General features: G+C 67.0%; 36 protein-coding genes. 16 read left to right on the forward strand and 20 right to left on the reverse strand.

Features of this window, described 5'->3' with window-relative positions:
• The first annotated feature begins 458 nt into the window (after nt 1-458).
• The 8 genes from ACFWPK_RS26150 (at nt 459) to ACFWPK_RS26185 (ending at nt 15,162) form a co-directional block, all read left to right on the forward strand.
• A complete protein-coding gene (locus ACFWPK_RS26150; RefSeq protein ID WP_378920057.1) occupies nt 459-1,460 on the forward strand; it encodes an alpha/beta hydrolase in 1,002 nt (333 codons plus the stop codon).
• A 166-nt stretch (nt 1,461-1,626) separates the two neighbouring features.
• On the forward strand, nt 1,627-3,447 hold the full coding sequence (locus ACFWPK_RS26155; RefSeq protein WP_378920059.1) for an alpha/beta hydrolase-fold protein: 1,821 nt from the start codon (nt 1,627-1,629) through the stop codon (nt 3,445-3,447).
• A gap of 113 nt (nt 3,448-3,560) precedes the next feature.
• Nucleotides 3,561-4,064, forward strand: coding sequence for a DUF732 domain-containing protein (locus tag ACFWPK_RS26160; RefSeq protein WP_378920061.1), 504 nt, complete (start codon nt 3,561-3,563; stop codon nt 4,062-4,064).
• Nucleotides 4,058-5,050 (forward strand): cutinase family protein, encoded by a 993-nt coding sequence (locus tag ACFWPK_RS26165; protein WP_378920131.1) that lies wholly within the window; start codon nt 4,058-4,060, stop codon nt 5,048-5,050. Before ACFWPK_RS26160 ends, ACFWPK_RS26165 begins: the two co-directional genes overlap by 7 nt.
• A gap of 140 nt (nt 5,051-5,190) precedes the next feature.
• Nucleotides 5,191-6,210: an LLM class F420-dependent oxidoreductase gene (locus ACFWPK_RS26170; protein WP_378920063.1), complete on the forward strand. Its 1,020-nt coding sequence runs from the start codon at nt 5,191-5,193 to the stop codon at nt 6,208-6,210.
• 181 nt (nt 6,211-6,391) lie between these two features.
• Nucleotides 6,392-8,302 (forward strand): long-chain-fatty-acid--AMP ligase FadD32, encoded by a 1,911-nt coding sequence (fadD32, locus tag ACFWPK_RS26175; protein WP_378920065.1) that lies wholly within the window; start codon nt 6,392-6,394, stop codon nt 8,300-8,302.
• Between the two features lie 98 nt (nt 8,303-8,400).
• Complete coding sequence (gene pks13, locus ACFWPK_RS26180; RefSeq protein WP_378920067.1) at nt 8,401-13,614, forward strand: polyketide synthase Pks13; 5,214 nt, start codon at nt 8,401-8,403, stop codon at nt 13,612-13,614.
• Nucleotides 13,615-13,617: 3 nt separating this feature from the next.
• Nucleotides 13,618-15,162 (forward strand): acyl-CoA carboxylase subunit beta, encoded by a 1,545-nt coding sequence (locus tag ACFWPK_RS26185; protein ID WP_378920069.1) that lies wholly within the window; start codon nt 13,618-13,620, stop codon nt 15,160-15,162.
• A gap of 61 nt (nt 15,163-15,223) precedes the next feature.
• Here the strand turns inward: ACFWPK_RS26185 and ACFWPK_RS26190 are convergent, their stop codons facing one another.
• The 3 genes from ACFWPK_RS26190 to ACFWPK_RS26200 all read right to left on the reverse strand — a co-directional run bounded on the left by ACFWPK_RS26190 (nt 15,224) and on the right by ACFWPK_RS26200 (nt 17,150).
• A complete protein-coding gene (locus ACFWPK_RS26190) occupies nt 15,224-15,784 on the reverse strand; it encodes a Uma2 family endonuclease (protein ID WP_378920071.1) in 561 nt (186 codons plus the stop codon).
• Between the two features lie 173 nt (nt 15,785-15,957).
• Nucleotides 15,958-16,482, reverse strand: coding sequence for a hypothetical protein (locus ACFWPK_RS26195; protein ID WP_378920073.1), 525 nt, complete (start codon nt 16,480-16,482; stop codon nt 15,958-15,960).
• A 170-nt stretch (nt 16,483-16,652) separates the two neighbouring features.
• Nucleotides 16,653-17,150 (reverse strand): peptidylprolyl isomerase, encoded by a 498-nt coding sequence (locus tag ACFWPK_RS26200; RefSeq protein ID WP_378920075.1) that lies wholly within the window; start codon nt 17,148-17,150, stop codon nt 16,653-16,655.
• 78 nt (nt 17,151-17,228) lie between these two features.
• Here ACFWPK_RS26200 and ACFWPK_RS26205 point away from each other — a divergent pair, with 78 nt between their 5' ends.
• On the forward strand, nt 17,229-20,561 hold the full coding sequence (locus ACFWPK_RS26205; RefSeq protein ID WP_378920077.1) for an arabinosyltransferase domain-containing protein: 3,333 nt from the start codon (nt 17,229-17,231) through the stop codon (nt 20,559-20,561).
• A gap of 73 nt (nt 20,562-20,634) precedes the next feature.
• On the opposite strand, the gene ACFWPK_RS26210 is transcribed toward ACFWPK_RS26205, so the two are convergent.
• From ACFWPK_RS26210 to ACFWPK_RS26230, 5 genes are all read right to left on the reverse strand, one after another.
• The gene (locus ACFWPK_RS26210; protein ID WP_378920079.1) at nt 20,635-20,796 is read right to left on the reverse strand and encodes a hypothetical protein; all 162 of its coding nucleotides are present in this window, start codon (nt 20,794-20,796) and stop codon (nt 20,635-20,637) included.
• Nucleotides 20,797-20,958: 162 nt separating this feature from the next.
• Nucleotides 20,959-24,228 carry an arabinosyltransferase domain-containing protein gene (locus ACFWPK_RS26215; protein ID WP_378920081.1) on the reverse strand — a complete coding sequence of 1,090 codons (3,270 nt, stop codon included), beginning with the start codon at nt 24,226-24,228 and terminating at the stop codon, nt 20,959-20,961.
• A 90-nt stretch (nt 24,229-24,318) separates the two neighbouring features.
• Nucleotides 24,319-24,888, reverse strand: coding sequence for a hypothetical protein (locus ACFWPK_RS26220; RefSeq protein ID WP_378920083.1), 570 nt, complete (start codon nt 24,886-24,888; stop codon nt 24,319-24,321).
• A 192-nt stretch (nt 24,889-25,080) separates the two neighbouring features.
• Nucleotides 25,081-25,623: a hypothetical protein gene (locus tag ACFWPK_RS26225; RefSeq protein WP_378920085.1), complete on the reverse strand. Its 543-nt coding sequence runs from the start codon at nt 25,621-25,623 to the stop codon at nt 25,081-25,083.
• Nucleotides 25,624-25,801: 178 nt separating this feature from the next.
• Nucleotides 25,802-26,764 carry a helix-turn-helix transcriptional regulator gene (locus tag ACFWPK_RS26230; protein WP_378920087.1) on the reverse strand — a complete coding sequence of 321 codons (963 nt, stop codon included), beginning with the start codon at nt 26,762-26,764 and terminating at the stop codon, nt 25,802-25,804.
• A gap of 83 nt (nt 26,765-26,847) precedes the next feature.
• Here ACFWPK_RS26230 and ACFWPK_RS26235 point away from each other — a divergent pair, with 83 nt between their 5' ends.
• On the forward strand, nt 26,848-27,477 hold the full coding sequence (locus ACFWPK_RS26235) for a TIGR03086 family metal-binding protein (RefSeq protein ID WP_378920089.1): 630 nt from the start codon (nt 26,848-26,850) through the stop codon (nt 27,475-27,477).
• A 54-nt stretch (nt 27,478-27,531) separates the two neighbouring features.
• On the opposite strand, the gene ACFWPK_RS26240 is transcribed toward ACFWPK_RS26235, so the two are convergent.
• The 3 genes from ACFWPK_RS26240 to ACFWPK_RS26250 all read right to left on the reverse strand — a co-directional run bounded on the left by ACFWPK_RS26240 (nt 27,532) and on the right by ACFWPK_RS26250 (nt 31,917).
• Nucleotides 27,532-29,598: a galactan 5-O-arabinofuranosyltransferase gene (locus ACFWPK_RS26240; protein WP_378920091.1), complete on the reverse strand. Its 2,067-nt coding sequence runs from the start codon at nt 29,596-29,598 to the stop codon at nt 27,532-27,534.
• Between the two features lie 115 nt (nt 29,599-29,713).
• Entirely contained in the window at nt 29,714-30,493 is a 780-nt protein-coding gene (locus ACFWPK_RS26245) for a decaprenylphospho-beta-D-erythro-pentofuranosid-2-ulose 2-reductase (protein WP_378920093.1), read from the reverse strand.
• Nucleotides 30,490-31,917, reverse strand: a complete 1,428-nt coding sequence (locus ACFWPK_RS26250; protein WP_378920095.1) for an FAD-binding protein — start codon at nt 31,915-31,917, stop codon at nt 30,490-30,492. Before ACFWPK_RS26250 ends, ACFWPK_RS26245 begins: the two co-directional genes overlap by 4 nt.
• 69 nt (nt 31,918-31,986) lie before the next feature.
• Here ACFWPK_RS26250 and ACFWPK_RS26255 point away from each other — a divergent pair, with 69 nt between their 5' ends.
• A complete protein-coding gene (locus ACFWPK_RS26255; RefSeq protein WP_378920097.1) occupies nt 31,987-32,442 on the forward strand; it encodes a GtrA family protein in 456 nt (151 codons plus the stop codon).
• 1 nt (nt 32,443) lies between these two features.
• Here ACFWPK_RS26255 and ACFWPK_RS26260 read toward each other — a convergent pair whose 3' ends face one another.
• The 3 genes from ACFWPK_RS26260 to ACFWPK_RS26270 all read right to left on the reverse strand — a co-directional run bounded on the left by ACFWPK_RS26260 (nt 32,444) and on the right by ACFWPK_RS26270 (nt 36,015).
• Entirely contained in the window at nt 32,444-33,070 is a 627-nt protein-coding gene (locus ACFWPK_RS26260) for a pyridoxamine 5'-phosphate oxidase family protein (RefSeq protein ID WP_378920099.1), read from the reverse strand.
• A 168-nt stretch (nt 33,071-33,238) separates the two neighbouring features.
• Nucleotides 33,239-35,413: a molybdopterin-dependent oxidoreductase gene (locus tag ACFWPK_RS26265; RefSeq protein ID WP_378920101.1), complete on the reverse strand. Its 2,175-nt coding sequence runs from the start codon at nt 35,411-35,413 to the stop codon at nt 33,239-33,241.
• 107 nt (nt 35,414-35,520) lie between these two features.
• Entirely contained in the window at nt 35,521-36,015 is a 495-nt protein-coding gene (locus ACFWPK_RS26270) for a hypothetical protein (RefSeq protein WP_378920103.1), read from the reverse strand.
• Between the two features lie 193 nt (nt 36,016-36,208).
• On the opposite strand from ACFWPK_RS26270, the gene ACFWPK_RS26275 reads away from it, so the two are divergent.
• Nucleotides 36,209-36,793 carry a DUF4282 domain-containing protein gene (locus tag ACFWPK_RS26275; protein WP_378920105.1) on the forward strand — a complete coding sequence of 195 codons (585 nt, stop codon included), beginning with the start codon at nt 36,209-36,211 and terminating at the stop codon, nt 36,791-36,793.
• A gap of 123 nt (nt 36,794-36,916) precedes the next feature.
• Nucleotides 36,917-37,762: a helix-turn-helix domain-containing protein gene (locus ACFWPK_RS26280; protein ID WP_378920107.1), complete on the forward strand. Its 846-nt coding sequence runs from the start codon at nt 36,917-36,919 to the stop codon at nt 37,760-37,762.
• Here the strand turns inward: ACFWPK_RS26280 and ACFWPK_RS26285 are convergent.
• The gene (locus ACFWPK_RS26285) at nt 37,746-38,165 is read right to left on the reverse strand and encodes a MarR family winged helix-turn-helix transcriptional regulator (RefSeq protein ID WP_378920109.1); all 420 of its coding nucleotides are present in this window, start codon (nt 38,163-38,165) and stop codon (nt 37,746-37,748) included. The genes ACFWPK_RS26280 and ACFWPK_RS26285 overlap by 17 nt on opposite strands.
• An 85-nt stretch (nt 38,166-38,250) precedes the next feature.
• Here ACFWPK_RS26285 and ACFWPK_RS26290 point away from each other — a divergent pair, with 85 nt between their 5' ends.
• Nucleotides 38,251-39,729, forward strand: a complete 1,479-nt coding sequence (locus ACFWPK_RS26290) for an MFS transporter (protein ID WP_378920111.1) — start codon at nt 38,251-38,253, stop codon at nt 39,727-39,729.
• Nucleotides 39,730-39,789: 60 nt separating this feature from the next.
• Here the strand turns inward: ACFWPK_RS26290 and ACFWPK_RS26295 are convergent, their stop codons facing one another.
• Entirely contained in the window at nt 39,790-40,341 is a 552-nt protein-coding gene (locus ACFWPK_RS26295; RefSeq protein WP_378920113.1) for a dTDP-4-dehydrorhamnose 3,5-epimerase family protein, read from the reverse strand.
• A 3-nt stretch (nt 40,342-40,344) separates the two neighbouring features.
• Nucleotides 40,345-41,217, reverse strand: coding sequence for a glucose-1-phosphate thymidylyltransferase RfbA (gene rfbA, locus ACFWPK_RS26300; protein WP_378920115.1), 873 nt, complete (start codon nt 41,215-41,217; stop codon nt 40,345-40,347).
• 241 nt (nt 41,218-41,458) lie between these two features.
• Between rfbA and ACFWPK_RS26305 the strand changes: the two genes are divergently transcribed.
• Complete coding sequence (locus ACFWPK_RS26305; RefSeq protein ID WP_378920117.1) at nt 41,459-42,505, forward strand: alpha/beta hydrolase; 1,047 nt, start codon at nt 41,459-41,461, stop codon at nt 42,503-42,505.
• Between the two features lie 120 nt (nt 42,506-42,625).
• Here the strand turns inward: ACFWPK_RS26305 and ACFWPK_RS26310 are convergent, their stop codons facing one another.
• Nucleotides 42,626-43,336: a hypothetical protein gene (locus ACFWPK_RS26310; protein ID WP_378920119.1), complete on the reverse strand. Its 711-nt coding sequence runs from the start codon at nt 43,334-43,336 to the stop codon at nt 42,626-42,628.
• Between the two features lie 324 nt (nt 43,337-43,660).
• Here ACFWPK_RS26310 and rfbB point away from each other — a divergent pair, with 324 nt between their 5' ends.
• Entirely contained in the window at nt 43,661-44,662 is a 1,002-nt protein-coding gene (gene rfbB, locus ACFWPK_RS26315) for a dTDP-glucose 4,6-dehydratase (protein ID WP_378842837.1), read from the forward strand.
• Between the two features lie 21 nt (nt 44,663-44,683).
• Here the strand turns inward: rfbB and ACFWPK_RS26320 are convergent, their stop codons facing one another.
• Together ACFWPK_RS26320 and ACFWPK_RS26325 are read right to left on the reverse strand one after the other, a co-directional pair.
• On the reverse strand, nt 44,684-46,207 hold the full coding sequence (locus ACFWPK_RS26320; protein WP_378920121.1) for a DUF2142 domain-containing protein: 1,524 nt from the start codon (nt 46,205-46,207) through the stop codon (nt 44,684-44,686).
• Nucleotides 46,204-47,172 carry a glycosyltransferase family 2 protein gene (locus tag ACFWPK_RS26325; RefSeq protein ID WP_378920123.1) on the reverse strand — a complete coding sequence of 323 codons (969 nt, stop codon included), beginning with the start codon at nt 47,170-47,172 and terminating at the stop codon, nt 46,204-46,206. The genes ACFWPK_RS26320 and ACFWPK_RS26325 overlap by 4 nt, the downstream gene beginning before the upstream one ends.
• Nucleotides 47,173-47,352: the final 180 nt, after the last annotated feature.

The following is a 47,352-nucleotide window of genomic DNA, read 5'->3' on the forward strand; positions in this document are numbered from 1 at the left end:
CAGTTTTAAGATTCAGTTTTTTTTTTGCGCCAGGTTTTGTTTTTAATCTGCCTCTGGTTTTTCTGAACAGCACCCACGGCTCCGAATTGTGGGGGGCGCCGGTTCTGTCTGTCCCGGCCACTGAAGCGACGGAACAATGTGTCCATAAGCCGACCGCGCCACCCACATAACTCAGCGACCACGGATTTTCGGCCGCCTCGGATCCGAGGGGCGAGACGGAACGCCGAAGGCGCAGTATCGCCCCTCGGATTCGAGGCCCACAGGGCCGAAAATCCAGCGGCGCCAGCCGCCAATGTCGCTGCCCTTGCGGTTAATTGGTGGGTGGAATATCCTCCAGCGAGCGTAAGTGTGACCAGATCGTTGTTTCATCCGTCTGATCGACCGGGCTGTCGGGGCCGTGTCGGGGGGCGGCAGACGCGTCTGGCATGCCATAACAGCAGAAAGAGAGCGGAATTCACATGCGTTTCGGCAAGGCCGTCGCGCCGGCATCTCGTGGTTGGCGTAATCGAATTCTAGCTGTCGGCGCTGCAGCCCTTGTGCTGCCGATCGCCGCGGGAGCGGCCCCGACCGCGCTCGCCGCACCGGTGTCGGCACCTGCGTTGCGCGCACCGGCCGGTGGCTACGAAGAACTCATGGTGCCCTCGAAGATGGGCCCGGTGAAGGTCCAGGTGCAGTGGGCGCGCAACGGCGGTAACGCCGCGCTCTACCTGCTCGACGGCCTTCGCGCCCGTGACGACCGCAACGCCTGGTCGTTCGAGACCAACGCGATGCAGCAGTTCGCGGGCGACAACGTCACCCTGGTGATGCCGGTGGGTGGCCAGTCCAGCTGGTACGCCGACTGGACCGCCGCGAGCAACACCAACGGCCAGAAGACCACCTACAAGTGGGAGACCTTCCTGACCGAAGAGCTCCCCGCATTCCTCGAGGGCTACGGCGTGTCCCGCAAGAACAACGCGGTGCTCGGCCTGTCGATGTCGGGCCCGGCCGCGCTGCGCCTCGCCGCGCTGAACCGCGATCAGTTCAAGCACGCGTCCTCGCTCTCGGGCCCGCTGAACTGGGGCGCCCCCGGCATGCGTGAGGCCATCCGCGTGATGATGCTCGACGCGGGCCGTTTCAACGTCGACGCCATGGCCGCTCCGTGGAGCTCGGCGTGGCTGCGGATGGACCCGATGGTGTTCGCGCCCGAGCTGCGCGGCCTGCCGATGTTCATCTCCTCGGCCAACGGCCTGCCCGCCCAGCACGACAAGCCTGCCGGTCTCGGCGGTGTCTACAACACCGGTAACGCGATGGCCATCGAGGCCATCTCGTTCGTGAGCACGCTGGCCTTCCAGCGTCGCCTCAACACCCTGGGCATCAATGCCGTCTACGACATCGGCGCCTCCGGTACTCACTCGTGGAAGTACTGGGAAGACGAGCTGTGGAAGGCACGTCCGCACATCCTGAATGCACTGGGCGCCTAGTAGTTTCCGCTCAGCAACAACTCGAAGACCGGCTCACCCCCAGGGTGGGCCGGTCTTTTTGCTGTGTCCGGCGCTCGCGTGTCCTCCCCAGTTATCGCTGCCTGTTGCGGTACAACCGACGGTGAGGCTGTGTCCCCATTTCCGGGATGATGGAGGGTCGCGTGTGATGACGGTAAAGAGTGTCTCAGCGCCGATGCGGCGGATCCTCGGCATCGCGGCCATGACGGCGGCCCTGCTCGCACCAGCCGTCACCGTTCCAGCGCAGGCGCAACCGGCGGTGTCCGGGGTGCAGCGGGTGGACTGGCTCTCGGATCGGCGGGTGGCGCTGTGGGTGTACTCGGCCGCGATGAAGACCCCGATTCAGGTACAGATGCTGTTGGCGCGGGACTGGAATGTGGCACCCGAGGCGAAGTTCCCGATGATGCTCATGCTCGACGGTCTGCGCGCGCAGGACGACGAGAACGGCTGGACCAAAGACGCCGATGCCGAGGGCTTCTACGCCGACAAGAACGTCAACGTGGTGCTGCCGGTCGGCGGCCAGTCGAGCTGGTATTCGGACTGGCTCGCACCCGACAACGGCTTCACCTACAAGTGGGAGACCTTCCTGACCAAGGAGCTCCCGCCGATCCTCGAGCGTGACTGGCGAACCACGGATGTTCGTGGGGTACAAGGACTTTCGATGGGTGGCACGGCTGCGATGAACCTCGCGGGCCGCAACCCCGGGCTGATGAAATACGTGGCCTCCTACTCGGGCCTGCTCACCACGACGACACTCGGCATGCCGCAGGCGATCACCTTCGCCAACAAGGACGCGGGCGGCTTCGACGCGGGCGCGATGTGGGGTCCGCCCGGCAGCCCCGAGTGGGACGCGCACGACCCGTATCAGCTGGCCGACGAGCTCAAAGGCGTCAGCATGTACGTCTCCAGCGGCAGCGGTCTGGCCGGCTCGCACGATCAGCTCGGTGACGTGCCGTTGATGAGCGAGAACTGGGCGGGCACCGGCCTGGAGATCCTTTCGCGCCTGTCGACCCAGAACTTCGTCGCCAAGCTCGAGAAGCTGGCGATTCCGGTGCAGGCGAACTACCGTCCCGCGGGCACCCACACGTGGCCCTACTGGGATTTCGAGATGCGTCAGTCGTGGTCGCAGGCGGCCGCGGCGCTCGGTACCGATCCAGGCGGCTCGACCTGCACGCTCGGCGGTGCGATCGCCGGGGTCGCGCAAGCGGCGAACTGGCTGGGCAACTGCCTGACCGCGGAGTACCCGGCGGGCACCGGAATGGTGCAGGACTTCCCGAACGGCCGGGTGTTCCATTCCGCCGCGGCGGGCACGCACGCGGTGGGCGGGCGCATCGGTGGCACCTACGCCGGTATCGGCGGCGCGTTCTCGCCGCTCGGCATGCCCACCGGCGGCGAGCTCGGCCTGCCCGACGGGCGCGGCCGCATGCAGACCTTCGAAGCCGGCTCGATCTACTGGACCCCACAGACGGGCGCGCAGGTGATGCGCGGCGCGTTCCTCGAGGAGTGGGGCAAGCAGGGCTTCGAGGGCGGTCCCGCCGGCTATCCGGTGGCCGCCGAGGCACCAACACCCAGCCGTGACGGCTCGGTACAGGCCTTCGAACACGGTCCGATGTTCTACAGCCCCGCCACCGGCGCACACCGGGTGCACGGCTTCGTCCTCGACAAGTACAGCCAGCTCGGCTTCGAGAACAGCCCGCTCGGTTTCCCGCTCGCCGAGGAGGCGCCGCTGAAGGATCTCGGGCGCTACAGCCGGTTCGAGGGCGGCAACATCTACTGGAGCCCGCTCTCCGGTGCCTGGTCGGTGCGCAACGGCGCGCTCGCCGACGCCTGGGGCGCGCAGGGGTTCGAGAACGGCAGGCTCGGCTATCCGGTGAGCGACGAGTTCGCAGTTCCGGGCGGAATCCAGCAGAACTTTCAGACCGGGTTCATCGTGGTGCGAGATGGCAAATCCGAAGTTCACGGGGTGTGAGCTCGGGCTGAGAACTCTCTGAGCTTCGCCGCGCAGTGCCCGGCAGCGCCGGTTGTCCGGCTAGCCTGGTCTGCGACCGCTTCCCTGACGAACGATCGAGGAAAGACATCTTCATGCATCGGATCCCTGGCAAGGTAGCCGGATCGGTCGCGGCCCTGGCTGCCGTCGCCCTGTTGTCCGCCTGTGGCGGCAACGACTCGACCGCGTCGCAGACGCCCACCCTCTCCAGCAGCGCCGCCGCGAAGTCGACGACGACGCCGCCCGTGGTCATCGAGCCGCCCGCCGAGGCCCCGTCGAGCACCGCGCCGGAGCCGAGCCCGTCTGCCGAGGAGCCGACGCCCCTTCCGCAGACCAGCGCCGCCGCGCCTGCGACCGGCAAGGACAAGGCGTTCCTCGACGAGCTGGCCAAGAACGGCATCACCCCGGGCGACCAGACGACCGCGTTGACCACCGCGACCTACATCTGCTCGACCAAGGGCACCGGCGCCAGTGACGCCGATATCGCCACCTTCGTCGCCGCGATGGCGGGCACCGACCCGGCATTCGACGCGTCGAAGATGGACGTCAACAAGGCAGCACAGATCTACATCGCTGCCGCGAACTCGACCTACTGCTAGTGACGCCCCGACCGACGCGACGCTCCCGCAGGTTCTGGCCTGCGGGGTGCTTCACCGTGCTGGCGCTGCTCGTCCTGGCGATCATCGTCATCGTGCTGCTCTGGTACCTGCTCGCGGGCAGGTTGAAAGAGCCGCCGCCGACGCCGCCCGGCCCGCCGCCGCCCACGTCGCAGTCGGCGGATTGCCCCGATGTGATGCTGCTCTCGATTCCGGGCACCTGGGAGTCGTCGAGCTTCGACGATCCGTACAACCCGCACGCGAACCCGATCTCGCTGATGCTCAGCGTTTCCGGGCCGCTGCGCGCGCAGTTCCCGGACAACCGGCTCGAGGTGTACACGGTCCCGTACGTGGCCCAGTTCTCGAACCCGATCGCGTTCCCGCCCGACGGCCAGGCTTCCTACAACAACAGCCGCACCGAGGGCACCGCGCGAGCGACCGACGTCCTGGCTCAGCGCCACAAGGAATGCCCGTTGACGAACTTCGTCATCTCGGGCTTCTCCCAGGGTGCGGTGATCGCCGGTGACGTAGCCGCCCAGATCGGCGCGGGCAACGGCCCGATCCCGGAAGCCAACGTGCTCGGCGTGACAGTGATCGCCGACGGCCGCCGCACCGCGACCGGTCCAGGTCAGCCCACCGAGATCGGTGACCCCCCGCCGACGGGTGAGGGTGCCGAGGTGGCGCTCAAGGGCGTCAACGTGCCCGGCATCAGCATGACCGGTCCCCGCCCTGGCGGTTTCGGCACGCTGGCACCCAAGGTGAACTCCATCTGCGCGCCCGGCGACATGATCTGCGACGCACCACGCCAGGCGCTCAATCCGGCCAACGCGCTGGGCAGCCTCGCGGCGCTGATCCGCTCGGCGGGCAATCCGGTGCACGCGCTGTACGCCTCGAACCCGGTGGACAGCGACGGCACAACGGCCACCCAGTGGACGGTCGATTGGGCCGCCGCGCTCATCGAGAACGCACCACATCCGCCACATTCCTGACGGAGTTGTCACAGTCACAGCGGGGGCATGATTGCCATGGTTCATGCCTCGCTGTGACATCCGCACGCCGGATCGCTCGCACGCTGTAAAGTGCGCTGGGAATTGCGCCCGAGTACACACCAGCCAGGAGCGAAGAGTTCATGACCGAAGCTGCCGCACCCGTCGGTGAGTTGACCGCGCTGGGTACGCCGCTGCGTCCGTTCCGCTTCGGAGCGGCCGGAGAGGGCAACAAGCAGGAGGGTGGCGCGCGCAAGTTCGTTCAGACGGCGCAGGAAGCCGAAGAGATGGGTTACGACACCTTCTTCGTTCCTGATCACCTGGGCGATCAGATCGGCCCGATCGCCGCGCTGGGCGCACTCACGCAGGCCACCAGCAAGATCCGCCTCGGCACCTCGGTGCTGGCCAACGGTTTACGCCATCCGGTCGTGGTCGCCAAGGAATTGGCCACCCTCGACGTCCTGTCCAAGGGGCGCCTCGAGGTCGGCGTCGGCGCGGGCTGGATCAAGGAAGAGTTCGACAACGCGGGCATCCCGTTCGAGCGTCCCGGCGTCCGGCTGGAGAAGCTCGACGAGTCGCTGACCATCCTGGACACGCTGCTGCGCGGCCAGGAGTGCAATTTCGAGGGCAAGCACTACCAGGTGCGTGGCATCAAGGGCACCCCGCGCCCGCGGCAGGGCCCGCGCCCGCCGCTGTGCACCGGTGGTGGCGGTCCGAAGATGCTGGCACTGGCGGCCAAGCACGCCGACATCGTCTCGGTCGTCCCGCAGACCACCAAGAACGGCAAGGGCCTGCTCTCCGGCATCACGCTCGAGAAGACGATCGAGAAGGTCAACATCGTCAAGGCCGCTGCCGGTGACCGGTTCGCCGACATCGAGCTGAACTGGGCCATCACCGCTATCGTCATCACCGACGACCGGGAGAAGACCGCCGAGATGGCGCTGCGCGCGATCGAACGTGGCCTGCATCCCGACCTCGAAGTCGACGTCGAACTGACCGTCGAGGAGATCCTGAGCTCGCCCTACATCGCGATCGGCACGTTCGAGGAAATCGCCGAACAGGTCAAGCGTGTGCGGCAACTCACTTCGATGTCGTATGTGGGCATCTTCCCCACCCAGATGGACGCTTTCGCGCCTGTCATTCCGCTGCTGCGGGAGGACTGAGCGGGGGTTCTCTGTAACATGACTCTGGTTTGAGAACATCTAGCCGATAGCGGTCACCGCGCAGACCGCTCGAAAATCCGCAGGCTGTCGACGCACGTTCGTGTGAGCTCGACGGCCGGTGGCGATATAGCGAGTCGAGGCCGCAGAGCTTGTCATCGCGTCCTCGCAAGGAGAAGAAGGAATGGAACAGACTTTCGACGACTACCTGGACGAAACCGGGAATATCAACATTCCCGAGGGTCGGACCCTGGTCGATCACGTCGAGAAGCACACCCGTAACGATGCGAATACGCTCGCGTACCGCTACATCGACTATTCGCGGGAACGCGACGGCGAGGTGCACGAGCTGACCTGGCAGGAGTTCGGAGTACGGCTGCGCGCGGTGGCTGCTCGCCTGCAACAGGTGACCAATCCGGGCGACCGGGTCGCGATCCTCGCGCCGCAGGGCCTGGATTACGTGATCTCCTTCTTCGCCGCGATCTACGCGGGCACCATCTCGGTGCCGCTGTTCGATCCCGACGAGCCGGGTCACACCGACCGCCTGCACGCCGTCCTCGGCGACTGCGAGCCGTCGGCGATCCTCACCGCGACCTCCTCGGCCGCCGGTGTGCGCCAGTTCTTCCGCTCGCTGCCCGCCGCGCAGCGACCGCGCATCATCGCCGTCGACGCCATCCCGGACACCCTCGGTGACTCCTGGGTGCGCCCCGACACCGCGATCGACGACATCGCCTACCTGCAGTACACCTCGGGTTCCACCCGGGTGCCCGCCGGTGTGGAGATCACCCACCGCGCGGTCGGCACCAACCTGCTGCAGATGATCAAGTCGCTGAACATGAACGAGAACTCGCGTGGAGTCACCTGGCTCCCGCTGTTCCACGACATGGGCCTGCTCACGGTGATCCTGCCCGCGGTCGGCGGCAAGTTCATCACCATCATGTCGCCGAGTGCGTTCGTGCGCCGTCCCTCGCGCTGGATCAACGAACTGGCCGCGGTCTCCGACGGTGCGGGCACGTTCGCGGCCGCGCCGAACTTCGCGTTCGAGCACGCCGCCGCGCGTGGTGTGCCCAAGGCGGGCGAGACGCTCGACCTGTCGAATGTGATCGGCCTGATCAACGGATCCGAGCCGGTGACGGTCTCCTCGATGAAGAAGTTCAACGAGGCGTTCGCGCCGTTCGGCCTGCCCAAGACCGCGATCAAGCCGTGCTACGGCATGGCGGAGGCGACGCTGTTCGTCTCGGCCACTCGCGCCGAGGACGAGGCCAAGTACGTCTACGTCGATCGCAACGAGCTCAACGCGGGCCGCATGGTGCGCGTCGACCAGTCCGACGAGACCGCCATCGCGCAGGTGTCGTGTGGTTACGTCGGGCTGTCGCAGTGGGCCGCGATCGTGGATCCGGAATCGGCGGACACCGCGCAGGGTCGCGAGCTGCCCGACGGCCAGGTCGGCGAGATCTGGCTGCACGGCAACAACATGGGCATCGGTTACTGGGGTCGCCCCGCCGAGTCCACCAAGGCGTTCCGCAACAAGGTCACCGAGCCCGTCGCGGGCGGTCACACCGACGGCACCGATCCCGATGCCGACTGGATGCGCACCGGCGACTTCGGCGTGTACTTCGAGGGCGAGCTCTACATCACCGGTCGCGTCAAGGACCTGGTGATCGTCGACGGACGCAACCACTACCCGCAGGACCTGGAGTACTCCGCACAGGAGGCCTCCAAGGCGCTGCGCCCCGGTTTCGTCGCGGCCTTCGCGGTGCCCGCCAACCAGCTGCCCGCCGAGGTCTTCGCCGCCGACAGCCACTCCGGCCTGAAGTTCGACGTCGACGACGCGTCCGAGCAACTGGTGGTCGTGGCCGAACGTGGCCCCGGCGCCGGTAAGGCCGACCCCGGCCCGATCGCCGACGCGGTGCGTGCCGCGGTGTCGGTACGCCACGGCGTGACCGCTCGTGACATCCTGCTCGTGCCCGCCGGTTCCATCCCGCGAACCTCCAGCGGCAAGATCGCCCGGCGCGCCTGCAAGGCCGCCTACCTCGAGGGAACGCTGCGCGGTGGTTACACCCAGCAGGCTTTCCCCGATGCACCGGAAGAGTAATCGGCACGTCCGACACGGAGGTGACGCCCGGTGTGCCACGCAGGCCGGGCGTCATTCCACGGCGCGCCCTGTACGCAGACAGGTAGCTTGAGGAATTGATGGCTGACAACGAGGGCACGCCCACCCCGAACCCTGACGTCCCCGCCGAGACGAACGATCTCTCGGTGGCCGAGCTGCGTGACTGGCTGCGCCGCTGGGTCGCCGATGCGACCGGGCAGTCTGTCGACGCGATCACCGTCGACCGGCCGATGGAGGAGTTCGGGCTCGCCTCGCGCGATGCCCTCGCCCTCGGTGGTGACATCGAGGACCACACCGGGGTGGCGCTTGCCCCGACGGTGATCTACCAGCATCCGACGATCGCGTCGCTGGCCGAGATCATCGTCAACGGTGAGCCGGAGCCCGAGCCCGAGGACTCCTCGGAGTACACCGCCGCGTTCGCGCCGTCCGAGGCGCACGACATCGCGGTGGTCGGCCTGTCCACGCGTCTGCCGGGTGCGGGCACCACGCCGGAGTCGACCTGGGAGTTCATCATCGGGCGCGGTGACGCGATCCGTGAGCTGCCCGAAGGTCGGTGGGAAGAGTTCCTCAGCGACCCCGCCGTCGCTGCGGCCGTTGCCGAGGGCAAGACCCGCGGTGGCTATCTCGATCAGGACGTTCTCAAGCAGTTCGACGCCGATTTCTTCGCGATGTCGCCCATCGAGGTAGAGCGCGTCGATCCGCAGCAGCGACTGATGATGGAGCTCACCTGGGAAGCGCTGGAACACGCGCGAATTCCGGCGAGCGACCTCAAGGGCGCGCCGGTCGGCATGTTCATCGGTTCTTCGAGCAGCGACTTCCAGTTCATCGCGTCGCTCGCGTTGGGCAACGCCGATCCGAACGTGCCCGCAACGGCTGAGGCCTACGCGATCATGGGCAGCTCGAACGGCATCATCGCCAACCGGGTTTCCTACTTCTACGACTTCCGTGGCCCTTCTGTCACCGTCGACACCGCGTGCTCGTCCACGCTGGTGGCGGTGCATCAGGCGGTGCGCGCGCTGCGTGAGGGCGACGCCGAGGTGGCGCTGGCCGGCGGCGTGAATATGCTGCTGATGCCGATGACTACGCTCGGTTTCGCCCCCGGCACCTCCGAGGACGGGCGCATCAAGGCGTTCTCCAAGGATGCCGACGGCATGGTTCGTTCCGAGGGCGCCGGTCTGGTGGTGCTCAAGCGGCTCGCCGACGCCGAGCGCGACGGTGACCACATCTACGGCGTGATCAAGGGCACCGCTGTCAACAGCGACGGTCGTTCCAACGGCCTGCTCGCGCCGAACCCGGATGCTCAGGCCGACGTGCTGCGCCGGGCCTACCGCGACGCTGGGATCGTCCCCTCCACCGTCGACTACATCGAGGCCCACGGCACCGGCACCCCGATCGGCGACCCGATCGAAGCCGAGGCGCTGGCCCGTGTGGTCGGCCGTGGCCGCGATGCCGATAAGCCCGCCCTGCTCGGTTCGGCCAAGACCAACTTCGGTCACCTGGAATCCGGTGCGGGCGCCGCGAGCCTGGCCAAGGTGCTGATGTCGTTCCAGCACAACGTGATTCCGCCGAGCATCAACTACGCGGGCCCGAGCCCGTACATCCCGTTCGAGCAGGCCAACCTCAAGGTCGTCGACGAGGCGACCGAGTACCCGCGCTACAGCGGCGTCGCGACCGTCGGTATCTCCGGCTTCGGTTTCGGTGGTACCAACGCGCACGTGGTGCTGCAGGAGTACGTGCCGACGGCCCCGGTCGTCGAGGACGTGACCGCCGAGCAGGTCGCCGCCGAGGAGATCGAGGGCGAGGAGACCACCGGTGTGGTCGCCGAGGCCATCGCGATCACCGAGGCCGCGGTCGAGCCGGTGCAGCCGTTCGTCGAATGGGACGGCGAGCGCGACGAGCCGCTGCCCGTGGTCCTGGCCGTTTCCGCCTACCTGCCGTCGCGTCGTAAGCGCGCCGCCGCCGAGCTGGCCGACTGGCTGGAAGGCGCGGGCTCCGATGTCGCGCTGACCGATGTCGCCCGCTCGCTGGCCAAGCGCAGCCACCAGCGTTCGCGCGGTGTAGTGGTGGCCAAGACGCGTGAAGAGGCCGTCGCCGGCCTGCGCGCTATCGCCGAGGGCAAGCCGGGCGCCGGTGTGTTCACCGCCGATTCGCCCGCGTCCAACGGGCCGATCTGGGTGTTCTCCGGTTTCGGTTCCCAGCACCGCAAGATGGCCAAGCAGCTCTACGGCGAGAACGCGATCTTCCGCAAGACCGTCGACGAGGTCGATGAGCTGGTGCAGGACGAGGCGGGTTACTCGATCCGCGAGATGTTCCTCGACGACGAGCAGGACTACGACGTCGGCACCTGCCAGGTCGGTATCTTCACCATCCAGCTCGGCCTCGCCGCGCTGTTGCGTGCCCACGGCGCGGAACCGACTGCGGTGGTCGGTCATTCGATGGGCGAGGTGGCCGGTTCCTACATCGCCGGTGGCCTGTCGATCGAAGACGCGGTGCGCGTGATCTGCGCCCGCTCGCGCCTGATGGGCGAGGGCGAGCAGATGCTCACCGACGACGAAGTGCGCAATATGGCACTGGTCGAACTCAGCGCCCACGATGTGGCGCTGCTGCTGCCGAAGTACCCCGATGTGGAGTGCGCGGTGTACGCCGCGCCGACCAACACCGTCATCGGCGGTCCGCGCGACCAGGTCGAGCAGATCGTCGCCGAGGTCGAGGCGATGGGCAAGTTCGCCCGCATCCTCCCGACCCGCGGCGCGGGCCACACCTCCCAGATGGACCCGCTGCTCGGCGAACTCGCCGCGGAACTGGCGGGCATCGAGCCGACCTCGCTGAAGATCGGCCTGTACTCCACGGTGCACGAGGGTCTGTACTTCCGGCCCGGCACCGACCCGATCCACGACGAGCCGTACTGGGTGAAGAACCTGCGCCACAGCGTGTGGTTCACCAACGCGGTGAAGGCCGCCGTCGACTCCGGGCACACCACGTTCCTGGAGCTGGCGCCCAATTCCGTCGCGCTGATGCAGGTTCTCGGCACCACCTTCGCGGCGGGCGTGCACGACGCGCAGCTCATCCCGACGCTCAAGCGCAAGGAAGACGAGTCCGCCGGTGTGATCGGCGCGCTCGCGCAGCTCTACGTGCACGGCCACGCCGTGAACCTGGGTTCGCTGCTGCCCGAAGGTGATTACGCCGACGTGCCGCGAACCGCGTTCGTGCGCAAGGAGTACTGGCCCAAGGTGTCGATGTCCTCGGGCGGCGGGAATACCCGTGTGCCCGGCGCGCACGTGGCCATGCCGGACGGCCGTCACGCCTGGGAGATTCAGGCCTCCTCGGTCAGTGACCTGGCCGTGCTGGTGAAAGCCGCTGCCGCACAGGTTCTTTCCGATGTCGCGGTCGCTGTTTCACATCCGCATGCCGCACTGCCCACCGCGGGCACGCTGACCACCACGTTGACGCCGCACCTCGGTGGTGCGTCGGTCCAGGTGCACGCCAAGTCCGGCGCCGCGTTCACCCTGCTGTTCGACGCGGTCGTCACCTCCGGTGCCGCTCTCCCCGAACCAGTTGCCGCCGTGGCAGTTCCGGTCGCCGAAGCCGCGCCGACCGCCGCCGAGATCGCCATCGCCACCGGCGACCGCTGGAGCCCCGACAGCGGCGAGACCATCGAGCAGCGGCTGTGTGTCATCGTCGCCGAATCCATGGGCTACGCCGTCGAGGACCTCCCGATGGAGATCCCGCTGATGGAACTCGGCCTCGACTCGCTGATGGCGATGCGCATCAAGAACCGCGTCGAATACGAATTCGACATCCCGCAGCTGCAGATCTCGGCCGTGCGCGACGCCAGCCTCAACGAGGTGTCGAAGGTGCTGCGCTACGCGATCGAGCACCGCGACGAGGTCGCGGCGATGGCGGAGAAGCAGGCTGCCGCCAAGGCCGCCGGTGAAGATGTCGAGCTCGGTGTCGACGCCAACTTCGTCGAGGCTGCTCGGGCCGCGATCGCCGCGGGTGAGGATCCGCTGGCGGTGGCGAAGCAGGCCGGTGCCGAGCTGCCGTCGGAAGCTGCTGCTGCCGAATCGGTTTCGGATGCTGCCGGCGCCGGTTCGCCTGCCGCTGCGGTCGAATCAGCCAATGTCGCTGCTGCCGAATCAGTTTCGGAGCAGGCTCCCGCCGAGTCGGTTATCGCCGACATCGACTACTTCGCCGATGCGAGCGCCGACGAGGACAACGTTCCGCCGCGTGACGCGGCCGAGCGCCTGACCTACGCCACCTGGGCCGTCGTCACCGGTACTTCGCCGGGCGGCATCTTCAACACCCTCCCGATCCTCGAAGAGGAGGTCGCCGAGAAGATGGCGGCCCGTCTCACCGAGCGGGTCGGCGCGGAGGTCACCGTCGATGACGTGCTCGACTGCGAGACCATCGAGCAGCTCTCCGATATCGTGCGCGGGTTGCAAGACAGCGGCGCCGACGTGGACGGGTTCATCCGCCCGTTGCGTGCCCGTGTCGACGGGTCGGACGCCACCCCGGTGTTCGTGTTCCACCCTGCAGGTGGCAACACTCTCGTCTACGAGCCGCTACTGAAGCGTCTGCCCGCCGACACTCCGATGTATGGCTTCGAGCGGGTCGACGGTTCGATCGAGGAGCGTGCCCGGCAGTACCTGCCCGAGTTGCGCAAGATCCAGGGCGAGGGCCCGTACGTGCTCTACGGCTGGTCGCTCGGCGCGGTGCTCGCGATTCAGGTTGGCCAGATGCTGCGTTCGGAAGGTGCCGACGTGCGTTACGTCGGCCTGATCGACCTCGCGATGACAGTCGAGGACGAGGACAATAGCCCCGAGGAGCGCGTGCGTCGCCTCGAGCGCTACCAGGCTTTCGCCAAGAAGACCTACAACGTCCCCGCCGAGCTGGACCGGGACCAGATCGAGGAACTGGCCGCGGCATCCGATGCCGAGCAGTTCTCGATGATCAGCGATCTGATCAAGCTCTCCGGTGCGAAGATCCCTGGCGGCGTGCTCGAACACCAGCGCACTTCGTGGATCGAGCAGCGCGCATTGCAGCAGGTGCGGCCGAGCCAGTACAACGGCGATGTCGTGCTCTATCTGGCTGACCGCTACCACGACGGTGCGATCGAACTCGAGCCGCGCTACGCGGACCGTCGCCCCGATGGCGGCTGGGCTGAGTACGTTCCGAACCTGGAGATCGTCCACATTCCGGGCGACCACCTACAGATTGTCGACGAACCGCGGATCGGCCAGATCGGTGCCGACCTCGCCGCCAAGCTGGCCGCGATTTCCGCAAAGGGAGAATAGTAAGTGAGCACGACCGCCGAAAAGCTTGCCGATCTACACGAGCGGCTCGAGCTCGCCAAGGAACCAGCGGGCGCGAAGGGCATCGCGAAGCGGGCGCACAAGGGCATCCCCAGTGCCCGCGACCGGATCAACCAGCTGCTCGATCCCGGCACCTTCGTCGAGATCGGCGCGCTGGTGCGCAAGCCCGGCGACGCGAACGCTCTCTACGGTGACGGTGTCGTGGTCGGCCACGGCAAGGTCGAGGGCCGCCCGGTGGCGGTGTTCTCCCATGATCAGACCGTCTACGGCGGTTCGGTCGGTGAGGCGTTCGGTCGCAAGCTGTGCGGCTTGATGCAGTACGCGTCCAAGGTCGGTATCCCGCTGGTCGGCATCAACGATTCCGGTGGCGCGCGCGTGCAGGAAGCGATCAGCTCGCTGGCCTGGTACGCCTGGATGGCGACCAATCTCGAGCCGCTGTCCGGCATGGTTCCGCTGGTCTCGGTGATCCTCGGTAACTGCGCCGGTGGCGCGGTGTACGAGCCGATCTGCACCGATGTGGTGGTCGCGACCGAGTCCGCGCACATGTTCGTCACCGGCCCGAAGATCATCAAAGAGGTCACCGGCGAGGACGTGAGCCTCGAGGAGCTCGGCGGCGCGCGCACGCAGGCCCAGTACGGCAACATCCACCACGTCGCCAAGGACGAGGAGGCGGCCTTCACCTGGGTGCGCGAGTACCTGGGCTACATGCCGAGCAGCTGCCAGGAACTGCCGCCGGTGGTGAACCCCGGTCTCGAGCCGGAGATCACCGACTCCGACCGCGAGCTGAACACGTTCATGCCCGACTCCGACAATGCCGGCTACGACATGTACGACATCCTGCTGCGCATCTTCGACGACGGTGAGTTCAAGGAGATCAGCGCCGACACCGGCCAGAACATCATCACCGGTTACGCCCGCATCGACGGCCGCACCGTCGGCGTCGTCGCCAACCAGCCGATGTCGGCGGCCGGTGCGCTCGACGCCCGCGCCTCCGACAAGGCATCGCACTTCGTGCGCCTGTGCGACGCGTTCGAGATCCCGCTGGTCTTCGTCGTCGACACCCCCGGCTTCCTGCCCGGCGTCGAGCAGGAAAAGGTCGGCGTCATCAAGCGCGGCGGCCGCTTCCTGTTCTCCTACGTCGAGGCCTCGGTCCCCAAGATCACCCTGGTGGTCCGCAAGTCCTACGGCGGCGGCTACGCGGTCATGGGCTCCAAGCAGCTCGGCGCCGACATCAACCTCGCCTGGCCCACCGCCCGCATCGCGGTCATGGGCGCGGAGGGCGCCGTCAGCCTCCTGGGCGCCGCCCAGATCGCCGCCGCCCCCGAAGACCAGCGCGCCGCGATCCGCCAGAACCTGATCGATTTCTACAACGCCAACGTAGCCACCCCCTGGGTAGCAGCCGAACGCGGCTTCATCGACGCCATCATCGAACCGGCCACCACCCGCCTCGAACTCCGCCGAGCCCTGAAGTTGCTCCAGGACAAGAAGATCCAGCGCAACCCACGCAAGCACCACGTGCTGCCGCTGTAACCAGACCCCGACCGGGCCGCCCCGGAAGCTCTCCGAGGCGGCCCGTTCGGGTATGCGGGGATCAGATCTTGCCGAGGTCGATCTCCACGGGAAAGGGAGCTGACACCTCGACCGTTCCGGTGAACATGTCGCCGGTCCGGTATGACCCGGTCGCCGGGTCGAGGATGTAGGTATAGATCAGCGGGACACCGTTCGCCGCCTGCTCGATCCGCCAGTAGAAGGCGATGCCCGCCTTAGCGTATTGGTCCACTTTGACGATCCGGTCGGTGGTCTCCGAGCCGGGCGAGACGACCTCGACGACCAGCAACACGTGTTCGGGGCGGGTCGGCGTGAGGTCGATCGTGTCGGCACGATAGACAACGACATCGGGTCGCCGATTGGTGAGCGGCACATCTTGGAGTCGGACATCGAAGTCGGTGTCGGCGTTCCAGTCCGGTCCGGCTGCGACGTCGAGCGCGTTGGCCAGGATCCGGGCCAACCGGTTATGCCGCTTGGACGCACTGGGGCTCACAACAACCATCCCGTCCACGATCTCGATGCCCGCACACTGCTCGTCGGACCAGGTGTCGTACTCCGCCGCCGTGATCTGCTCGTGCATCCACGCGGGGGCGATGGCAGTCATGGCGCTCCTTCCTGACATCTTCGAGCGGTCGGCGAACCCGCTGGACCAAGTCTAATCGTGCGACTTGAAAGCCCGAAGGAGTACGCGAGCTCAGCTGGGTGATTCGGGTTCGCAACGAATCTGAGCCGAGCATTGGCGACGGGCAGTTTCCGTCAGAGCGCGTGGTTGACCCACTACCGCCGGTAGTTCGGGTTTGCGTTGTACCCGGGGCCTGCCTGCGGTTGATTCTGAGCGTGCGGCGCATAAACGGGTGCGCCGTATCCGGGAGCTCCCTGCGGCCACTGGCCCTGGGCTTGCGGCGACCCATACGGAGCGGGTGCGGCCTGCTGCCACTGCCCCTGCATCTGTGGCAGCCCATTAGGGGCGGGCTGCGGTCCACCGGCCGGCGGGTAGCCCTGCGGCGCGGTAGCGGCGCGGCGAGCCCGGCGCGACCGGAGATTGCTCCGCAGCCAGAACGCGGAGCCGACGCTCATCAGCGCGCCGCCGCCGATCAGCATCCACCCGGTGCGCTTGTTCTGGGCTTGTTGCCCGGCGGCATCCCGCTCCACCGATGAGCCCTTGCTGCTCGTCACGCAGGTCTCGCCCGCCGACATGGTCGTGCCGCCGCAATCGGCACCGCTGTTGAGTGTGGCGATTCCGCCGAAAACGAGGAAGGCGCCGAACACTATGCCCAGCACCGAGTAAAGAAGGTCTTTCACATATTCCCCCAAGAACTTTGATCAGTCGAGACACCGTACCGCGTGCCCCGCGACACCTTCACGATCGCATCGGGGACGATTCGACAGCCGGAGTCGCATTCTGGGAGCTGATCGAAAAACGGGCCGCCACCGATGAATTCGGTAGCGGCCCGGCACGCTGCGTCGAAGAATTAAGCGACAGAAGCGGATTCGATGATGACGTCGTCGACGGGGACGTCCTGGTGGGGGCCCGCGCTGCCGGTGGTGACGGCGGCGATCTTGTCGACTACCTCGAAGCCGTCGGTGACCTTGCCGAAGACGGCGTAGCCCCAGCCCTGGCCCTGGGGAGCGGAGTGGTTGAGGAAGGCATTGTCGGAGATGTTGATGAAGAACTGGGCGGTGGCCGAGTGGGGGTCGTTGGTGCGGGCCATCGCGACGGTGTACTTGTCGTTCTTCAGGCCGTTGGTGGCCTCGTTCTGAATCGGCGCCTGAGTCGGCTTCTGCTTCAGGCCGGGCTCGAAGCCGCCGCCCTGCACCATGAAACCGGGGATGACGCGGTGGAACACGGTGCCGGCGTAATGGCCCGCGTTCACGTAGTTCACGAAGTTGGCGACCGTGTTCGGCGCGGCCTGGTCGTCCAACTCGAGCACGATCGGTCCGTAATTGGTTTCGAGATTCACCTTGGTCATGGAGTCGAGTCTAGGGAAGTGCGTGACTAAGGCGTGCGACCCCTCACAAGTACCGGGGGACAGATAGCATGTCGAACCGTGCCAGACGCCGCAACAGCTGTTCTCACCAAGCCTCCTGCCGAACCGGTGGCCACCGCGAAGGACTTCCGGATCGCGCGATGGATCGCGATGGTCGCCGGGATTCTCGGTGCCGTGTTCGCGATGGCCACGCCGTTTCTTCCGGTCACTCAGACCACCGCCCAACTGAACTGGCCGCAGAACGGCACGCTCGCGAATGTGCAGGCGCCGCTGATGTCGCAGGTGCCGATCGACCTGAATGTGTCGATCCCGTGTAGTGCCGTGTCGACGCTGCCCGAGCAGGGCGGCATGCTGCTGGCGACCGCGCCCCCGCAGGGCGATCGCGCGGCTTTGGAGGCGCTGTTCGTGCGCGTCTCCGCTACCGCGGTCGATGTGGTGGATCGCAACGCGGTGGTCGCCTCGGCGGACCGGTCGGCGATGGACGGGTGTTCGGCGATCGTCATCAGTTCCGATCAGAACCGCACGACCGCGGAGTTCGCGGGGCTGACCAAGCAGGTCGAGCGGCCGATCGCCGGTCAGCCGGGTGCGGTGGAAACCGTGCAGGTGCCTGTGCAGGGCCAGCTCGCCGGTGACCTGCGGCCGCAGATCGTGGGCGTGTTCACCGATCTCGAAGGCGCGGTGCCGCAGGGCCTTTCGCTGACCTCGACGATCGACACCCGATTCTCGTCGAGCCCGTCGCTGATCAAGCTGGTCGCGATCATCGCGGCGGTGCTGTGCACGTTGCTGGCGCTCGCCGCGCTCGGCCGCCTCGACGGCAGTGACGGACGCGGCCATCGCCGCTTCCTGCCGCGCAACTGGCTCAAGCCGACCTGGGCCGACGGCGCGGTGATCGGCACGCTGCTGGTCTGGCATTTCGTCGGCGCCAATACCTCCGACGACGGCTACATCCTGTCGATGGTGCGCGTGGCCCCCGACGCGGGCTATATGGCCAACTACTTCCGCTGGTACGGCGTCCCCGAGGCACCGTTCGGCTGGTACTACTACGTCATCCAGGTGTTCGCCGAGATCTCCACGGCCAGCCCGTGGGTGCGCGTGCCCGCGCTGATCTGCGCGATCCTGTGCTGGATGGTGATCAGCCGCGAGGTGGTACCGCGCCTCGGCAATGCCGTGAAGCGCAGTCAGGTGGCGCTGTGGACCGGTGGCCTGGTGTTCCTGGCGTTCTGGCTGCCGTTCGACAACGGCCTGCGCTCGGAGCCGATCGTCGCCCTCGGCGCGCTGCTCACCTGGGTTTCCATCGAACGCGCCATCGCCACCGGGCGCCTGCTGCCCGCGGGCATCGCGGTGCTGATCGCGGCCTTCACCCTCGCCGCCGCGCCCACCGGTTTGATGTGTGTGGCCGCGCTGCTCGCCGGTATCCGGCCGCTGGTGCGGATCATCGTGCGCCGTCATCGCGAGTTCGGCACGCTCCCGCTGCTGGCTCCGATCGCTTCGGCGGGCGTGCTCGTGCTCACGGTCGTCTACGGCGACCAGACCTTCGCCGGTATCCAGGAAGCCAACCGGGTCCGTCAGGCCACCGGCCCCAACCTGGCCTGGTACGAGGACTACCTGCGCTACTACTACATGTTCGTCGAGACCGTCGACGGCTCGCTGGCCCGCCGTTTCGCCTTCCTGGTGATGCTGCTGTGCCTGTTCACGACACTGCTGGTGCTGCTGCGCCGCCGTCAGGTGCCTGGCATCGCGTCGGGTCCGACCTGGCGGCTGATGGGCATCGTCTTCGGGACGATCTTCTTCATGATGTTCAACCCCACCAAGTGGACCCACCACTTCGGTGCCTACGCGGGCATCGCGGGTGGGCTCGCGGCGGTGACCGCGGTGGCGGTGTCGCAGAGCGCGCTGCGTTCACGCAAGAACCGGGCGATCTTCCTGGCCGGATTGCTGTTCGTGCTCGCGCTGTCGTTCTCCGGCATCAACGGCTACTGGTACGTGTCCAGCTATGGCGTGCCGTGGTTCGACAAGACCATCTCGCTGCGCGGCATCCACTCGAACACGGTGATGCTCATCCTGTTCGGCGTGGCATTGGCCCTGGTCGGCTGGTACGCGCTGCGCGAGGACTATGTGAAGCCGGTGCCGTCGGCGAAAACGAAGCGCGGCAACAGGATTCGCAAGTTCGCCGCCATTCCGCTGACCATCGTGGTCGGGTTGATGGTGCTGTTCGAGGTGGCATCGCTGGTCAAGGGCGCGACGCAGCAGTACCCCGGCTACTCGCTCGGCCGCTCCAACATCGACGCGCTCAGTGACAACTCGTGTGGCCTGGCCAACGATGTGCTGGTCGAATCCGACCCGAACGGCGGCAGGCTCGACCCGATCGTCGACCCGGCCCGTCCGTTCACCGACCCCAACGACCCCCTGGCCGGCACCGGCTCGGTCGGGTTCACCCCCAACGGCGTCCCGGGCGACCTGTCGGCAGACGCGGTCGAGGTGAAGCCCGGAACCGGTAACACCAGCAACCAGTCGGTCGGCGCGGCCTTCGCCGAAGGCGAGAGCGCGGGCACCGGCGGTGGTGAGGGCGCACTCGGCGTCAACGGCTCCACCGTGGCGCTGCCGTTCGGCCTCGATCCGGCCCAGACCCCGATTCTCGGCTCCTACCAGGAGGGCATGCAGCAGCCCGCCCACCTGGAATCGGCCTGGTACGGCCTGCCCGCCCGCTCGGACGACTCACCGCTGGTCGTGATCAGCGCGGCCGGTCGCATCGCCTCCAAGGACGACTCCGGCTCCGACAAGTACGGCCAAGCGCTGTTCGTCGAATACGGCACCCGCAACCCCGATGGCAGCGTCACCACGCTCGGCGCCTACCAGCCGCGCGATATCGGCCCCGCGCCGTCGTGGCGCAACCTGCGCGTACCGCTGGCCGACCTCCCGGCCGAGGTGAACGCGGTGCGCGTGATGGTCAACGACCCGATCCTGATCGGCGATCAGTGGCTGGCGTTCACCCCGCCGCGGGTGCCCAGGTTGCAGAGCCTCGACACGTTCATCGGCCGCGATCAGCCGGTGCTGCTGGACTGGGCCGTCGGCCTGCAGTTCCCGTGCCAGCGTCCGTTCGCGCACAAGAACGGCGTGGCCGAGGTGCCGAACTACCGGATCCTGCCGGACCGTCCGCTGGCGATCTCGTCGACCGATACCTGGCAGGCGCAGGAGTTCGGTGGTCCGCTCGGCATGTCGCAGATGCTGGCGAGCCGGGTCACCATCCCGACCTACCTGAAGGACGACTGGGCCCGCGACTGGGGTTCGCTGGAACGCTACGACCAGTACGCGCAGGCCACCCCCGCAAAGCTCGAGACCGGTACCGCGTCACGTAACGGGCTGTGGACCCCCGGACCGCTGCGGGTGTTCTGACCTCGGCCGGACAGTAAAAGGCGCGGATCACATAGGGTGGTCCGCGCCTTTTCGGTCGGATGGGGGACAGGAGTCAGACGTTGAGCATGCGACGGTTCAGGTCGCGGCGTAATACCTCTTGTGAAGGCAGTCTTTCCAGTACCCGCATTACGGCCGGTCGTAGTTCTTGTTTCTCGTCGTTGCTGAGCAACTCGACGAGATCTTGTAGATCCATGTCATCGAAGGCTCCTGTCATACCCACCAGCGTACGTGCTCAAACGTGCAGGCACAGGACCTTTACGCTGTCATTTACAGTTGCTTCATCTTATCGAAACCCTAACGGGCACTGAGCGTTTCGTATGCGGCATGCACCAGTGCCTGGTCACTGCCCTTACGCTGCCAGTGTCTGTAACGCACGTCACTGTGCCCGAATTGCCGGTTCCTTCGCTCGACCCGACTGATCGATCACCGTCACCGCGATCTCGGCGGGCGGAGCGGGCTGATACGGCGTGAACCGCTCCAGCGAGCCCCAGTCGCGGCCGAGATCATGGTCGAGATAGGTGGGCACAGTTTCGGCCTTCAGGAGCAGATTTGTCCACCCGAGCGGGCCGCCGCCGATGTCGTCCTGCCACGCGTTGGACGCGTCCGAACCGACCCGATCGGGCAGGATCCGCCACTGCGGGGCCTCCGCGACGCCGTCGTGGTGCTCGAACGGGCGCTGGCAGGGGAACGCGAGGCCGACGTGCCAGTCGAGCAGCACCGGATCGGTCCGGCCGACCACCGAGTCGAGGGTGGACAGCTTCGGCAGGCGCGGCGGGGTGACCGCGAGCCACTGCTTGCCGGTGATGTCGTTGTCGGTGGCGACCAGGCGCACCGCGTTCACACCGACGGGCAGCTGATCGATCGGCACGCGCAGGTTGCGCCACGACGGGGCGGGCCCGATATCCATCGGCGCGATCGAGCCGGTCATCTCGACGGAGCCGTCGGCGGCGCGGGTGCCGTATTCCAGGCGCAGATCCTGGCCGTAGTGCACAACACCGTCGGTGTCGACGTAGCGGATCCGCCCGGCCGCGGTGACCACGAGGGCCTGATAGGCGGGATTGTCGCGCACGCTGTCGTCGAGGTCGACGCGATACCACTGCGAGGTCAGCTTCGCCTGCTGCTGCACGCCGTCCTGGAAGGACCCGAGGACCGGGGTGCGGGCGGGGTCGAGGCCGAACGGGAGGGCGACGGTACTGCCGTTGATGCCGGGTTCGGCGCTGGTGCCACCGCCCGTGCCCGCACCGGTGGTCTTGGTGGTCTTGTTGGCGGAATCGGTGTCGACCGAGTTGGCGCCGCCGACCACGGTTTCGTCGGCGTCGGCGGTGAGGTCGTCGGCTACGCCGTCCGGGGTGAAGCCGGTGGAGTCGGCGTTGAGCCCGTCGGCGGGGTCACCGGTGTAGGGGGTGAGCAGTGAATCGGCCGTATTCGATTCCACCAGCACGTCATTGGCGAGGCCGCACGTATTGCCTTGCAGCGAATTGATATTCGACTTCGCGATGGAGTAGGCGGGGTACTGGGTGATGGCGCCCTTGGCCATCGACGCCACCTCGAACAGGACGAGCAGTGCCGCCGCGATGGTCAGCGGCATGGTCGCGAAGCGGTCGAAACGTCCTGTGTCGGAGGGGGTTCGGTAGGGCGCGCGCAGGTGGAAATACAGCGCGACGAGCAGGGCGAGGATGCTGAGGCCGAGGAACAGGGTCGAAACGCCCTTGCCCGCCACCATCGGCGCCTTGTCCCAGAACGGCACACCGTAGCTGGACACGTACCACCAGCCGTTGGAGCCGGTGAAGGTCATCGCGAGCAGGAACAGGACGGCCGCCGCGAACAGCGAGCGGTTGCGTGGAGCGCGAATTCCGTTGGTGCCGACCGCCACCGCCGCCAAGGCCGCCAGCGAACCCGCCAGGCCCGCGTAGACACCGAAGTGGTGGGTCCACTTGGTCGGCGTCCACATCATCAGCAGCAGGGCCGCGAAGACGATGCCCAGGATGCGCACCGAGGGCCCGCGTGAGGTGCCGGGGATGCGGCCCTTGCGCAGGACCTGCAGGATGCAGACGAGCAGGCACAGCAGCATCACCAGGACGCCGAAGCGGCGGGCCAGTGAGCCGTCGGGGGAGAGCATGAACAGCGAGTCCCAGCGGGTGCGTTCGTCGAACCAGGCGACGTTCGGGCCGACGAGCGTGCGGACCCGGGTGGCTTCCATGACGGTGGCGAGCGTCTGATCGGCGAAGACGATGATGAGCACCAGCGTGCCCGCCGCGACACCGGGGGCCAGGAGCGCGGCGTAGCGGAAGATCTCGGCGGCGATTCGGCGCGGGCGCAGACCCTGCGCTCGTTTGATGATGACCTGCATGACCGGCCGGGTGCCCGCGATCAGGGCGGCGATACAGATCAGGCCGGTCGGGCCCGCCGCCAGCGAGAACGCGGCGACCAGGATCGCCAGGGCGGCGGGCAGCAGTCGTGCGGTGGCGATGGCGCGTTCGATGAGGCACCAGGTGAGCAGGGCGCCCGCCGCGATCAGCGGTTCGGGGCGAAGGCCGTTGTCGTAGGGGAGCCAGAAGGCCAGGAACACCAGGCCCGCCGTCCACAGCGCCACCTTGTCGCGGCGCACGCGAGCACCCAGGCGGGGCAGCACTTCTCGGCTGATCACCGCCCAGCAGACCAGCCCGGCGGCGAGCGCGGGCAGGCGCATCCACGGGCTGGCGTCGGAGACCTTCGTCATCCAGGCGAGCAGTTCGTAGGACCAGCCGAACGGTGCCTCCGGCACGCCGAACCAGCGGTAGTAATTGGCCATGTAGCCCGACGGGCCCGACGCGCGCGCCATATTGAGGATGTAGCCGTCGTCGGAGGTGTTGGCGCCGATCACATGCCAGCCGAGCAGCGTCACGACCACCACCACGTCGGTCGGGGTGATCCGCCACCAGTGCCGGGGCAGGAAGCGGCGGGCGCGGCGGCCGTCGGCGGTGTCGAGCAGGTGCAGCGCGATCAGCGCGAGGAGGGTGAAGACGCCCGCGCCGATCATCGCCGCCAGTTTCAGCGTCGTCGGCGTCGAGGTGAAGCGGGAGTCGATATCGGCGTGCAGCCGGGCGCCGGTCAGGGCCGCCGCGTCGAGGTCGGTGTAGACGCCGACGATCTGTGGGCGCTTGTCGACGGTAACGGTGTTGCGGAACGGGGTGCCGTCCTGGCGCGCCGCCCCGACGAACTCGACCGTGGTCGCCTCGATCGTCGAGACGATGCCGATCCGCTCACACCCGCCGATCTCGGCGATCGGTGCCGACAGCATCGGCACATCGCGCGCCTGCACTCCCACCACGCCGTCGCGCACGGTGACGCTCAGCCCGCGATCGGCTTTGCCGGAGGCGGCGGGAATCGTCGTCAACAGGGTGGTCGTGGACGGGTTCTCCGCGCCGGGACCGGGCAGCCCACTCAGCATCGTGCACGGCAGCTGCGCGTCGAGGCGCTGCGGCACATACGACACCAGCGGTGCCTCGACGCTGGTCGCGCCCGCTTGCGGCCAGTCCAGGCTCGCGCGGTCCTGGCGCACCGGCAACAGCGGTGTGAGCAGGGCAAGCACGAACCCGAGCAGCCCACAGACAAGGGCGATCAGGCGGTATCGGGTGAACGCTCGTTCAGATCGGTCCGGTCGCACGGGGACTGATGCTAGCCATCGAACCTGTGCGCCGGTCGGCGCCGCTCCAAATGGGCGCGGACGCGACGGCGTTCCTCAGCGGTGCAGGACTCAGCCGGTGCGGCGGGCGGCCCAGTCGAGCTGGGAGCGGGCCCAGTCGGGGATCTCGGAGTCGGGGCGAGGGAAGGCGGCGAATTCGGCGGCGAGGTCGTCGGCCGAGACCTCCGGCATCCAGTCCGCGACGGCGACGGTGGAGTAGTTGGTCTTGTACCGGGTGGGGCCGGCGATGAAGATCTCGGCGCTGAGCCAGGCGCCGGTGTCCGGGTCGTAGGACATGCGCTTGTGATCGGTGAGGTACTCGAGCACCTCGGTGGGCGGCATCAGGTTGGTGACCGTTCCGTCGCGCTCTTTGATCTGCACCCCGGCGACGGCTTGCTCGCCGACCTGCAGTGACCACAGGAGTGCGAATTTCTGGCCCGGCGCGAGCAGGGCGATGGTGGCGTCGATGACCACCCGCTCGATCTCGCCGAGCGATCCGAGCTGCTCGCGTGTGGCGCGCTGCTCGCGTGGCATACGCTGCTCGCGTGGCGGGCGCGGCTCGCGCGGCTGCTCCGGGTCACGACTCTGACTCTGCGCGCGTGCCGTCAAAAGAGCGATCCGCTCCGATCGGCTGAGCGTCATAGCTATACCTCTGCATCCCTACCGATCAGCGCTACCAAAAACTGATTTCGGTCGGCCGAACTTCCAACATTTCGCAGCGTACTCGCCCCGCGACACCGACCGCGCGGTTTGTTGACACTGACCGGACATATTGTGGTCTATCGCTCTCCCGCACACCAGTGGCTACCGGGTGTCGATCGACACACGTGCCAGTTACGCCGCCGACGCGCGCAGGGCGAACCAGCCGTCGCGTGGGTCGGCGAAGCCGTGATAAATCAACGGTATGCGCTGGTCGATCTCGAAATGCCGGTAGACCGCCTCCATCGCCTGACGGATCGCGTGCGCCTGGAAATCGTCGATCCGGCGCACCCCGATCCGGCGCTCGGGCAGCATCGCCAGCCGGATCAGTTCGGCCGGATCGTCCACGTCGAGCCCCCACGGCGCCGGTTCTTCGATGAGATGGTCGTGCAGCACCTCCCGCGCTACCGGCGGATCGTGGCGCGGGCCCGAGAACGCGACCTGCTGCGCGCGAGCGAGCCCACGCGTGTCCAGCGGCGTGCGCACGGCCTGGATCAGGTCGATCAGCTCGGTGTCGCGGGTTGGTTGGGGTATTCGCCCGGCGACCGGTGCCTGTTCGAGCAGGTGCATCATCTGCCCGCCCAGAACCAGGGGCTCGGGTACCAGGAAAACGCTGATGCTCGGGCAGGAACAGTTCAGGCCGGTGAGGCACACCCTCGTGTGCAACGGATCGGACATACGTCCTCCTCCGGTAGCGGGTCGCCGGGACCCGTGACGTGCAGGATCTGATTCCTACGCCAGCCGCCGGGGGGTTGTGTGATCCGCCGGCGGAGACCGTGCCGCACCCGTCAGTGTAGTGCTGTCGGGCGGGATGAACACCTGGTTCGGCACGGATCGCCGCACGATCCGCGTCGCTTCACGTGGCCACTGATTCGGTGTAGCGGCGGCCCAGGGTGCGCAGGTGCGCGACCAGTTCCGGCGGGCCGTCGACGCGGAAATCCATCATCAACATGCTGAGGTAGATCGCGATCGTCTCCATCGCGTCGGCACCGGTGAGCAGCACGCAGCTGCGCTCGTCGATCGGCTCGACCACGCCGACCGCCGGGTTGATCCTGGCGATGACGGTCTCGGCGGGTTCGAGGACGGTGACGCGGGCGTGCACGCGCCAGCCGGTGGACGCGATGTGGCGCATGACGAAGGCGACGAGGTCGTCCTCCGGGAGCATGCGCGGGGCGAAGACGCGCGCACCGGTCTCGGCCCGGGTGATCCCGGCGGCCGGAAGTGCCGTCCAGGCATGGGTTCTCATGCTGTAGGCGACCAGGTACCAGCGGCGTTGCCAGTTGATCAGGCGGTAGGGCTCGAGTTCGGTTGTGCCGTCGAATGTTTCGATGGTGACGGCGGTGGTGCGGCGGACCGCGTCGGCGAGGGTGGTGAGGATGCCCGTGGCGACCGGCGCGTCCGGTTCGCGTGAGCCGGTGGTGGCAGGGCCGATCTCGGTGGCATCGCGCAACGCGGAGACCTTGCGCTGCAGGCGTTTCGGAAGGATCTGTTCGATCTTGCGCAGCGCTCTGGTCAGCTGGTCGCCGATGTCGGAGACGGCGAGCGAGCCGTCGTGGGCGACCGCGATGGACAGCGCGACCGCGACGGCTTCCTCGTCGTCGAGGAGCAGCGGCGGCATGGTCGCGCCGCGGCCCAGCCGGTAGCCGCCGATCGCGCCCCGTTCCGCGTGCACGGGATAGCCGAGTTCGCGCAGTCGCGAGATGTCGTTGCGCACGGTGCGTTCGGTGATGTCGAGGCGGTCGGCGAGCTCGCGGCCGGTGTAGGCGCGGTCCTGCAGCAGGGCGAGCAGACGCAGTACGCGCGGGGTTGTCGCAGCCATTTCCCACCTCGTCGAAAATTAGGAAAGAAACGAGCCTAATAGGTTTCTAGGCTGGAGTCATCACCGAAACGAAAGGCACCATCATGAACAGCACCGCAGCCCTCGAAACCGTCTGGCGCGACGTGGTCACCACCTCCTACCAGGCCCTCAGCGACGTCGTCGCCGGTATCGCCGACGACCAGTGGAACCTGCCAACCCCCTGCTCGGACTGGACCGTCACCCAGGTCATCCAGCACGCGGCGGGCGATCAACTCGCCTACGCCGCCGCCCTCGGCGTCGGCCCCGGCCCGTCCTACAACCCCTTCGATCCCTCCGGCACCATCGACGGCACCCCCGCCACGCTGGTCCGTGAAGCCATCGAGCAGACCGCAGCGGCATGGGCCACGGTCTCCGCCGAAACCGCCACCGTCCCCACCCCGCTCCCACACGGCGACCTCCCCACCCCCGTCGCGGCCACCCTCGCCGCCCTCGACGCGGCAGTCCACGCCTGGGACATCGCGATCGCCACCAACCAGCCCTCGCCCCTCACCGACGACCTGTCAGCCCACCTCCTGACAGCCGCCCGCACGATCCACCCGGCCCCCGGCTCCGGCACCGACGCCGAAATCATCGAACCCCTCCGCCAATGGGGCGCCTACGCCCCCATCGTCGAAGCAACCACAACCACCCCCACCACCGAACTCCTCCACTACCTCGGCCGCACCACTGCGTGAGCCAAGCGCGCCCGAGCGGGCGACGTCACAGCGTCGACACAATGGCGTCGAGTATCAGCGGCGCACTGTGATCAGGGTGAAGGGGCCGATTTCGGTGGGGGTGAAGGCGGGGTCGGTGAAGAGGGACTTGGGGAAAGAGACCGTGTAGCGCTTGACGTTCGGGTCGTTGGGGTAGACGTCTTCGGCCAGGCGGAGGGTGTAGTTGTCGCCGTCGTTGCGGAAGAGGAAGGCGTCGGGGGCCCGCCAGGGGGACTTCGACAGAGCTTCGACGAGGGCGGGGGAGTCGGGGAGTTTGCTCCAGCCGGCGATGGTGGCGGCGCGGGCCTTGAAGTCGGCCAAGGGGTTCGCGTAGTGGGAGGTGAGGGCCTGGAAGCCGAAGTAGGGGTAGAAGGCCAGGAAGCTGGTGTCCGCGGTGAGGACGACGGATTCGTCCCGGGGGCGGCCGGTTTGAGCGAGGATGGCCTCGTCGACTGCGTGGTAGTACGCGACCGCGGAGGGCTTGCGCTTGTCGGCACGTTCGCCGAAAGTGCCGTCGGCAGTTGGCACGCTGGTGGGCACGGTATCGGTGTAAGCGGTATCGATCTCGTGGGTGAGCACCGTGGGGATCGTCTGGGCGAAGGCCATGGCGCCGAGGACGGCGATCGCGGCGGCCGCGGTGCGCAGCGGGGCGGGCTCGTTCAAGGCCTGGTAGATGGCCCTCGAGCCTTCGACGAAGCCGAAAACTCCTGCGGCGGCGAGCAATGCGAGCAGGACCGGCTCCAGCCGGAAGGACAGCAGGGTGGTGCCCGCCGCGGTCGCGGTCATCGAGAGCAGGGTCCACAGATAGATCGACACGACGCCGATCCCCAATGCTTGTGCGCGCCTCGATGACCCGGCACGAACCACGAGCCACAGCACACCGATCATGCACAGCGCTCCGCGCAGGGAGAACTCCAGCATCGGGAACGCCAGCTGTGCACCCGACTCCGGCAGATAGTGGAAAGCGCTGCCGGAAGGGATTTTCGCGCCCGACAGCATCTTCAGCAGATACGGCGCCCACACCACCAGCGCGAGCGCGATGGCGATACCGCCGATAGCCACCAGTCTCGTCAGCGGTGCGATTGCGGCCCGCCATGCCGGAGCCGAGGTATCGGCTGTCTCGGACGACGGGCTCGCCGCGACGGTCTGGGCGGCTGATGCCGCGGGAGATGAATCGGCATCACCGGATGGCCGCGACTCTGTCACCGAGCCGGGCCGCGCGCGGCGACGACGGCGCCCATCGGCCCGCTGTGTGTAGACAGCGAAACCCGCCGCGACGATCGCCATCAACACCACGGTGAAGGCCGCGATCGCCAGGTACAACGTGTAGAAACACGCAGCCACCCCGAGGAACACCCCGGTCCCGAGCACCGCGCCCCAGCCACCGGAGCGCCGATGCAACGCACCCCACGCCAGCACGAGCACCGGCGGAATGAACACCACGAGCACCGCGCCATAAGCCTCGGGCGAGGCATAGGCCAACGTCATGGCCGTCACCGCGGCGGCCGCGCCCACCGCCATATCGGCCCGCACCAACTGCATCCACAACACCAGCGCCACCGCGGCGGCAATGGCGAGCAGCCCGATCGAGTACGGCTTGAATACTTCCCAGCCGTCCATCCCGAGCACGTTCCCCACGCGCCCGCCGATCCAGAACCACCCGGCCGGATAGAACGGCGGCAGATCCACATAGGTCATATCGCGCAGCGCGGCACTGTCGGTGAGCCTGGTCAGATATTCGGTCCGGAATTCCTGATCCACCGAAACACCGAACAGATACAGCTTCGTCGCTGCTAGGGGCATCCCGAGCGTGACCGTCACGAAACTCGAAATCCCGACCCAGGAAAGCAGTTTCGCCACCAGCGGCCACTTCCGCAGCCGAATCAACAGCACCGAGACGACCAGCAGCGCGACCGAAGCGACCTGCCCCACAGTGGTCAGAGCCCGAGTCACGTTGGAGGAGTTGAACGCAGGCCACTGCACCGCCGAGAACGCGAACAGTCCCACCGCGGCCACAACGAGCGCCACCACCGCGGCTGCGGCCCCCTCGCCGACCCCGGTCCAGATCCTGCGCCCGGCCCGCACCTCGTCATTGGTCGTCATCGGCGCGCAATCCTCCGGCTCCACTGTGCTCCATGGTCCGGGCCAGCCTAGTGGAGCCACAAAGCAGAACTGCCGCACCATCCGGGGATGATGCGGCAGTCCTGAACGCAGTCGATCAGATCGGGAGCTTGCGGAAGATCGGGCGCGGCACGTGGCGCAGAGCCGACATCAGGAAGCGGGCCTCGCCGGGGGCCCAGACGATCTCGGTGCCCTTCTCCGAGGCGTTGACGGCGAGCTTGGCGACGTCTTCCGGGTCGACGGTGAGCGGGGCTTCCTTGGCCCCGGTGGCCTCCCAGTGGGCCTTGGTCGCCGAGGTGCGAACCTGCATCGGGCGGATGACGGTGACGCGCGGGCCGAACGGGCGCAGCGCTTCGCCGAGACCGAGGTAGAAGCCGTCGAGGCCCGCCTTGGTCGAGCCGTAGACGAAGTTGGAGCGGCGAACGCGCTCACCGGCCACCGAGGACATCACGATGATCCGGCCGTGGCCCTGCGCCTTGAACTTGTCGCCGACCAGCACGCCGACCGACACACCGGCGGTGTAGTTGATGCCGACGGTCATCACCGCCTTGCGCTGGTTCTGCCACAGCTCCTCGGCGTCGCCGAGCACACCGAACGCCACGATCGCGACATCCACGTCACCGGCGGCGAACGCCGAATCGACGACCTTCGGGTGCGCGTCGGTGTCGAGCGCGTCGAAGTCGATGACGTCGACCTGGGTCGCGCCGGCGGCCTTCAGCGTGGTGACGGCGTTCTCGAGCAGCGGATCGCCGGGCAGGTTCGCCAGGATGATCCGGGCCGGGCTCTTGCGCAGGTACTCGGCGCAGATCGCGAGACCGATCTCGGAGGTGCCACCGAAGAGCAGGATGGTCTGCGGGTTGCCAACTGCGTTGATCACTGGAGCTCCAGCCTCCTGGCCATATCGGACATGAAAACGCCATTCGGGTCGACGGTGCGGCGGACCTTGATCCACTCGTCGATCCGCGGGTACATCTTGTGGAACGCCTCGGCGGAGGTGCGCGAGTCCTTCGCGGTGTAGAGCCGTCCGCCGAACTCCATCACGCGCCGGTCCAGATCGGTGACCAGCTCGTTGAGGCCCTTCTTGATCGGGAAGTCGACGCAGATGTTCCAGCCCGGCATCGGGAAGCTCAATGGAGCCTGGTTACCCGGACCGAACAGCTTGAACACGTTCAGCGCCGAGTAGTGCCCGGAAGCCTGGATGTCGATGATGATCCGCTTGAACTCCTCAACGGCCTCGGTCGGCACCACGAACTGGTACTGCAGGAAGCCGTTGGAGCCGTAGCCGCGGTTCCACTCCGAGATCATGTCGAGCGGGTGGTAGAACTGCGTCAGATTCTGCACCTTGCCGGTGTAGTTCCCGCCCATCGCGTAGTACGCCTCACCGACGGCCGACAGTGTCAGCTTGTTCATGGTGAAGTTCGGGAAGATATCCGGCACCGTCATCAAGTGGGGCGCGTCGAACGCGAGCGGCTTCTTCTGCAGCTTCTTGGGCAGCTCATCGAGCTTGGCGAGGCGGCCCCGGGTGATCGTGCTGCGACCGAGCTTGGGCAGCGGGCTGATCACGTCGAACCACGCGCTCGAGTAGGTGTAGTTCGCTTCGCTGCCGTCGCTATGCGCCGCGATGGTCTCGTCCAGCGTCGAGGTCTTCACACCGTCGTTGAGGAAGTACGCGGTCTCCGTCGGCGCCATCTCGATGGTGGCGCGCAGGATGATGCCGGTCAGGCCGTTGCCGCCGACAGTCGCCCAGAACAGCTCGGCATCGGCGCTCGGCGAGATCGTGCGCACCGAACCGTCGGCGGTGAGCAGATCGATCGAGCGGACATGGTTGCCGAAGCTGCCCTCGCTGTGGTGGTTCTTGCCGTGGATATCGGAGGCGATGGCGCCGCCGATGGTCACCTGGCGAGTACCGGGTAGCACGGGAACCCACAGGCCGAACGGCAGCGCGGCCTTCATCAGCTGGTCCAGGCTCACCCCGCCGTCCACCTCGACCAGGCGCGAATCGCGGTCGATGCGGTGGATGCGGTTGAGCGCTGGCATGTATATAACAAGACCGCCCGCGTTCTGGGCGTGATCGCCGTACGAGCGGCCGAGGCCACGCGCGATCACGCCGCGTCGCAGATGCGCCGGCTTGGAGTCGTTGTCCTGCGCGACCATGCTCACGGCCTTGGCGATCAGTTCCGGATCGCTGGTCGAGAGCACTTCGGCGGAGGTGGGTGCGGTGCGACCCCAACCGGTGAGCTTGCGGGTGCGCGTAGGGAGCGCGAACGCGTCATCGTTGGTGGTCGAAATGTTCTCAGACATCGGCTTAGAGGCTACATGCATGGCGGGTATACGTGGCAGGACAGTGCGCCGGTCTCGTACGCTGCTCACGTGCAAGCCCAACCGCATCTGCCGCTACCCGCCGAAATTCCCCTGGTCGACGAGCCCGGCGGGACCGATGTCGACCTCAAGACGCAGATCGTGCGGTTCACGCTGACCGGTGGTTTGTCGGCGATCGTCGACTACGGCATCTACAGCCTGTTGCTGAATCTGGTCGGTTGGCCGGTCGGCGTGGCGAAGGCGATCAGTTTCGTCGCGGGTACAACCACGGCGTACCTGATCAACCGGCGCTGGACGTTCAAGGCCGCGCCGAGCAGGGCCAGGTTCTTCGCCGTGGTCGCGCTCTACGCGGTGACCTTCGCGGTGCAGTGGGGGATCAATCAGGCGCTCTTCTTCTCGCTGCCCGAGGAGTGGTGGCGCCAGCCCCTCGCCTTCGTGATCGCGCAGGGCACCGCAACCGTCATCAACTTCATCGTGCAGCGTGTGGTGATCTTCAAGATCAAATAGGTCAGCTGGCTTCGGCGATGGCCGGGGCTCGTTTGCCCGCTTTGACGCCGAAGTAGTCGCCACCTTTAGCTCGTACGTTGTCGGTGCCCCATTCGCGCTGATCCCGCGCGACCGGCACCATCTGCGGGATGTGCTTGCGGCAGTGGATATAGGCCTCTTCGACCTCGACGACGACCCATACCTGCGAGGATTTACCCCGCTCGGCCGACGGCAGGTCGGTGACGGTGTCGCGTAGCTCGCCGTCGGCGACCATGCGGGCTTTCCCGTTGATGTGCAGGCCGATGAGGTCGCGAACGAAGTCGATCATCAGGATCCCGACGTGCGGGTTCTCGAGGATATTGCCCAGACTGGCCATCACCCCGTTACCTCGGTACTCGGGGTACGCAATCGTGCGATCGTCGATCACGTGCAGAAATCCGGGGGTTCCGGCCCGGAAGCTGGAGTCACATTCGCCGTGCGAATCGGAGGTGGCGATGAAGGCCATGTCCATCCGGGCGACGAAATCCACCATCGTGGGGTTCAGATAGTCGATCACCTGGTCGTCGTAGAAGCGCTCGGCCCTGTCCGAGGTGCCCAACGTGTCCTGTAGCTCGTGTTCTCCGTCGCTGCCGACGAAATTTTCGGGCATCGGGCCCCCTCTGCTAGCCGTACCGGTTGATGCGGGCTTCTAGACGAAACCCCCGCTGTGACCGCAATCTCACTCAGTCTAGGGGACTCTCACTGACATCGGGGCGTGTCCATTGTTGCGAATGGGATGAAAGCCGAGTTTGCGCAACGGTTTCCAGGTCAGGACCGATCAGGCCGGAACTACCGTCACCGGGACGCCGTTGAACACGGCGGTGCCGCTGACCTCGTCGACCACCGAATCATCGGTCAGCACATTGGCATTCACCCCGGCGTGCGCCAGCGCGACCGACTGGGTGGTGCTCGCGCCGTGGCCCCAGCCGTGCGGCAGGCTCACCACGCCGGGCATGATCGTCGGCGTCAGCTCCACCGGCACCGTCAGCGAGCCTGCCGCCGAGGTGATCTCGGCCTGTTCGCCGAGGCAGAGGCGGGTCGCGTCGTCGGGGTGGACCTGCAGCGTGCAGCGGTTGGAACCGCCGACAAGGCCGGCGATGTTGTGCATCCAGCTGTTGTTGGAGCGCAGCTGACGTCGTCCGATCAGCACCATCGCGGGTGCGGCGCTCGCCAGTCCGGCGCGCAGGCGCGTGACGTCGGCCAGTAGTTGCGGCGGTGCCAGCTCCACCCGCTTCGACGCGGTGCGCAGGACACCGGGCAGCCGGGGTCGCAGCGGGCCGAGGTCGAGGCCGTGCGGGTTGTCCATGAGGGTTTTCAGGCTCAGGTCGCCGCCGTTCCACGCACCGTACGGGCCCAGTTTGAGCATCAGGTCGAGGCGCTGTTCGGTGGTGTCCGCGCCGGTCAGCTCGTCGCGGCGGTCGCTCATGTCGGCCTTGTGCAGTGTGCCTGCGATGACGAGTTCGTCGACCATCGCGATCGGGCTCGCCGCGCCCGTCCCGGCATGGGGCTGACCACTCACCGCGGCCGCGAGGCGGGCCACCACGGCCGATTCCGATGGCCGCTCGCCCAGCGGGACCAGCGGCGGCGAGTAGCGCGCGTAGTTGCGCACCGCGAACTGCAGCAGCGCGAAATCGAAGTGCGGTGACTGCACCGAGCGCGGCGGCGGCAGGATCACGTTCGCGTGTCTGGTGGTCTCGTTGACGTACCTGTCCACGCTGACCATGAACTCCAGCCCGGCCAAGCCCTTGTCCAGTCGCGCACCGCTCGGCGCGGAAAGCACGGGGTTGCCCGCCACCGTCACCAGCGCCTTGATCTGCCCCTCACCTGGGGTTTCGATCTCGTCGGCGAGGGTGGCGACGGGCAGCTCGCCCATGGACTCTGGCAGTTCGCGCACCCGGCTGGTCCAGCGGCCGAGCCGGAAGGGCTTGCTGCGCTGCACCCCGCCCGCCGCGGCGTCGGCGAACATGGCTCCGCCGGGGGAGTCGAGGTTGCCGGTGAGCGCGTTGACGGCGTCGACCAGCCACTGGGTGAGCGTGCCGAACTCGGCGGTGCAGGTGCCGATCCGCGCGTAGACGGCCGACGTGGGCACGGCGGCGAGTTCGCGGGCCAGCGTGCGGATGGTGTCGGCGGGAATGCCGGTGCGCTCGGCCACCGCCTCGGGCGGGAAGTCGAGGGCAGCCGCGCGCAGTTCGTCGAGCCCGGCGACGTCGACGCGCACGTCGGTCAGATCCTCGTCGAACAGCGTGTGCACCACCCCGAACAGCAGATAGGCGTCGGCGCCCGGCCGGATGAACAGGTGCTGGTCGGCCAGCGCCGCGGTTCTGGTCTCTCGCGGATCGACCACGACCAGCTTGCCCCCGCGAGCCCGCAGCGCCTTCAATCGGCCGGGGAAGTCCGGCGCGGTACACAGCGACCCGTTGGATTCGAGCGGATTGGCGCCGAGCATCAGCAGGTAATCGGTGCGGTCGAGATCGGGGACCGGGACCGTCAGCGGGTCGCCGAACATGAGCCCGGCCGCTACCTGCTTCGGCATCTGATCGGCGGAGCTCGCGGTGTAGATGTGGCGGGTGCTCAGCGCGCGGATCAGGACGGGCAGATAGAGCGCGCCCGCGACGGTGTGCGCGTTGGGATTGCCCAGGTACACGGCCGCGGAGCCGCGGGGGATCTCGGCGAACGCGGCCGCGATCAGGTCGAACGCCTCGTCCCAGCCCGCGGCGCGGAATCCGTCACCGTCGCGGATCAGCGGGGTGGTGACGAGGTCGGGATCGTCGTCGAGCTTGCCGAAGCTGGCGCCCTTCGGGCACAGGAAGCCCTTGCTGAACGGGTCGTCGCGATCACCGCGCACCGACAGCACCCGGTCGGCGTCGTCGAGGGTGACCGTGAGACCGCAGACGGCCTCACACAGCGGGCAGGTCCGCAAAGCGGACCGTTGGGACAGCGAACGTGGAGCCATGACTCATGCTTACGCCCACGCGGGCGGGCGATGGCCGGAAACGCCGAAAACCCGCGAGCTGCGACGTCGGGGAGGCGTCGCGGATCGCGGGTGTCGGCTGGTTCAGATCAGCTGGCCAGGGTCAGCGTGGCGCGCTTGCCGGTCTTCTGCTTGCGTGCCATCGCCGAGCGCACGGCCGCACCGAGGGCGACGACCGGCGGGATCCAGCGAGCCTCGGTGGGCGCGACGCCCCAGGACGCGCAGCCCGCGGCCAGCTGGGTCGGCGGCAGCGGGATGCTGGCACCGTCGGTGTACACGATCACGCCTGCCTCGCGCATGGCCTCGATCGCCATGGCGGCCTTGCGGACGCCGGTGACCAGGTGGATCTCGCGACGCTCCGCGCCCGGGATCTCGATCACGGGGCCGGACAGGTTGTTGGCACGCAGGAAGCGACGGACCGTACCAGCCATCTCGCCGGCGATCTCGATGGCCGAGACTTCGTCATCGGTGATCAAGCACAGGCCGTTGGTTGTTTCGGCAACCGTCCATCCACGCGCGGCGTACTCCTGCGCGGCGGCACCTTTGTCGGCGGCCGTAGTGGTGGTCGGAAACGTCGTGCGCACTGTGTTCTCCATTCCCCGAAGAGCTCTGTTCCTGCGTTCATGGGCGTATCGGTGCGGGGTAGTCGAGTCGTTACGCCGTTACCGAAAAATATTCGTGAGTGTCTGCTTCGTCTCAGTCCGATAACCTTCGCTATCGCAGGTAAGGTGCCGCCCGGGTTGGCGACAGGGTGCGAAAGCGGGCAGGATTCGGGCTATGACCGAAGCGCCGGGCAGCCCCGAGTCGAACGACGAGGATGCCGAGGAATTCGACGCCGAATCACGTTGGCTCTCTTGGAAAGAGGCCGACGGTACGCGGTCGGGTCGAGCACGTGAAGGTTCTCACCAAGCGGACTTGGCGCGCGACGCGGGGTTCGAAGAGCCGTTCCGCAGTACCGGTTCCGCCAAACAGTGGGCCGCCGAGGCGGCCCGTTCCCTGCTCGATATCCAGTTCCGCAGGCCCGCGACCAGGACATTGCTGCCGCTGGCCTATGTATTGAGTGTCGCGTCCTTCGGCGTCGGCCTGCCCGTGGCGTTCACGGTGCTGATGTGGAAGGTTTCCGCCGTCCTCGGCGTGCTCGCCGCGCTGGTGGCCGTCCCGCTGGGGCTCACCATCGCCGCCGCCGTCCGCCTGATGCTCGAATTCGCCGACAACACCGCCCGGTTGGCCGGTCGGGTGGAACACATCAGTGAACTGGCAGATGGCCTGTTCCAGGCCCTGTCCGATGTCGCCGAGCCGGTGAACCAGCTCTCCGAAGACGTTCGAGCGGTGCAGTTCTGGCGGTTCCGTAAGAAAAAATAGGTCTTGCGCAGTGTCCGATTCATTGTGAAACAATCCGTACGCAGATCCGACGATATGTCGGCTGCGTAGGGCGGTCTCCGAAAGTTCTGTCCGGAGACCGGAGTTCGGATACAGGGGGGAAGTATGGCTTCACCACAGGGCGTCACGGGTTCCACGATGCCGCGCAGGCAGCTGGGCAGGCACTTGCGTGACCTGCGCAATCGTGCGCGGATGACAACGAGAACCGCGGCGGCGCAACTGGAGTGGTCGGAAGCGAAGATCTGGCGGATCGAAACGGGGCAGACGTCGTTGCGCAGCCTCGATGTCGAGGCCATGTGCAAGGTGTACGGCGCGCCGGCCGATCTGGTCGAACCGCTGGCCGCCTTGGCTCGCGAAACCAAAGCAAGGGGTTGGTGGACGAGCTACGGCGACGTGATCGCGGAGGGGTTCGAGGTCTACATCGGCCTCGAGGAAGCCGCGTCGGGGCTCTCGCTCTACGAGGACGGCGTGGTCCCGGCCCTGTTGCAGACCGAGGACTACGCGAAGGCGCTGCTGGAGCGAACGATTCCCGAGCTCACCGAGGCCGCGCTGGAGCGCAGGCTGCGGGTCTTGGCTGCCAGGCAGGCCCTGATCACCAGGGCCGACGCCCCGTTGCGGCTGGACGTGGTGCTGGCCGCGTCGGTGCTCACCCGCTCCATCGGTGACGACCGCGTGCGCGCGGGCCAGCTCGCGCGATTACGGGAGCTGGCCGAGCGTGAAACGGTGCGCATCCAGGTGGTTCCCGGCGATTGCGGCTATCACGCCGGTCTCGAATCCGGCCGGTTCGTGATCCTGGATTTCGGGGTCGACGATTCGGTGGATCGACCGGAGCCGCCGGTGGTCTACGTGGAAACCCTCGCGGGCAGCACCTATCTGGACAAACCGGTCGAATTCGACCGCTACCGCGGTGCTTTCACCGATATCACCGCGGCGGCTACGGGCACGTTGTAGGACTGTCCCACGAACCGGCGAGCACCGAACGGTGGGTGGGCAGGGCTCGGTCGTAGACCTCCCTGCCCTTGTCGGTGAGTTGGACGAAGATGGCGCGACGGTCGAGATCGCACATGCTGCGTTCGACAAGGCCGTCGCGTTCCAGCCGGGCAACAGCGCGCGACAGCGCGCTCTGGCTCAGGTAGATGTCCTGGGCGAGCTCTGTCATGCGGTACTTCTGACACGCCGCGTCGACCAGTCGGTCCAGCGTTTCGAATTCGCTGAGGCCGATCTCGTGGTCCTTTTGGAGCGCCTTCTCCAGCGCGCAACTCACGGCGGCATGCCTGCCGAGTAGTTCACGCCACTGACCGACCAGCTCGGGGGGCGCTTCGGTGCGCCGAGCTGACGTTACGGCCGGGTTCATGGCCCCATAGTAGTGGTTACCCCATGTTCATGCAACGGCATTTTATGTGTTGGCAATTAATGCGTGCGCATGTAATGTCCTCCGCATGACTTCGCCAGCAACGCTTTCGGCCGCAGATCAGGCGACCGATCCCACCAGATGGCCCCTCCGGCTCTGGGGCATGCTGATCACTCTGTGCATCGTCCTGTTCCTCGACGGCCTCGACGTTTCGATGATCGGCGTCGCGCTGCCGTCCATCGGCGCCGAACTCGATCTGTCCACCTCCACCCTGCAGTGGCTCGTCAGCGGCTACATCCTCGGTTACGGCGGCCTGCTGCTGCTGGGCGGACGCACCGCCGACCTGCTCGGACGCCGCAAGGTCTTCCTCATCGCCCTCGCGGTGTTCGCCGTCGCATCACTTGTCGGTGGCTTGGTGAGCGACCCCGCCCTGCTGATCGCCACCCGTTTCATCAAGGGCCTGGCCGCCGCGTTCACCGCGCCGACCGGTCTGTCGATCATCACCACCACCTTCGCCGAAGGAAAAGCGCGCAACAAGGCGCTGTCGATCTACACCGTCTTCGGTGCGGGCGGCTACTCCATGGGCCTGCTGTTCGGTGGCCTGATGACCGGCGTCGGCTGGCGCTGGACCTTCCTGCTGCCCGTCCCGATCGCCGTCGCCGCGCTGATCGCCGCGTTCGTTCTGGTGCCCAAGGACGGTAAGGCCGAAGAGGGCGGACACGATCTACTCGGCGCGCTCTTGTCGACGGCGGGCATGTTGTTGCTGGTCTACACCGTGGTCACCGCGCCGGAAGTCGGTTGGGCCTCGGGTCGCACCATCGGTTCGTTCGTCGCCGTGATCGCCATGTTCGCCGCGTTCGTCATCACCGAGCAGCGCGTGAAGCACCCGCTGGTTCGCCTCGGCATCCTGCGCAAGGCCTCGCTCGTGCGAGCCAGCCTGGCCATCGTCGCGGTCGCCGGTTCGTACTTCTCCTGGCAGTTCATCGTGACCCTGTACATGCAGGACACCCTGGAGTGGTCGGCGCTGAAGCTGGCGATGGCGCTGCTGCCGGTCGGCATCCTGGTCGTCGGGTCGGCCTTCTTCTCCGAGAAGCTGATCGACCGATTCGGTACCGGACCGGTCATCGCGGTCACCATGAGCGTGATGGCGATCGGCTACCTGCTGTTCCTGCGCCTGGACACCGCGCCCGACTACTGGACCATGCTGCTGCCCGCCATCCTGCTGATCGGCATCGGCTGGGTCGGGTTCCCGGCCATCAATGTGCAGGCAACCAGCGGTATCGACGACGAGGAGCAGGGTCTGGCGGCAGGCGTGCTGCAAACCTCGATGCAGGTCGGCGCGGCCATCGTGCTCGCGGTGACCACCGCCATCGTCACCTCCGGAGGGCACGGCACGGGCGCCACCCCGCAGCAGATGCTCGACACCTACCGGCCGGGCCTCGAGTTCGCGGCGGGCGTCACCATCGTCGGCGCACTGGTCGCGCTGACGGTGTTCCTGCCCCGCTTCCGCAAGCAGGCAGTGGACGCACCGGTCGTCGAGGCGAAGGTTCTCGAACCGGTCGCCTGATCGGACAACGCGCAACGGCACCACCTCGCACAGGTGGTGCCGTTGCGCGTTTCACGTGAATCAGGCGGAGAACTTGGGCGCTGCTTCGTCCTTCGCCGAGCGAACGTAGGTCAGCGGGCGACCGTCGCGGCCCTCGGTCGGCCAGGCGATACCGAGGCGCGGATCGAAAGCGTCCATGTCCCTGTCGAATTCGGGGGAGTACTCGAGCGAGCACAGGTAGGTCACCGTCGAGCGGTTCTCCAGCGAGAGGATGGCGTGGCCGAGGCCCTCGGACAGGAACACCGAGCGGCGCGATACGTCATCGAGCAGGACGCTGTCCCACCGGCCGAAGGTGGGCGAGCCCGGCCGCAGGTCGACCACCACGTCAAGGAACGCACCGCGCACACAGGTCACATACTTGGCCTGACCGGGCGGATCGTCGGTGTAGTGGATCCCGCGCAGCACCCCGGCCGCCGAGACCGAGGTGTTCACCTGGTGTAGCTCGAACGGGCGCCCGGTGGCCTTCTCGAACTCCGAGGCCTTGAACGACTCACAGAACATGCCGCGGTCGTCGCCGAGCAGGCGCGGCGTCACCACCCAGGCGCCGGGGATCGCCAGTTCACGAAACTCCATGCGTTACCAGTCTTTTCCGCGGTCGATCAGGTCGAGCAGGTAGCGGCCGTAGCCCGAGCGCACCATCGGTTCGGCGAGCTTGCACAGCTGTTCGTCGGAGATCAGCCCGCGTCGCCACGCCACTTCCTCAGGCACGCCGATCTTGAGGCCCTGACGTTCCTCGATGGTGCGCACGTAATTGGCGGCATCGAGCAGGGAATCGAAGGTGCCGGTGTCGAGCCAGGCGGTGCCGCGGGCCAGGACGTCGACGCTGAGCCGGTCCTGTTCGAGGTAGGCGCGGTTGATATCGGTGATCTCGTACTCCCCGCGCGCCGACGGGCGCAGCTCGCGAGCGATCTCGACCACGTCGTTGTCATAGAAGTAGAGGCCCGGGATGGCGTAGTTCGAGCGCGGGACCTTCGGCTTCTCCTCGATGGAGACCGCGCGGCCCTGGTCGAACTCCACCACGCCGTAGGCGGTCGGGTCCTTCACCCAGTAGGCGAACACCGCGCCGCCGTCGATGTCGTGGAAGCGTTCCAGACTGGTGCCGAGACCGGGTCCGTGGAAGATATTGTCGCCGAGGACCAGCGCCGCCGGTTCGGTGCCGATGTGGTCGGCCCCGAGTACGAAGGCACGCGCGAGGCCGTCGGGTTCGGGCTGCACCACATAGCTGATCGAGACGCCGAACTGGCTGCCGTCGCCGAGCAACCGGGAAAACGCGTCGGCGTCCTCCGGCGTGGTGATCACCAGAATGTCGTCGATCCCTGCCAGCATGAGGGTGGACAGCGGGTAGTAGACCATGGGTTTGTCGTAGACCGGGACGAGCTGCTTGCTAACCCCGCGCGTGATCGGGTGCAACCGTGAGCCGGTGCCGCCCGCCAAGATGATTCCGCGCATAGGTGGCTAGTCTGCCAGTCCCGTCCTCCGCGGAGACGGGGAGGTTCCGACACGTCGACGAATTGGTCACGAACGTTTCGTGACCTGGCGTGTCGGGCGATAACCGGTACAGACATGGCGTTCATCTGATTATGTGAGCGCCGATGTGTGAAGCATCACTATGTTAGATGTCAGCGTCGACATCCGATCCGGGGCTCGCGCCTGGTGAGGGTCGACGCGCCAGCTGTGAGGTAGGTGCGCGATGGCAACCACGAAGACCACCGGCGTGATGGGTGGGCTCGCGCCCGTGGCACCGATCAGCACCTCGAGTGGACCGGAGCCGAGCATAGTCGTCAACTCGGGCCGGACCAGCACCTCCTCGCGGGTCCTGATGGGCGCCTGCCTCGGCCTGATCGGACCGCTGCTGCGCACCGTGCCCATCAACCGGGCCACCATTCCGGTCGGCGCCGTCGCGGTCGACCTGCTGGCGCGGCTGCGGCCGGAACCGCACGGCATCGAACGCGAGCAGATCCAGCTCGGCGGGTTCCGGATGGAGATGGTCCGGCCCGCGGGCGGCTCACGCGCGCTGCGCCACGGCGCGGTGCTGTACATGCACGGCGGCGGATTCGCGGTCTGCGGATTGCAGACGCACCGCGCGGTGGTGGCCGGGCTGGCCAGGCGCACCGGGCTGCCCGTCCTCAATGTCGAATACCGGCAGCTGCCCGGTGAATCGATCGACACCTCGATCGACGACTGTGTGCTCGCCTACCGCTGGCTGCTGCGCCACGGCGCCGATCCGTCGCGCATCGTGTTCGCCGGTGATTCGGCCGGTGGGTTCCTGACCTTCGCGACCGCGCTGCGGGCTCGGGATATCGGTCTGCCACTGCCTGCGGCCCTCGTCGGGCTGAGTCCGCTGCTCGATCTGGATTACCGGGCGAAGCAGGGGTATGTGAACGTCAGCCGGGATGCCTATCTCCCGCTCTCGGGTCTGGAGGCGGTCGTGCGGCTCGGCGCCGAGCACGAAGGCCCGCTCGATCCCGCGCTGTCGCCGGTCAATGCCGATCTGGCCGGGCTGCCCCCGGTCCTGCTCATCGCCGCCGAGGACGAGCTGCTGCGCTACGACTGTGAACTGATGGTCCATCGCCTCACCGCGGCCGGCGTACCCAACAGCCTGGAGCTGTGGCGTGGGCAGGTGCACGCGTTCATGACCATCCTGCCGAGCATGCCGGAGAGTCGTTCGGCGCTGGGCCGGGTGGCGAAATTCGTTCGCGCCGCGGTGGAACCGGCCCAGCGCGCCCGTACGGCCTGAGAACGGCTCGGGCGGTCCTGATCACGGTCGGCCGACCGAGCCACCCTCCGACACGAAAGAAGCGGCCCCAGCTCGGATTTCTCCGGGCCGGGGCCGCTTTCCTTCTGTCCTACGGCGAAATTACTTGGCCGGGGGGGTGAAGGGCTGGTTGATCGTGGTGAAGTACTGGATCGCGGCACCGATCGCGAACGGAGCGGTCACGAAGATCTGGCCACCCAGAACGCCGAGAGCACCGATAGCGGTGGCGCCCATGACGCACCCCGCGACCGCACCGGGCAGCGCGCCCAGGATCGGCAGCAGGATGGCCGAGGGGGCCGCGAGGGTGATCGCGCCGAGCGCGCAACCGACGGCCGCGCCGCTGAGGCCACCGACCAGGGTGCCGATGGTGGCGCCCATCGAGATGGTGGAGGTCATACGCGACCAGGCAGCCTGCTCACGCTCGTACTCGGTCTTCCACGGCGCCTTGTCCTCGTAGGGCAGCGCAACCGGCTTGTACACGGCCTTGGCCATGTCCAGCTCGGGGGTCAGAGTAGCGGCGTTGCCCGAGATCTGCGCGGCGATCGGGAACTCGAACTCGTCGATCTTGAAGGACAGCGGGGTGCCCGCGACGGTGGTGCCGTTCGCAGCCTTGATCTTGAAGACGCCATCTTCGACGACCATCGAGCCGGCGTCGGTGGTGATGACGGCGGCCCGGGAGTCGTCGACGAATTCGGCGGTGTAGTTGATCGGGGCAGCGGCCTCTTCGGCCGGCGCGGCGTTGACGGTGCCGGCGGTGACGCCCATGGCAGCGATCAGCAGCGCCGAGGTGGCGGCGAATTTCCTCATCAGCATTTTGGTGAACCTCAAGTTTGGAGCGTGCGGAGGGGACTCGTAGATCAAAAGCTCCCGCAGCTAACCAGAGGTGAACCTGCTGTGACTGTTAGTTCAAGTTTTGTTCACCATTGATACTCCGATGCCAGTGCGCTGATAGAAACCTGAGCGTTGACCGGGGTTTTTCTCAGGAAAACCAACTCTGAGTCTTAACCTACCTGCAGGTAATGTGATGGAGATCACTGTGTAAATATATGCCGAGTCACAGGTCAGTGACGTTCCAGCAACGCATAACGGCGGCACTTTCGTTCTGAGGGCCCACCGAATGCACGTATCGTTGACCGCGTGCGAGTGCTCGTAACCGGCGGGGCCGGGTTCATCGGTGCGAATTTCGTCCAGCAGACCGTGGCCACGCGCCCGGATGTCCAAGTGACCGTGCTCGACGCGCTCACTTACGCGGGCAACCGGGCATCGCTGGATCCGGTCGCGGACCGGATCGAATTCGTGCACGGCGATATCGCCGATCTCGATCTCGTCGACAACCTGGTCAGCGGGGTGGACGCGGTCGTGCATTTCGCGGCCGAATCCCACAATGACAACTCCCTGGCCGAGCCGTGGCCGTTCGTGCAGACCAATATCGTCGGCACCTACTCGCTGCTGCAAGCGGTGCGCCGCCACGATGTGCGCTACCACCACGTCTCCACCGACGAGGTGTACGGCGATCTCACCCCCGACGAGCCGGGTTTCACCGAATCCACCGCCTACAACCCGTCGAGCCCGTATTCGGCGACCAAAGCGGGCAGCGACATGCTGGTACGCGCCTGGACCAGGTCTTTCGGGGTCCGTGCGACCCTGTCGAACTGCTCGAACAATTACGGCCCGTATCAGCATGTGGAGAAATTCATCCCCCGCCAGATCACCAATCTGATCGACGGTGTGCGCCCGCGTCTGTACGGCGCAGGCCATCAGGTGCGCGACTGGATTCACGTCGACGACCACAATCGCGCGGTCTGGGACATTCTCGAGCGCGGCCGCACGGGCCAGACCTATCTCATCGGCGCGCAGGGCGAGCTCGATAACCTGACCGTCGTCCAGCTCATCCTGCAAGCTTTCGATCGCGAGCCAACCGACTTCGATCACGTGACCGATCGCCCCGGCCACGACCAGCGCTACGCCATCGACGCGAGCCTGCTGCGCGAGGAACTTGGCTGGTCACCGCGCTACGCCGACTTCCGTGCCGGCCTGGCCGACACCGTCGCCTGGTACCGCGACAACGAGAACTGGTGGCGACCGAAAAAGGCCGATACCGAACGCGCCTACGCGGCCGCGGGCGAAAAGACGCTGTAATCCCCGCCGTCGTCTGGGGAATTATCCCCAGACGACGGTGTAATACGTTGCGGCGGTGGCGATCAGCGCGAAGGTAGACGCGCAAGCGATAGTGATCGCCGTCCCGCGCGCCGGAATTGCGCCCTCGGAATTCGTCAGCCGCAGTGGAACGATCCGGGCGAGTACAGCCAGCCCCATGATCGCCAGCGGCACGAAATACCGGCCCTGCACACCGTCGATGAGATAGAAATCGACCGGCGTGAACGACATGTACAGCGTCACGTAGATCATCGCCACACTCGCGAGCACCGTCAGCGCCACGATCAGCGTGCGGCGGAAAGTGGCTGTGGCAGTGCTCATTCGGTCGATGGTGCCGAAACTCACCGCGAAGGCGAGCAGGCAGGCCAGCATCGAAATCGCGGGCACGTCCACATACGCGAAACCGAGTTCACCGAAGAACTGGTTGAACCAGCGATGATCGCGCAGCGCGATGCTCTCGCCGAAGACGTGCACGAATTGCACGGGGTCGCTGAGGATTCCCTTCAGCTGATCGCCGGGGCGCACCTGACCCCACTGGTGTGGTGGGCGCATCAGGCCCATGCCCTCGCCGGTGGGCGCCGCGATCTTCGTCCAGGCGAGAAAAAGCACTCCGCCCGTCACCGCGAATGCCCACGGGAGGAATTTCAGCTTTCCGGCGAAACCGAGGCGGTCGGCCGGCACCACCACAACGAGCATCGCCAGCAGCACATAGGTCGGCTTACTCAGCGGCAGCGCGATCGTCGCGGCGAGCAGCGCGGCGGTTTCCACCGGGCGCAATCGATCTCCGACGAACAGCGCTTTCAGCAGTAGCGCCGAGACCATGATGGCGAGTGCGTTGGTGAGCGTGTCCGCGGTGACGGTGCCCGCCTGGAACAGCGCGATCGGCAGCACCGCGACGGTGAATACCAGCCACTGGCTACGCCGCTCGCGCAGCGCGTAGAGCCCGAATCCGACAACCGCCAGATAGGCCACCAGCCCGGCGAACCGGGACAGCAAATACATGCCACCCACATTGAGGCCGAGCGCCTCGCCCAGCCGGATACCAATGGCCGCGGGCACATACGGCACCGGCGAGTAGGCGGCCGTATTGGTGAACCACATCTGCCGCGTCGCCGAGGAGACCTCGGCCGAGCCGAGCCGGTCGTAGGCGCCGGGGTCGGCCACCATCGCGTCGGGCTCGTCGGGATTGTCGTTGTAGTCGCGGAACGCGTAGCCCATCAGCGTGTCGACGCTGACCGGAATCTGCCCGCCGTAGGCCACACCGCGATCGTCGACGATGCGCTGCGGGAACACCCCGCCGTGCGCGACCTGGTAGGCGCGGCCGAACTGGGTGATCTCGTCGTGGCCCCAGAAGGCGGGGGTGAGCACGGCGAACACGGCACCGAACACGGTCGCGATCAGCGCGAACGCGACCGTCGCGGCGCCGAACCGCTGAGTCAGCGTGCGCACCGGCGCCAACGCTCGATCTTTACGTGCGGGGGTCTTGCTGAGTTCGACAGTGGTCTCCGGCTCGGTGGAAGTGGTCACCGACGCTCTCCGGCCGCGACGTCCTCGCTCACTCCGGCGGCCGAATAACGCAGGTAGACCAGCCGCGCCGTCTCATGACGCGAGCGGCGGATGCCGTCGAGGATCAGGCCCGCGGTCCAGGCGAGGCTGCCGAGCAGCAGCAGTGTGAAGGCGAGGAACAGCGTCGGGAACCGCGGCACCGCGTGGGTGTTGTAGAACTCGATCACGATCGGCACGGTCAGGATGACCGAGATCAGCCAGGCCAGGGTGCCGAAGAGGCCGTAGAACGCGACGGGGCGTTCGTGGCGGGCCAGGCCGAGGATCAGCGCGAGGATCTTGGTGCCGTCGCGGTAGGTGCGCAGCTTGGATTCGCTGCCCGCGGGGCGGTCACGGAAACCGACGGACACCGAGGTCTGCGGAACGCGCAGGTGCAGCGAATGCACGGTCAGCTCGGTCTCGATCTCGAATTCCCGCGACACGGCGGGGAAGCTCTTCACGAACCGGCGCGAGAACACCCGGAACCCGCTCAGCATGTCTTCGACGTTCTCGCCGAAGACCTTGCCGACCACGCCGTTGAGCACCTTGTTGCCGGTCTCGTGACCGCTGCGGTAGGCGCTGGCATCGGCGTCGTCCTGCTTGCGCACGCCGAGAATGTGGTCGTAGGGGCCCTCGAGCAGCGTCTTGATCATCAGCGGAGCGGCCGACGCCTCGTAGGTGTCGTCGCCGTCGATCATCAGGTAGACGTCTGCCTCGATGTCGGCGAAGGCGCGGCGCACGACATTGCCCTTGCCCTTGGTGTTCTCGTAGCGCACGATCGCCCCGGCCTCGCGGGCACATTCGGCGGTGCGGTCGGTGCTCAGGTTGTCGTAGACGTAGACGACGATCCCCGGCACGGCGGCTTTGAGGTCGGCGACGACCTTGGCGACCGCGGCCTCTTCATTGTGGCAGGGGACCACGGCGGCAATACGAAGCTCGGTGGAGTCCACCCGGGTCAATCCTCGGAGTTAGGCAGCAGTGGGACACCGGGAGGCTACAGGATTATTGCCGGGCTGGCGCCCGGGTGTCCGCTGGATTATCGGCGCGCTGGCGCGCGCGTGTTCGCGGCCCCAAGGGGCCGCCGGTTAGCCGCCGTTGCTTGCTCCTTCGTCGCCTACGCAACGGCTGTC

The sequence above is a fragment of the Nocardia sp. NPDC058519 genome (assembly GCF_042719755.1).
Taxonomy (GTDB): Bacteria; Actinomycetota; Actinomycetes; order Mycobacteriales; family Mycobacteriaceae; genus Nocardia.

Coding starts and splice junctions, on each gene's coding strand:
- ACFWPK_RS26150 (WP_378920057.1), top strand. CDS start 459: ATGCGTTTCGGCAAGGCCGTCGCGCCGGCATCTCGTGGTTGGCGTAAT.
- ACFWPK_RS26155 (WP_378920059.1), top strand. CDS start 1,627: ATGACGGTAAAGAGTGTCTCAGCGCCGATGCGGCGGATCCTCGGCATC.
- ACFWPK_RS26160 (WP_378920061.1), top strand. CDS start 3,561: ATGCATCGGATCCCTGGCAAGGTAGCCGGATCGGTCGCGGCCCTGGCT.
- ACFWPK_RS26170 (WP_378920063.1), top strand. CDS start 5,191: ATGACCGAAGCTGCCGCACCCGTCGGTGAGTTGACCGCGCTGGGTACG.
- fadD32 (WP_378920065.1), top strand. CDS start 6,392: ATGGAACAGACTTTCGACGACTACCTGGACGAAACCGGGAATATCAAC.
- pks13 (WP_378920067.1), top strand. CDS start 8,401: ATGGCTGACAACGAGGGCACGCCCACCCCGAACCCTGACGTCCCCGCC.
- ACFWPK_RS26190 (WP_378920071.1), bottom strand. CDS start 15,784: ATGACTGCCATCGCCCCCGCGTGGATGCACGAGCAGATCACGGCGGCG.
- ACFWPK_RS26200 (WP_378920075.1), bottom strand. CDS start 17,150: ATGACCAAGGTGAATCTCGAAACCAATTACGGACCGATCGTGCTCGAG.
- ACFWPK_RS26210 (WP_378920079.1), bottom strand. CDS start 20,796: ATGACAGGAGCCTTCGATGACATGGATCTACAAGATCTCGTCGAGTTG.
- ACFWPK_RS26220 (WP_378920083.1), bottom strand. CDS start 24,888: ATGACGCTCAGCCGATCGGAGCGGATCGCTCTTTTGACGGCACGCGCG.
- ACFWPK_RS26225 (WP_378920085.1), bottom strand. CDS start 25,623: ATGTCCGATCCGTTGCACACGAGGGTGTGCCTCACCGGCCTGAACTGT.
- ACFWPK_RS26230 (WP_378920087.1), bottom strand. CDS start 26,764: ATGGCTGCGACAACCCCGCGCGTACTGCGTCTGCTCGCCCTGCTGCAG.
- ACFWPK_RS26235 (WP_378920089.1), top strand. CDS start 26,848: ATGAACAGCACCGCAGCCCTCGAAACCGTCTGGCGCGACGTGGTCACC.
- ACFWPK_RS26240 (WP_378920091.1), bottom strand. CDS start 29,598: ATGACGACCAATGACGAGGTGCGGGCCGGGCGCAGGATCTGGACCGGG.
- ACFWPK_RS26250 (WP_378920095.1), bottom strand. CDS start 31,917: ATGTCTGAGAACATTTCGACCACCAACGATGACGCGTTCGCGCTCCCT.
- ACFWPK_RS26260 (WP_378920099.1), bottom strand. CDS start 33,070: ATGCCCGAAAATTTCGTCGGCAGCGACGGAGAACACGAGCTACAGGAC.
- ACFWPK_RS26265 (WP_378920101.1), bottom strand. CDS start 35,413: ATGGCTCCACGTTCGCTGTCCCAACGGTCCGCTTTGCGGACCTGCCCG.
- ACFWPK_RS26275 (WP_378920105.1), top strand. CDS start 36,209: ATGACCGAAGCGCCGGGCAGCCCCGAGTCGAACGACGAGGATGCCGAG.
- ACFWPK_RS26280 (WP_378920107.1), top strand. CDS start 36,917: ATGGCTTCACCACAGGGCGTCACGGGTTCCACGATGCCGCGCAGGCAG.
- ACFWPK_RS26285 (WP_378920109.1), bottom strand. CDS start 38,165: ATGAACCCGGCCGTAACGTCAGCTCGGCGCACCGAAGCGCCCCCCGAG.
- ACFWPK_RS26290 (WP_378920111.1), top strand. CDS start 38,251: ATGACTTCGCCAGCAACGCTTTCGGCCGCAGATCAGGCGACCGATCCC.
- ACFWPK_RS26295 (WP_378920113.1), bottom strand. CDS start 40,341: ATGGAGTTTCGTGAACTGGCGATCCCCGGCGCCTGGGTGGTGACGCCG.
- rfbA (WP_378920115.1), bottom strand. CDS start 41,217: ATGCGCGGAATCATCTTGGCGGGCGGCACCGGCTCACGGTTGCACCCG.
- ACFWPK_RS26305 (WP_378920117.1), top strand. CDS start 41,459: ATGGCAACCACGAAGACCACCGGCGTGATGGGTGGGCTCGCGCCCGTG.
- ACFWPK_RS26310 (WP_378920119.1), bottom strand. CDS start 43,336: ATGCTGATGAGGAAATTCGCCGCCACCTCGGCGCTGCTGATCGCTGCC.